Origin of the sequence: Rhizobium sp. BK008 (assembly GCF_014197345.1) — a bacterium.
Lineage (GTDB): Bacteria > Pseudomonadota > Alphaproteobacteria > Rhizobiales > Rhizobiaceae > Rhizobium > Rhizobium anhuiense.
Genome location: NZ_JACIFK010000001.1, coordinates 1,685,457 through 1,740,527 on the forward strand (window position 1 = coordinate 1,685,457; position 55,071 = coordinate 1,740,527).

General features: G+C 59.3%; 60 protein-coding genes and 5 tRNA genes (2 of these 65 running past the window's edge). 23 read left to right on the forward strand and 42 right to left on the reverse strand.

Annotated elements, in window-relative coordinates:
* On the forward strand, positions 1-269 hold the 3' end of the coding sequence (locus FHT69_RS08185) for a site-specific integrase (RefSeq protein WP_183905175.1). 1,018 nt of this gene lie to the left of the window's left edge; 269 of the gene's 1,287 nt are visible here — the last part of the coding sequence; the start codon falls outside the window, past its left edge; its stop codon occupies positions 267-269.
* On the opposite strand, the gene FHT69_RS08190 is transcribed toward FHT69_RS08185, so the two are convergent.
* A complete protein-coding gene (locus FHT69_RS08190; RefSeq protein ID WP_183905176.1) occupies positions 248-838 on the reverse strand; it encodes a hypothetical protein in 591 nt (196 codons plus the stop codon). The genes FHT69_RS08185 and FHT69_RS08190 overlap by 22 nt on opposite strands.
* Before the next feature lie 12 nt (positions 839-850).
* Positions 851-1,072 (reverse strand): hypothetical protein, encoded by a 222-nt coding sequence (locus tag FHT69_RS08195; RefSeq protein ID WP_183905177.1) that lies wholly within the window; start codon positions 1,070-1,072, stop codon positions 851-853.
* Between the two features lie 352 nt (positions 1,073-1,424).
* On the opposite strand from FHT69_RS08195, the gene FHT69_RS08200 reads away from it, so the two are divergent.
* Both FHT69_RS08200 and FHT69_RS08205 read left to right on the forward strand, forming a co-directional pair.
* Positions 1,425-2,102, forward strand: coding sequence for a hypothetical protein (locus FHT69_RS08200; RefSeq protein WP_183905178.1), 678 nt, complete (start codon positions 1,425-1,427; stop codon positions 2,100-2,102).
* Between the two features lie 208 nt (positions 2,103-2,310).
* A complete protein-coding gene (locus tag FHT69_RS08205) occupies positions 2,311-2,505 on the forward strand; it encodes a hypothetical protein (RefSeq protein ID WP_183905179.1) in 195 nt (64 codons plus the stop codon).
* A 52-nt stretch (positions 2,506-2,557) separates the two neighbouring features.
* Here the strand turns inward: FHT69_RS08205 and FHT69_RS08210 are convergent, their stop codons facing one another.
* Positions 2,558-2,797: a DUF6894 family protein gene (locus tag FHT69_RS08210; RefSeq protein ID WP_183905180.1), complete on the reverse strand. Its 240-nt coding sequence runs from the start codon at positions 2,795-2,797 to the stop codon at positions 2,558-2,560.
* 237 nt (positions 2,798-3,034) lie between these two features.
* Between FHT69_RS08210 and FHT69_RS08215 the strand changes: the two genes are divergently transcribed.
* From FHT69_RS08215 to FHT69_RS08230, 4 genes are all read left to right on the forward strand, one after another.
* Entirely contained in the window at positions 3,035-3,214 is a 180-nt protein-coding gene (locus FHT69_RS08215) for a hypothetical protein (protein WP_246780700.1), read from the forward strand.
* Positions 3,215-3,454: 240 nt separating this feature from the next.
* Positions 3,455-4,156 (forward strand): SOS response-associated peptidase, encoded by a 702-nt coding sequence (locus tag FHT69_RS08220; protein ID WP_183905181.1) that lies wholly within the window; start codon positions 3,455-3,457, stop codon positions 4,154-4,156.
* Positions 4,157-4,742: 586 nt separating this feature from the next.
* Entirely contained in the window at positions 4,743-5,033 is a 291-nt protein-coding gene (locus FHT69_RS08225; protein ID WP_246780701.1) for a hypothetical protein, read from the forward strand.
* 482 nt (positions 5,034-5,515) lie between these two features.
* Positions 5,516-6,547, forward strand: coding sequence for an IS110 family transposase (locus FHT69_RS08230; protein WP_183905182.1), 1,032 nt, complete (start codon positions 5,516-5,518; stop codon positions 6,545-6,547).
* A 457-nt stretch (positions 6,548-7,004) separates the two neighbouring features.
* Here FHT69_RS08230 and FHT69_RS08235 read toward each other — a convergent pair whose 3' ends face one another.
* The 4 genes from FHT69_RS08235 to FHT69_RS08250 all read right to left on the reverse strand — a co-directional run bounded on the left by FHT69_RS08235 (position 7,005) and on the right by FHT69_RS08250 (position 10,668).
* Positions 7,005-7,433, reverse strand: coding sequence for a DUF1515 domain-containing protein (locus tag FHT69_RS08235; protein WP_183905183.1), 429 nt, complete (start codon positions 7,431-7,433; stop codon positions 7,005-7,007).
* Between the two features lie 13 nt (positions 7,434-7,446).
* Positions 7,447-9,270 carry a hypothetical protein gene (locus tag FHT69_RS08240; protein WP_183905383.1) on the reverse strand — a complete coding sequence of 608 codons (1,824 nt, stop codon included), beginning with the start codon at positions 9,268-9,270 and terminating at the stop codon, positions 7,447-7,449.
* A 403-nt stretch (positions 9,271-9,673) separates the two neighbouring features.
* On the reverse strand, positions 9,674-9,955 hold the full coding sequence (locus FHT69_RS08245) for a hypothetical protein (RefSeq protein WP_183905184.1): 282 nt from the start codon (positions 9,953-9,955) through the stop codon (positions 9,674-9,676).
* Positions 9,955-10,668, reverse strand: coding sequence for a lysozyme (locus tag FHT69_RS08250; RefSeq protein WP_183905185.1), 714 nt, complete (start codon positions 10,666-10,668; stop codon positions 9,955-9,957). The genes FHT69_RS08245 and FHT69_RS08250 overlap by 1 nt, the downstream gene beginning before the upstream one ends.
* A 96-nt stretch (positions 10,669-10,764) precedes the next feature.
* Here FHT69_RS08250 and FHT69_RS08255 point away from each other — a divergent pair, with 96 nt between their 5' ends.
* The gene (locus tag FHT69_RS08255; RefSeq protein WP_183905186.1) at positions 10,765-11,043 is read left to right on the forward strand and encodes a hypothetical protein; all 279 of its coding nucleotides are present in this window, start codon (positions 10,765-10,767) and stop codon (positions 11,041-11,043) included.
* A 106-nt stretch (positions 11,044-11,149) separates the two neighbouring features.
* Here FHT69_RS08255 and FHT69_RS08260 read toward each other — a convergent pair whose 3' ends face one another.
* The 19 genes from FHT69_RS08260 to FHT69_RS08350 form a co-directional block, all read right to left on the reverse strand.
* Positions 11,150-11,662, reverse strand: a complete 513-nt coding sequence (locus FHT69_RS08260) for a hypothetical protein (RefSeq protein ID WP_312865481.1) — start codon at positions 11,660-11,662, stop codon at positions 11,150-11,152.
* Positions 11,659-11,979, reverse strand: a complete 321-nt coding sequence (locus FHT69_RS08265; RefSeq protein WP_183905187.1) for a hypothetical protein — start codon at positions 11,977-11,979, stop codon at positions 11,659-11,661. The genes FHT69_RS08260 and FHT69_RS08265 overlap by 4 nt, the downstream gene beginning before the upstream one ends.
* Positions 11,976-13,100: a hypothetical protein gene (locus FHT69_RS08270; RefSeq protein WP_183905188.1), complete on the reverse strand. Its 1,125-nt coding sequence runs from the start codon at positions 13,098-13,100 to the stop codon at positions 11,976-11,978. Before FHT69_RS08270 ends, FHT69_RS08265 begins: the two co-directional genes overlap by 4 nt.
* A gap of 242 nt (positions 13,101-13,342) precedes the next feature.
* Entirely contained in the window at positions 13,343-15,286 is a 1,944-nt protein-coding gene (locus tag FHT69_RS08275; RefSeq protein WP_183905189.1) for a hypothetical protein, read from the reverse strand.
* Positions 15,274-17,598 (reverse strand): phage tail tip lysozyme, encoded by a 2,325-nt coding sequence (locus FHT69_RS34130; RefSeq protein WP_246780702.1) that lies wholly within the window; start codon positions 17,596-17,598, stop codon positions 15,274-15,276. Before FHT69_RS34130 ends, FHT69_RS08275 begins: the two co-directional genes overlap by 13 nt.
* Entirely contained in the window at positions 17,598-18,605 is a 1,008-nt protein-coding gene (locus FHT69_RS08285; protein WP_183905190.1) for a tail fiber domain-containing protein, read from the reverse strand. The genes FHT69_RS34130 and FHT69_RS08285 overlap by 1 nt, the downstream gene beginning before the upstream one ends.
* A complete protein-coding gene (locus FHT69_RS08290) occupies positions 18,529-18,987 on the reverse strand; it encodes a GNAT family N-acetyltransferase (protein WP_183905191.1) in 459 nt (152 codons plus the stop codon). Before FHT69_RS08290 ends, FHT69_RS08285 begins: the two co-directional genes overlap by 77 nt.
* Positions 18,984-20,807 (reverse strand): hypothetical protein, encoded by a 1,824-nt coding sequence (locus FHT69_RS08295; RefSeq protein ID WP_183905192.1) that lies wholly within the window; start codon positions 20,805-20,807, stop codon positions 18,984-18,986. Before FHT69_RS08295 ends, FHT69_RS08290 begins: the two co-directional genes overlap by 4 nt.
* The gene (locus FHT69_RS08300; RefSeq protein WP_183905193.1) at positions 20,804-21,511 is read right to left on the reverse strand and encodes a hypothetical protein; all 708 of its coding nucleotides are present in this window, start codon (positions 21,509-21,511) and stop codon (positions 20,804-20,806) included. Before FHT69_RS08300 ends, FHT69_RS08295 begins: the two co-directional genes overlap by 4 nt.
* Positions 21,512-21,525: 14 nt before the next feature.
* The gene (locus tag FHT69_RS08305) at positions 21,526-22,098 is read right to left on the reverse strand and encodes a hypothetical protein (protein ID WP_183903457.1); all 573 of its coding nucleotides are present in this window, start codon (positions 22,096-22,098) and stop codon (positions 21,526-21,528) included.
* A gap of 71 nt (positions 22,099-22,169) precedes the next feature.
* Positions 22,170-22,955, reverse strand: coding sequence for a hypothetical protein (locus FHT69_RS08310; RefSeq protein WP_183905194.1), 786 nt, complete (start codon positions 22,953-22,955; stop codon positions 22,170-22,172).
* Between the two features lie 21 nt (positions 22,956-22,976).
* On the reverse strand, positions 22,977-23,948 hold the full coding sequence (locus tag FHT69_RS08315) for a phage major capsid protein (RefSeq protein WP_047615939.1): 972 nt from the start codon (positions 23,946-23,948) through the stop codon (positions 22,977-22,979).
* An 18-nt stretch (positions 23,949-23,966) separates the two neighbouring features.
* Complete coding sequence (locus tag FHT69_RS08320; protein ID WP_183905195.1) at positions 23,967-25,052, reverse strand: hypothetical protein; 1,086 nt, start codon at positions 25,050-25,052, stop codon at positions 23,967-23,969.
* 35 nt (positions 25,053-25,087) lie between these two features.
* A complete protein-coding gene (locus tag FHT69_RS08325) occupies positions 25,088-25,399 on the reverse strand; it encodes a hypothetical protein (protein WP_183905196.1) in 312 nt (103 codons plus the stop codon).
* A complete protein-coding gene (locus FHT69_RS08330) occupies positions 25,396-25,623 on the reverse strand; it encodes a hypothetical protein (protein ID WP_183905197.1) in 228 nt (75 codons plus the stop codon). The genes FHT69_RS08325 and FHT69_RS08330 overlap by 4 nt, the downstream gene beginning before the upstream one ends.
* Positions 25,624-25,636: 13 nt before the next feature.
* Entirely contained in the window at positions 25,637-27,709 is a 2,073-nt protein-coding gene (locus FHT69_RS08335) for a hypothetical protein (protein WP_183905198.1), read from the reverse strand.
* The gene (locus FHT69_RS08340; RefSeq protein WP_183905199.1) at positions 27,709-29,280 is read right to left on the reverse strand and encodes a terminase; all 1,572 of its coding nucleotides are present in this window, start codon (positions 29,278-29,280) and stop codon (positions 27,709-27,711) included. The genes FHT69_RS08335 and FHT69_RS08340 overlap by 1 nt, the downstream gene beginning before the upstream one ends.
* Positions 29,246-29,713 carry a terminase small subunit protein gene (locus FHT69_RS08345; RefSeq protein ID WP_183905200.1) on the reverse strand — a complete coding sequence of 156 codons (468 nt, stop codon included), beginning with the start codon at positions 29,711-29,713 and terminating at the stop codon, positions 29,246-29,248. The genes FHT69_RS08340 and FHT69_RS08345 overlap by 35 nt, the downstream gene beginning before the upstream one ends.
* Positions 29,673-29,855 (reverse strand): hypothetical protein, encoded by a 183-nt coding sequence (locus FHT69_RS08350; RefSeq protein WP_183905201.1) that lies wholly within the window; start codon positions 29,853-29,855, stop codon positions 29,673-29,675. Before FHT69_RS08350 ends, FHT69_RS08345 begins: the two co-directional genes overlap by 41 nt.
* 164 nt (positions 29,856-30,019) lie before the next feature.
* Between FHT69_RS08350 and FHT69_RS08355 the strand changes: the two genes are divergently transcribed.
* Positions 30,020-30,154, forward strand: a complete 135-nt coding sequence (locus FHT69_RS08355; protein ID WP_183905202.1) for a YHYH domain-containing protein — start codon at positions 30,020-30,022, stop codon at positions 30,152-30,154.
* Positions 30,155-30,565: 411 nt separating this feature from the next.
* On the forward strand, positions 30,566-31,471 hold the full coding sequence (locus tag FHT69_RS08360) for a hypothetical protein (protein ID WP_183905203.1): 906 nt from the start codon (positions 30,566-30,568) through the stop codon (positions 31,469-31,471).
* Positions 31,472-31,923: 452 nt separating this feature from the next.
* Here FHT69_RS08360 and FHT69_RS08365 read toward each other — a convergent pair whose 3' ends face one another.
* From FHT69_RS08365 to FHT69_RS34775, 6 genes are all read right to left on the reverse strand, one after another.
* The gene (locus FHT69_RS08365) at positions 31,924-32,649 is read right to left on the reverse strand and encodes a transcription termination/antitermination NusG family protein (protein WP_183905204.1); all 726 of its coding nucleotides are present in this window, start codon (positions 32,647-32,649) and stop codon (positions 31,924-31,926) included.
* On the reverse strand, positions 32,646-33,032 hold the full coding sequence (locus FHT69_RS08370; protein ID WP_183905205.1) for a hypothetical protein: 387 nt from the start codon (positions 33,030-33,032) through the stop codon (positions 32,646-32,648). The genes FHT69_RS08365 and FHT69_RS08370 overlap by 4 nt, the downstream gene beginning before the upstream one ends.
* The gene (locus tag FHT69_RS08375) at positions 33,032-33,460 is read right to left on the reverse strand and encodes a hypothetical protein (protein WP_183905206.1); all 429 of its coding nucleotides are present in this window, start codon (positions 33,458-33,460) and stop codon (positions 33,032-33,034) included. Before FHT69_RS08375 ends, FHT69_RS08370 begins: the two co-directional genes overlap by 1 nt.
* Positions 33,457-33,702, reverse strand: coding sequence for a DUF6074 family protein (locus tag FHT69_RS08380; protein WP_183905207.1), 246 nt, complete (start codon positions 33,700-33,702; stop codon positions 33,457-33,459). The genes FHT69_RS08375 and FHT69_RS08380 overlap by 4 nt, the downstream gene beginning before the upstream one ends.
* Positions 33,699-34,493 carry a helix-turn-helix domain-containing protein gene (locus FHT69_RS08385; protein ID WP_183905208.1) on the reverse strand — a complete coding sequence of 265 codons (795 nt, stop codon included), beginning with the start codon at positions 34,491-34,493 and terminating at the stop codon, positions 33,699-33,701. Before FHT69_RS08385 ends, FHT69_RS08380 begins: the two co-directional genes overlap by 4 nt.
* Before the next feature lie 181 nt (positions 34,494-34,674).
* Entirely contained in the window at positions 34,675-34,986 is a 312-nt protein-coding gene (locus FHT69_RS34775) for a hypothetical protein (protein ID WP_409527528.1), read from the reverse strand.
* A gap of 483 nt (positions 34,987-35,469) precedes the next feature.
* On the opposite strand from FHT69_RS34775, the gene FHT69_RS08390 reads away from it, so the two are divergent.
* The 3 genes from FHT69_RS08390 (at position 35,470) to FHT69_RS08400 (ending at position 37,177) form a co-directional block, all read left to right on the forward strand.
* Complete coding sequence (locus tag FHT69_RS08390; RefSeq protein WP_183905209.1) at positions 35,470-36,168, forward strand: hypothetical protein; 699 nt, start codon at positions 35,470-35,472, stop codon at positions 36,166-36,168.
* A gap of 357 nt (positions 36,169-36,525) precedes the next feature.
* Positions 36,526-36,837 carry a hypothetical protein gene (locus FHT69_RS08395; protein ID WP_183905210.1) on the forward strand — a complete coding sequence of 104 codons (312 nt, stop codon included), beginning with the start codon at positions 36,526-36,528 and terminating at the stop codon, positions 36,835-36,837.
* Between the two features lies 1 nt (position 36,838).
* Positions 36,839-37,177 carry a hypothetical protein gene (locus FHT69_RS08400; RefSeq protein ID WP_183905211.1) on the forward strand — a complete coding sequence of 113 codons (339 nt, stop codon included), beginning with the start codon at positions 36,839-36,841 and terminating at the stop codon, positions 37,175-37,177.
* A 150-nt stretch (positions 37,178-37,327) separates the two neighbouring features.
* On the opposite strand, the gene FHT69_RS08405 is transcribed toward FHT69_RS08400, so the two are convergent.
* Both FHT69_RS08405 and FHT69_RS08410 read right to left on the reverse strand, forming a co-directional pair.
* Positions 37,328-37,404: transfer RNA gene (locus tag FHT69_RS08405), tRNA-Arg, on the reverse strand.
* Positions 37,405-37,461: 57 nt separating this feature from the next.
* Positions 37,462-37,767 (reverse strand): ETC complex I subunit, encoded by a 306-nt coding sequence (locus tag FHT69_RS08410; RefSeq protein WP_047614878.1) that lies wholly within the window; start codon positions 37,765-37,767, stop codon positions 37,462-37,464.
* A gap of 672 nt (positions 37,768-38,439) precedes the next feature.
* On the opposite strand from FHT69_RS08410, the gene FHT69_RS08415 reads away from it, so the two are divergent.
* Positions 38,440-38,516, forward strand: a tRNA-Pro gene (locus FHT69_RS08415).
* 59 nt (positions 38,517-38,575) lie between these two features.
* On the opposite strand, the gene FHT69_RS08420 is transcribed toward FHT69_RS08415, so the two are convergent.
* Complete coding sequence (locus tag FHT69_RS08420; RefSeq protein WP_063475491.1) at positions 38,576-39,064, reverse strand: DUF192 domain-containing protein; 489 nt, start codon at positions 39,062-39,064, stop codon at positions 38,576-38,578.
* 1 nt (position 39,065) lies between these two features.
* Positions 39,066-39,644 carry a cold-shock protein gene (locus tag FHT69_RS08425; RefSeq protein WP_012757289.1) on the reverse strand — a complete coding sequence of 193 codons (579 nt, stop codon included), beginning with the start codon at positions 39,642-39,644 and terminating at the stop codon, positions 39,066-39,068.
* Positions 39,645-39,839: 195 nt separating this feature from the next.
* Between FHT69_RS08425 and gloA the strand changes: the two genes are divergently transcribed.
* From gloA to FHT69_RS08455, 6 genes are all read left to right on the forward strand, one after another.
* Positions 39,840-40,280: a lactoylglutathione lyase gene (gloA, locus tag FHT69_RS08430; RefSeq protein ID WP_063475490.1), complete on the forward strand. Its 441-nt coding sequence runs from the start codon at positions 39,840-39,842 to the stop codon at positions 40,278-40,280.
* 166 nt (positions 40,281-40,446) lie between these two features.
* A complete protein-coding gene (locus FHT69_RS08435) occupies positions 40,447-41,514 on the forward strand; it encodes a D-Ala-D-Ala carboxypeptidase family metallohydrolase (RefSeq protein WP_183905212.1) in 1,068 nt (355 codons plus the stop codon).
* 198 nt (positions 41,515-41,712) lie between these two features.
* Positions 41,713-41,787 (forward strand) — tRNA-Glu (locus FHT69_RS08440).
* Between the two features lie 74 nt (positions 41,788-41,861).
* Positions 41,862-41,936 (forward strand) — tRNA-Glu (locus tag FHT69_RS08445).
* A gap of 177 nt (positions 41,937-42,113) precedes the next feature.
* Positions 42,114-42,188, forward strand: a tRNA-Glu gene (locus FHT69_RS08450).
* A gap of 254 nt (positions 42,189-42,442) precedes the next feature.
* Positions 42,443-44,419, forward strand: a complete 1,977-nt coding sequence (locus tag FHT69_RS08455) for a hypothetical protein (RefSeq protein WP_047614872.1) — start codon at positions 42,443-42,445, stop codon at positions 44,417-44,419.
* Positions 44,420-44,435: 16 nt separating this feature from the next.
* Here FHT69_RS08455 and recJ read toward each other — a convergent pair whose 3' ends face one another.
* The 5 genes from recJ to FHT69_RS08480 form a co-directional block, all read right to left on the reverse strand.
* On the reverse strand, positions 44,436-46,238 hold the full coding sequence (recJ, locus tag FHT69_RS08460) for a single-stranded-DNA-specific exonuclease RecJ (RefSeq protein WP_183905213.1): 1,803 nt from the start codon (positions 46,236-46,238) through the stop codon (positions 44,436-44,438).
* 184 nt (positions 46,239-46,422) lie between these two features.
* Positions 46,423-46,665 carry a hypothetical protein gene (locus FHT69_RS08465; RefSeq protein WP_047614869.1) on the reverse strand — a complete coding sequence of 81 codons (243 nt, stop codon included), beginning with the start codon at positions 46,663-46,665 and terminating at the stop codon, positions 46,423-46,425.
* A 160-nt stretch (positions 46,666-46,825) separates the two neighbouring features.
* Positions 46,826-48,151 carry a homoserine dehydrogenase gene (locus FHT69_RS08470; protein ID WP_183905214.1) on the reverse strand — a complete coding sequence of 442 codons (1,326 nt, stop codon included), beginning with the start codon at positions 48,149-48,151 and terminating at the stop codon, positions 46,826-46,828.
* Positions 48,152-48,211: 60 nt separating this feature from the next.
* Positions 48,212-49,429: an LL-diaminopimelate aminotransferase gene (locus tag FHT69_RS08475; RefSeq protein ID WP_047614866.1), complete on the reverse strand. Its 1,218-nt coding sequence runs from the start codon at positions 49,427-49,429 to the stop codon at positions 48,212-48,214.
* A 221-nt stretch (positions 49,430-49,650) separates the two neighbouring features.
* Complete coding sequence (locus tag FHT69_RS08480; protein WP_047614864.1) at positions 49,651-50,064, reverse strand: hypothetical protein; 414 nt, start codon at positions 50,062-50,064, stop codon at positions 49,651-49,653.
* Positions 50,065-50,211: 147 nt separating this feature from the next.
* On the opposite strand from FHT69_RS08480, the gene FHT69_RS08485 reads away from it, so the two are divergent.
* Together FHT69_RS08485 and FHT69_RS08490 are read left to right on the forward strand one after the other, a co-directional pair.
* Entirely contained in the window at positions 50,212-52,065 is a 1,854-nt protein-coding gene (locus FHT69_RS08485; RefSeq protein ID WP_409527532.1) for a PHA/PHB synthase family protein, read from the forward strand.
* 207 nt (positions 52,066-52,272) lie between these two features.
* Positions 52,273-53,613: a DUF2778 domain-containing protein gene (locus FHT69_RS08490; protein WP_183905215.1), complete on the forward strand. Its 1,341-nt coding sequence runs from the start codon at positions 52,273-52,275 to the stop codon at positions 53,611-53,613.
* Positions 53,614-53,647: 34 nt separating this feature from the next.
* On the opposite strand, the gene FHT69_RS08495 is transcribed toward FHT69_RS08490, so the two are convergent.
* Positions 53,648-54,805, reverse strand: coding sequence for a pyridoxal phosphate-dependent aminotransferase (locus FHT69_RS08495; RefSeq protein ID WP_183905216.1), 1,158 nt, complete (start codon positions 54,803-54,805; stop codon positions 53,648-53,650).
* A 211-nt stretch (positions 54,806-55,016) separates the two neighbouring features.
* Here FHT69_RS08495 and FHT69_RS08500 point away from each other — a divergent pair, with 211 nt between their 5' ends.
* Positions 55,017-55,071, forward strand: partial view of a DsbA family protein gene (locus FHT69_RS08500; RefSeq protein ID WP_047615707.1) — the 5' end (the start) only. It continues 704 nt past the right edge of the window; 55 of the gene's 759 nt are visible here — the first part of the coding sequence; its start codon is at positions 55,017-55,019; the stop codon falls past the right edge of the window.

A 55,071-nucleotide genomic window follows, 5' to 3' on the forward strand; every position in this document is an offset into this window, starting at 1 on the left:
CCAAAGTCGAGCTTGAGCCATGGACATTCCATGACTTGAGACGCACAGCGGCAAGTGGGATGGCTCGCCTGTGCGTTCCCGTGCACGTTGTCGAAGCGGTAATCAATCACCGATCGGGGTCAATCAAAGGGGTTGCAGCAGTTTACAATCGCTACGACTACGCCGAGGAAAAGCGAGCGGCTCTCATCGCATGGGCGGACCATATCAAGCGGCTGACCGCAGATCGCACTGACGCGTCGAAGGCGCTTCAGGTCTCAGGAGGAAAGTGAAAATCGAGGTAGCCGCCTAGGTAGGAGGCGGCGCGATTTATTGCCCGGAAGTTAGGGTATTGCGCTTTGTATCCCCGCTTTTGGAAATACTTCTTCGTGCGGCAGTCCTCGTCCAATTCCCGCATGTTGATTTTAACGTCATAACAGCGCACGCGTACAGCATCTAAGGCCGGCACTCCGGTTTTCTTGTACGGCTTCTTCTTCCGCCGATAGCCGTAATAGCGGGCAACCGCACAAATGTTTTCCCACTCTACGCCTGGGAACGCCGCGCATATCTCGTCTCGTGTGCCGGTTGGATATAGCTTCTTCAGCCGCATCTTGTCCAATGGACCCCACAGATGGCGCTGGCGGCACAAGCCAAGAGCCTGGCAGTGAGCGCGGATGGCAGTTGCCGTCCGCGTGTAAAGGATCTGTCTGAGGGCGAAGTAGTCCGGATAGAACAGTCGACAGGCCAAATTCTCGCCTTCTGTCCAAGCCCTTTGGCCAAACAGCGTATATCCAGAACGAAGGATATGGGCGCGGAGACGAGCGGCCGACGCCGCGCCTCGTGCTAGATCAGCGAGGTGCAAAGTCCGCTCCCCCTACGAAGGCTTCTTGACTTTCATGGTTCGGTAGACGTTGAAGGTGCCGGCCTTGTCGGTAAACGCCTCGACAAGCGCAGCGGGCATTGCGTTCAATTCGCGTAGTTGAAGGGCCATATCGGCAAAGCGCCTTTTGAGCCCATCCACTTCGGAAGCTCTGACCTTTTCGATCTTGGCTTCAATTTCAGCTTTCTGTCTTAAAAGGTCTTCAAGTTCAGACATCTTGATAAATCCTCTCGCGGAACGAGAGAATTTTGAATCTCTGGCGCACGGAGTCAACAAAAAGCTGCATGTGTGCCGCTGTGTTGAGATCGAGGACAAAACGCGTATGTTAACGCGTCACATCTCAATAGGTTATAATATGTCTGAGACTAACAAACATGGCTTGGGAAGATATATAGATGAAGAAACAAAATATGAGGTTCGGCGAAAATGCAGATTTGGCTGCGTGGTGTGCGGCGCTGTACCTTATGAGTACCACCATTTCAGAACCCCGTTCGCAGAGGCCCGGATACACGATCCAGACGACATAATACTGCTATGCGATAGTCATCACAGGCAGGCAGGAACCGTTTTGGAGAACGATTGGCTTGACGCGGCAAGAAATCGACGAGCAGAAGCGCAAGAGGCCCGTTTCAAACTCGCTGGGACCACTAAACGTTTCGAAATAAGATGGCCGTCGGTTCAACTTGAAGCCACTAGAAATAGTATTCTGGTGAATGGCGCAAGCGTACTGACGCTTGCCATGCAAGACAACGACTTAGAGCCCGTCCTTTTAAGTGGCGTTTTCTGCAGCCGTGACGGTGTCGAGATCTGCCGAATTGAGAACAATGCTATCATCTCACGAGTCCCGAGCCTCGGGGATTTCAAGATAATCAGCAATCGATTTACATATAAAAACGCCAAGGATGAACAGGATCTGGCGTTTACATTGAGTAACAGTGGAATAGTGATTGACCAGATTTATCACGTTAGTGGCGGCGTCGCCATCTTTGGAAATGACAGATGTTTTCGCATCCATGACGGCGATAAACTTTTCGATGTAACGGGAACCAGGTCCGTGAAAAGAGAAGTGGCGATCGAGGTGAAAAGTGCTGGTTATTTCGACTATACCGGCGTCAATCTTGAAAAAATGCGAGTTAATGCCCGCATCAGCGGCCAGATCACAAATAGCAATCGCGCCGGTATTTCGATCGATACCCAAGGCGATGGAATCAGAATCAGCGGTATGGCCTTCGGATCTCCCGAATAGCCGAAGCAACGCCTATCTGCTGCTCATAGGCTGGCCCCGCTGCAGTTGCGAAACTCAGGATCGATCGACGACGACGTGGAAGAAGCTCCGCGTGACCTGGCCGGCGAGTTCGGCATGAACTTGACGAAGATGGCGATGTTGATGGGAGTGCCTGACCCGCGCTATTCCTGATGGGCGCCGACGCGCAAACACGAAATGGAGTATCAGCATGCCAAGCCTCGCGCAGATGACTGGTTCACTGCATATCCACAATTTCTATATCGGAAAGTTGAAGGCCAAGCAGGAGCAACTTTTCGACAGCGACCCCGAATTGGCTCAGCTTCTCGACAACGTGGCTGAGGTTCTAAGCGAGCACGTGGTCGCCTTGACAGATGAAATAGCCGAGCTGGAATACGAAGAGTAGGCTTGGTCCAGATCCTTGAGGCCGCGCTGTTTGCCTAGGTTTCCACCCCATCTCATGGATGGATGAAATCCAATGTCATCCGAATGGACATCACCGCCACGGGCTGCCGGTCGGGCCCCTCGATCGCGATTGACTTTTCTTCGTCGGGCGAATTCGGGATACCGTCCACCGCCATGTCAGAAAGCACATGGTGGGCATAGTTGAGCGCCGCGGCCAGATCGACGAATTCGAGACCATTGTCGACCTGGAACTCGCCATCGGCATCTTTGATCGAGAAATAGAATGTTGTCATGGGTTACTCCGCCGACCTACTCTCGTCCGACAACGCCAAACCGGACAAAAGGTTTGCAGGGCCGAGCGATATTCAGACGGGGCGCGGGCCGGCACCCGCAGCGCCGACCACGGAGGGCTCGTTTTTCTTGTGATTTGTTCAAATGGGCATATCATAGGCGCCATCGGTCCCAAAATTTCGGCTGCGACCGCTGAGAGATAACCGTGCTCCCGCCTAATCTAACCGGGGAGCAGCGTTATGTATCTGCAATATCTCCTTACCCTTGATGATGATGGCATCGATTTGGTCACCAACGTAGTTCGAGATTGGTGTAAGGCTCACCATGTCCCGCTGGAAAGCGAATTAGGCCGGGAGGCGCTGCGTTTTGCAGTCAGTCATGTAATTGCTGGCGAGACATCGTCGGCTGCCCTCACCTGAGGCAATGAAAATGCACGTTCATGTCAAGATTTTCAGACGCTCGGGAGGATGATTGGCAGCGAGCTCCGACCGGAGCATCGGCCTAGGAGACTTGCGAGGCGGCTTTGTCATGACACTAGTTCATCAGCCATTTCTTAAAAGGCAATTGACCCAGATGGTTGATTGTTCAACGGTTGGGCTGCCTTGACCTGGCGGGACAGGGTTATATCTAAATAGGTAGTTTCCCCAACGGAATGCCGAATGTGTAATCGCGTTTTTATCAAGGAATCGCTTCACGAACTTGCGCGTAGTTTCGCTTTCGCCGGACAAGGCGCGGTTGAAGGCTTCGTAAACGACATCCCTCGATATAACGGCGCACCGGGGCAGGCCTACCCGATCATCATCCAAGACGCGGCGCCGGACACGGGCATCATGGCGCCCGTCTTTACAATCGCGGTTTGGGGACTGGTGCCGGCATCAAGGACGCTGCGGGACCGGCGTCTCCCATTGATCAACGTTCGATGCGAAAACATTGCCAACCACGGACTGTCCGGACCTGCTTACCGGTCGCGCCGCTGTCTGATCCCAGTCAGCGGCTTCTTTGAGTGGAAGTACAACATCTCCGCCAACCGTCGTGACAAGCAACCCTTTGCTATTGGGATGAAGAGCGACGTTCCGTTCGCTCTTGCAGGCATTTGGGAGAGTTGGCGCCACCCGGTTGGCATCGATATCCGCAGCTTCGCGGTCGTAACCTGCGCCTCGAATGAAATGATGGCGACGATCAGTGGACGTATGCCGGTTATCCTGCGTCAAAACAATTATGACCGCTGGCTGTCCCCTGATCCAGATCCGGCAGATTTAATGAAGCCCTACGCGGCCGAGCCAATGACCATGTGGCCTGTCGGCATGAGTGTTAATAGCCCGAAGAACACCGGACCAGATATTATCGAGCCCGTAGTTTAGCATCGAAAAGCCCTAGGCTTGACCGAGGGACTGACCAGCGGCTTTAACCTCCGTGACTTGGCGCAGTTGATAAATAATCTGTCGACCCCGGAACAAAAGGCGTTGTAGATCGTAAATCTACGGGCCGCGCGGAGATTTGTCTTACCACAGCCACTCGACACTTCGATGTGCGACCCACCTCAACCTTAGCCCCGCCATGAAGTGGGGTTCTTTTTTGTCATTTTTGTCTACAATACCATTGCCGTACAGAATTGTACTGGAACTGTTGTCACAAAAAGGTGTTACTTGCGTCGGGAACGGATCGCGAAGGGGAGCCTCCTGTCTCCAGCAGCACACCCCTTGCGACTCTTCGCGATCCGTTCCTCTCCTGCCGGCCTTGGAGCACTATTTGTCCGGAACCGTAAGGAACTTTTCCGGCTATCTAAAGTTTGACCACGAGGACCGCACAGGCGCCCCATGGTGGGGCGGTCCGCTTCCCTCTTTCTTCCTGTGCGGTCCCGTACTCTCCAGCCCCACTTGCCCCGCTTGGCGGGGCTCCTTTTGATCCCTGGCGAGCAAAGCTGCGGTGCGGAAGTGCCTTGGCCGCATGCTGGACATGTTTGGAACCGGCGCTAAATTTTGCTTCGATTCCGGGGGCGCCACCTTGGAGGATGGGATGTTCGTGAAGTTGACCGACGGCACGATAACGCGCTGGATCAATATGGACGCTGTTATCCAGATGCGGTTCGATGACGACAAACATCAAACGGAACTATTCTTGCTTAGAGAGAACGCTGGGCCATTTTTTGTTGATGAGCCTCCGGAAGAAATCCGAACGCTGATGGACGTCGAAATCGAGCGGCTATCCCAAATTGAAAAATGGGCCCGACCAAAATGATTGTTGCAAGACGATGAGCGTTTACCATCGGTGGCCGCTGGTCAAACTGAGCAGCGGACTACTTTATCGCAGCGACGGCAACTCGCGGAAAACGATAAAACTTTGCGTCAACTGGAGCCTTTCAGCGCGCGGTCACGCAAGCTTTCGAAATAGCTGGCGCCGACCGGCCCGGTCTTGTCGGACGAAGCGCCTTCAAGCAGAAGGTCGCGCAGACGTTGCCGCGCAGCTTTATCAGCACTGATTATTTCGCGAACATGCCCGCTGCTTGGTTGAGACGGTCGGGAGGGCATCAAAATCTCCAGTTCTTGCTAAGTCGCCAGCGAGGTTGGATCTTGATTCACAGCATTTACAGCATTTACAGCATTTACAGCATTGCAGGAATGGCGACCAAGCCTTCATCACAATAACTTCGCTCCTCGGTCACATAGCTTACATGCTCCGCGCAAAAGATTGCTCCGCAACTTCAACAAGAGGATCGGAGCATGAACACCGTTGCGACAATCGGGTTGGACATAGCCAAGCAGGTATTTCAGGTCCACGGCGCGGACGCACAGGGCGCTACGCTATTCAATCGAAAATTACGACGGAGCGAGGTTCGGCCTTTCTTCGAGAAGCTTCCGCCTTGCGTCGTGGCGATGGAAGCCTGCGGAAGCGCGTACCACTGGGGTCGCGAGATTAGCGCGTTGGGGCATGAGGTACAAATTTTGCCGGCGCAGTATGTGAAGCCGTTTGTCACCCGCGGAAAAACGGATGCGGGCGACGCAATAGCCATCAGCCAAGCCATGAGGCGGCCAGATATCCGGTCGGTTCGGCTGAAGACGGCAACAGAGCAAGCGGCAGCAATGGTTTTGCGGACAAGGGTCTTGTTTGTGCGCCAGAGGGCGAATGCAATGAACGCATTGCGCGGCCACATGACCGAACTCGGCCTTATTGCAGATCGCGGCATCCCGAACATCGGCAAATTGGCCGCCGCACTTCCAGAGGAAGGTGACGCTCGCATTCCCCCGAGCGCGCGTGCCGTGCTTGAGGAGATCCTCGCTGAGATTGAGGCGCTCACATCACGAATTGAACGCATTGATAGACAAGTCGCGTCCGTGGCAAAGGAGGACGAGGATATTCGCCGGCTCACAGCTATTCCTGGTGTTGGACCTGTGACAGCATCCACTATAAAGGCGTATGTGCCTGATGCTGCCTATTTCAAAACAGCTCGACACTTTTCATCGTGGCTCGGTCTCACGCCGAAGCTCAACGCGAGTGGTGAAAGGTTGCGATCTGGCCGCATTTCCAAGATGGGGAACGTAGAACTGCGTTCCCTTCTTTACATGGGAGCGATGTCGGTGCTCATTGCCGCTCGCCGGCGTGGAACTCCATCGCCGTGGCTGCGGAGGCTTTTGGACGGACGTCCCCTGAAGGTGGTGGCAGTGGCACTAGCGAACAAGACCGCAAGGGTCATCTGGGCGTTGCTCACCAAAGGTGGAAGCTACGAAGCTCCCAGTGAACGAGCGGGAGCATAATCTCCACCAAGCTTTTCTTAAACAATACCAATAGGTGCAGGACGGTATAAGCGGCACGCGTGATAATTATGAAGTAGGACAGGCCGGGATAAAATCCGCACTGACTAAGTGCGAGGAGCCACTTCGCCACCGACTTCCCGCAAGGGACTTGGACCAGCGCTTTGCAGAACAAGGCGCTAGGCCGTGCGTACGATTGGGTCACTGCTATGGCCGCTCGATCCAAATCCTGCATCGCGGGTCGTTCAGTTTTCCGCTGAGCGGCCCGCTCCCCTGCCGGCGGGAGATTGCACCGCTCTCGTCACCGCCTTCGGGAACAAAATATGCCGCCGATCGTAATAGCATTGGGCCGTGCGGAGGTGTGTATTAGAACAGCCATGCACTTCGATACTCTGTGCGGCCCACTCGCAACCTGTACCTAGCCCGCTCCGAAGCGGGGCTTTTTTGGCGTTAGCATATCTCAGTTGATCTTCAGCCAATGCCGAAGAGCTGCAACCGCGCCATCGCTGGCATAGGCGACCATACCGCCGACAGTGAGGCCGGCGAAGGCGATCAAGCCGGAGATGCCGTAGCCGACTGTCTTGAGCCGTTTCCAGTCCTCAAGGGAGGGCTGCACTGCCGCCTGGTTTGCCTCAACCGTTTTCGTGAGCACCTTGATTTCTTCCCGTATTTGACCGTCAACGCCGCTGCTGACGGTTACCGTCATGTCGAGTAGGTGGATCTGCTTGGCCTGCTCATCGAGGCGTTTGTGGATCACCGATCGGCTTTCGTGGGCGTTCTGCTTCTCGTCGCTCAGCTCATCGCGGAGGAGAGCAACATTCTCCTCAATTCCTGAAAGTCTGCCTTCGACCCGGCCAAGGGCGCGTAGGATGTCGTCGTTGGATGTCATCTATTTCGAAGCCCTACGCTGCCAGTTTCGTCTTTTCGGATTGAGGAATGCCGCCTGAGATGCGGTCGATCATAACCGGCTGCGGATGTACCATTGACGCTGGCGTGTTCTCGCCGATCGCAGCGGCCGGCCGGACCACCGACCCGATGGGCATGACCACCGCGCTTGTGCCCTGATAGGTGATGACGTTGCCGGCAATGCTCGCAATGACTTGCGTGCTCAGTCGCGCTATGCCAGCAGGGCCGGAATAGATGTTGATCGTCTGCTCAGGCCGGAAGATGCTGGCATCCGCCACCTCTATGGTGTTGTACGTCACAACGCCGTCCGTTCCCGCCTGAACGGTCAACGTCGTGTTTGGTAACTCCATCATGCTAGGCCAGCAGCCGCCACGCGACGGTGACACCCATGCCGGGTAGGTGTCGATCGCCGCGTCGCAGCAAGACAAGGTCTTGGCGAGAATGTCATCCCGTAGCCGCCACTTGCCTGAAGCGTCGGTTCCATCGGACGGCCACGACTGGTTGGCGGAAAACACCTGGAAGTCGACATTGAGACCAAGCTCTCCGAGGCGAATGGTTCCGGTTGCCGGCGAGGTGCCGCCAGCGAAGTTGTAGGTAAACGTGGTAGACCCAGTCACCGTGATCACGACGTTTCCGTTGTAGGCCGTGGGCGTTGCGCCGGTGATGCTGACCGTTTGCCCGTTCACAAGGCCAGTCGTTGAGGCAATAGTGCCTGTTGCCACCGTGCCGACCGACGTCAAGGTGATCGTCTTTTGAATGTCCGTCCGACCAAGCGGCGGGAAAGCGACGATCCGAATTCCAGGATACTCGGTCCGCACGCGTGTCGGCAGAGACCGATAGTTCGTATTGAACCAGGTGCTATAGACCGTCGAGACATCGTTTTGACCGAGCTGGTTGGCAGCGACGGTAAATGGCCATTCGCCTCCATTGAAGGCGATAATCTCGCGAATGATGTCCCGCCGCCTGGTCGCTATCGTCGAGCCGGAACCGGTATATTCTCGAACGGACCCGGCACCCGGATAGCCAACCATCAGGTGCGGGATGCGACCTATGCCGGCCGCCGTATCAAGCCAGCGACGAAGCCAGCCGAGATTGCCGCGAGCGTCGGCGGCGGCGCTGAATTCTTGGCGCGCCTCGCCCAAGCTATCGCAAAAGACGAGGGCGACCGGCCGGCCGTCCCAATCGCCTTTGGCGACCATGAAGTCAGGGCCATAATATTGCGGCTGCGTTTGCGTCGCATAATTGGTGTCGAGCGCGGCGGTGCTGTCCGCAAGCGGGTCGGACATGAACGCCAGCAGAGATGCATTGTCGCTCGCACCCCATACACGTTCGCCGCGGTGTTTCTGGATGCGATAGACAGGCCAAATCTTATCGCCGACGGCGGTGTGGTAAAACAGCCAAAGCTCAATTTCGCTTTCTGCGGGAACGTCCGGAATAGTGATGGCATCGGTCCAAGTTCCGTTCGTCTGGTCTGCCACGATCACCGTGTTCGACGCCGAGAACTGCAGTTGGTGGAAAGTACCGGCGACTCGCATATAGAAGCCGTCCACAACCACGGAATTTCCGGGCGCACCGATGGTGCCAGTGACAACGGTTTCCTGCGGCGAGTTTCCGCCCTCGGTTCCGGCGAAACCGGAAAGATGGAATCGAAAGGTTCTGGTCTTATACGAAGGCGTGTTGACGATGATTTTGCTGCACACATAGTTCGTGCCGGACGCAGCGGTGACGATTGTGCCTGACGGCATGCGATTGCGGGTCGCGAAGAACATGTAGCGGTCGGGGTCGACAGGGCCACCGCCGCCGCTCGGGACAGTGTTCATGCTCGACCAGTTTGTGGCGCCGGCAGATGCGGCATAGGCCGCCATGGCTCCGTTGATCTCGGTATAGCTTGTGCCCAGCGCAGCGTTGATCCAGGCGAGCAGCCGACCATTGAAGCCACCATCGGCAGGAATGCCGACTTGATCAAAAAGCGCGGACCAATCGCCCTCATAGTTCAGTGCTGTGCCCGTATAGCCGCGGACCGCCGCCTGTCGATCGCCCTGTGCGCTCGTCATCGTTTCTTGCCTCGTATTTCAGTAGTGGAATTGGCCGGCCGCTTACTTCCGGCACGCAGCGTCCTGACGGCACTGTTGATTGTTCGACGCGATGGCAGGGCCGGCAGTCGGGTCCTGCGAGGCCAGAATGGCCGCTTTCGGGTCGGAGAAACGCGTAAACTGATAGCCGCTACCGTTGACCGCATTCGTCTGCTGGCAGCCCGCTATCGCGCATGAACACGCGACAACGCTCGAAAGCAGGAAGGTTCCGGAAATTCGCATTGTTCTTCTCCAAGGTGGTGATGCGGTCGAGCGCTTCCTTGGCCGCCTTGATCTGCTGTACCTGCCGCTCCTCGCGGGCGCCGATCCATTTGACGGGGTAGAAAGCAGCGGCGGCGCCGAGGACGAGCCCCAGCGCCAGGACGGCCGGGAACTTCAGACTGTCGGGGATGAGCTTGGTGATGAAGTCCATCAGTTCTTCACCCGATCCCAGACATACAGGCCGATTCCGACGATGCAGGCGAGGACGAGCACGCCGGCAAGAGCATAGGCCAACGGACCATCATGAGGGACGAACTGCAGAGCACCGGTGGACGATACCGCGGTGATCGTGCTGACGACCTTCCCGTTGATGAGTGGGGCGCGCTGCGGCAGTGCTGGCGTCCCGCTGGACTGGATATAGCCGCCCTTGGCCCAAAGCCCCGCCTCTGCCGCCCTGCGGTTCACCAGCCCGTTGCTGACGACCTTCTTGCCTTCGATTGTCGTCTTGTTCCACTTCGCCAGCTCGCCCGGCACAGCGGCGTAATCACCGGCGTTCAGCTTCTTCAGCAGCGTCGATGACTTGAAAGCCCCGACACCGGCATTGAAGGCGAACATGACGAGGGCGCCGAACTGGTTATCAGTCAGATCGACCTTCACCGAGGACGCGACGGCGCGCTCGCACGGATCGAGGTCGTTCCGCAGCCATGCAAGCGCCTGAGCTTCGGTGACGTCAGGTGCGCCGGGATAGACGTCCGGGCCGGTGTGGCCATAGCCCTGTGTTGCCGTACCTCGGATCTTCATTCCCGGGCGCAGGCGTGTCTTCTTCAGGCCTGGCTTCGGATCGGCGTCGTCATAGACAAATGGAATGAAGAACTCCCACTGCTTGAGCGCAGTTTCGGTCGTGGCGTTGACTTGTCGCGCCATTGGATATGCTCCAAATTGTGAGGAAGATTGAGACGTCGACGGTATCGACTCTCGAAATCGTTGGAGTCATGATGCCCCCATAACGGGAGGGTTATCATGGCTTACAATCTTTTCATTGCGTATGATTTGCTGCCGCCAGGGCAGAACTATGAAGCCGTGTCGAAGGCGATCATGGGTTTAGGCAAATACTACAAGTTCCAGTATTCACTCTGGTACGTGCACACCGAGCACACTCCCGAGCAAGCGTTTGCCATCGTCACCGCCGCGATGGACGCTTGGGATAAGCTTGCCGTTATCAACGCTCAAAGCGGAGTTGTTACCAACTGGGATCACCCTCCCGTCGATACGATAAACTCCATTTGGCATGCGCCATAGAGATCCGGAAATCTCACCCACGAGCGTGTAGTGGTCACCGCCGTCTCCGATTGCATTGGTCATGTCTTTCTCCTTGGGGGGGTAAAGGCCGGTGGAAATTTGCGATTTACGGTTTCTGCGGGCCGATCTGGAATGCGTAATGATGGTTCCGGCCGTCGTAGGACTTGTTCACCCAGCCGAACCAAAGCTTGAGATAGAAGCCGCCGAATAGCGGCTGATCTCGCTTCCAGCAGAAGAATCGGACACCCTTGGCCGTCTCCATGACGTACCACTGATTTTTAGGGGTATCGCTGATGGCCTGGCGGACAATGACGCTGCCATCCGCCGGCATCCCGAGCAGTTCGGATTGCCAACCGTGGGCCGGGTTTCGACAGATCCAGCACGCCCTTTGCCACCAGAGTCGCCAGCCGCTCAAGTCGGCCTTATAGCCTTTGACGCCCTGAGCAACGCCGCCGTCGAGATCCGCGTCGAGCGTCGAGAACCACTGCAGCGCGCCAGGCAGCTGCGCGCCGGTCAACAGCGATATTGCGGCCAACACAGGCGCCAGAAGATAAGCCAGGGCCACGAAGAAGAGATTGGCCGGAAGATAGATGAGATAGCGGGCGACGGGCTTGATCACAGCCGAGCCGCCGCTTCGAAGAATGCATCAATCTGCTCTTCCGTGAACCCCATGGCGGCAAACCCGGCCGCCATCATCGGTTCCGTCCGAACGAAGGTTCCGGAATACTCATAGGCGATCTGGACAGCCTTCGACTGTGTGGCAATCCACGCATCGACAGCATCGAGAAGGCCGGCAGCCAAAAGCTGAAGCTTGAACTGGCGAGCGGAAACGCCTGCGACCGGCTGCGGCTCGTTTAAACCAGCCACGCCGGCTTGAAACGCGTCGATCTCCTCTTCAGTCATTTCGTATTCAATGCCGTCAACGATTTTTCTCATCCGCGCAATCCTTCCAGGAGAACCATGCCGGCAGTAAAATTCCCAGACGAGACAAGAAGCTGCAGAGCATTTCTAGCCGTCGCCCCGGTGTGGCCTCCGTAGACTAAGTCCATCCGAGGGTTCCCGCTGGCGTACTCCGAAACAGCCTTGTAGGAAGCGCCGGCGGCTTTGTTGAAATTCGAGACGTCTATGGTCGAAAGGAACCCTGAGTTTGCATCGACGCTGGCATTGGAAACGATCATAGCAGTCGACGCCGCGCCGGCCGTTCCTGTAACTGTTGTCCCTGTCTGAACAAGGGACGAGAATGAATAGGTCGACGTCGATATGAAGGACGAGCCGTTGTCGGTACTCACCCTCAAAAGGACGTTCCCTGATCCGGGCGATGGCACATAGCCGAGGGTCATCCTGAGATGACGGTACCCATCCAGATTGGTCCAGGACACGGAAGTCTGGCCGGAAAGGGTTATCGGGGCGCCGATAGGTTCCCATGCCGACGGCTTTGCGTAGGTGTAGAATGCAGTCCCGTCGCAGACGATGTTTACCGATCCACCTTGGGGGATAGTAGCCGTCGCAAAGCCATTGATCAGTTCGGAACCATTCGGATCAATGATGATCGCACCGCCATCTGCAACGACAGTGACCGACCATCCAGCCCCCAACGTCGCAGCGGCTGTAAGTGAAAGAGTGGCGGCGGCGGTGAATCGAAGGACGGTCCCGGCATCAGCCGCAAGCGCAGTATAGTTTCCGCTTTTGGCCGCATATTTGACGCCGCCGCCAATCGTGCCTGTCGCCATTATCCCGCCAGTAACGGTAAGACCGGCCGAAGACCAGGTAGCGATTTCTACGCCGGCCGCGACAATCGCGCCAACGCCGGCCGCCTTGAGATAGATGCCGGTCGTCGGTTCCGAGGAGAATCCTGCCCCCGGCGAAGCAGCGGAGCCGCTTGCAAGCTTGATCGGCGACACCATCGGCGCCGAGCCATCGCGAGGCAGCGAGTTGGTGATTTCGTTGCCGAGGTCGGTGGTCAGCGCATTCCACGGCACCGGGTCGATAAGTTGACCGACAGAGGGTGTCGTCCCGGCGGGCTTGGAATAGACGCCGGTTGATGGGTTTCTGGGCATTCACCTTCTCCAAAAAGAAGCGGCCCCGCGAATTGCGAGGCCTCGACGGTTGTAGTAGTGGTTGCGTCATGATCCGACTTCTGCAAATCGGCTGCATCATTGCGACGACCGCATTGCTTTACGCGGTCGTATCTGGCGTTGACGCGCTGAGAAATGTCGTTGGAAACGATTTCAACGGCGGCGTTATAGTCGGAGTTCTGTTCGTGATCGCCCTCTACTTGGTCATTTGCTGGATCGACCCGTCATCGCGTCCTCGCGGTTCCACCGTTCAGAAGCAGGGCTTTGACGACCGGATCGACTAAAGCGGGCGTCGTTCCCATCCCCTTCGCTCTCGTCAGCCCTTCGACCAGCTTTTCACGCTGTTCCCCGATGAGAGCCCGAGCCAGGCTTTCGCGCGTTGCATTACCGGTTCCGCTGGACATGAGCGCTTTGACGATGTCGTCGACCTTATCGACAGCGGCCGATCGAGCTGCACCGAGGAAGCCGCCGGCCTTGAATGCTTCCTTCACACCAAAATTTCCGCCATTGCCGCCACCCAACTCGCTCTGAGCTGCGAGGCGCGCCGCGGTTTCGCTGTTGCGGGTCACCGTGTTGGCGGTATCGGCATAGATGCTCTCGTTATCGAGCACTTTGAACAGTCGCACCGCTTTCTCTGGTCCGAACAGGGTTGCGAGACGTGCGCGGTTCCAATCCCCCTCTCCCTTGATCAGCTTATTCATGGCGGCGATGTCGTTGGAGTTCGTCCCGACAATGCGGTCAATTTCGGCCCGCGCGCCCTGCGACAGGCGCAGCGGGACCGCAGACGGCCCGATTTGCATACCCTGCGGCTGGACGCCCTGCTCCACCTCTGCAGCAAGCTCGGATGGCCGTGGCGCGGTGCGGCCGCTATCCAGGACCTGCTGACCGCGTGTCACGGCCTCGTCCTGGCGGGCGAGTTCGGAGTAACCCGCATCAATCTCCTTGATGCGCGGGACGGCGCGGGTAAGGCCGTCGTCGAGCATCTGGCGAGCTTCCACCAGTGCGGAGATCACCTTCGGATCAACTTCCGTCTTCAAAAGGCCGTCGATCGCCTGTCGGGTCTGGAACATCACGCCGGGATCGGTAGACAGAACATTGGAGTCCGCGATGTTCAGCATGTCGCGTACTTGGCGCAGCCGGGCTTGAGCAGGCCCGCGAAGCCGACTGATGTCAGCCTCCAGCGCGGACGCAATTGGCTCAGTACTGTATGGCGCGGCCTCGCGGAATGCCTCGCGATAGAGCGGCGAATGAGCATTCTGGTTTACGGCGATATCTGCCTGGATCTCCGACGGGACAACGTTTCGACCAGTCGTTTCGTCGATCGTTTGACCAATTCGAGCGTTGGCGCCCGCGGCGCGATCGGCGAGCGTGGTCCGAATCGTCGTCTGCGCCGGCCCGGGAGTTGCCGCAAGCGCACCGGCCTGCTTCTGAAGGTTCGGTCCAAGGTCTGCCGGAATAGCATCGGGACCCATCTCCATCAGTTTGCGCGGCAGCGTTGACGCGTCGAGACCGTCATCGGTGACCGCGCGCCGGAAATAACCGAACGCTTGCGGTTCCATGCCAGCCATTCGCGCTGCGGCACGAGTGCGGAGTGCATCGACGAGAGACCGGGCTCCAGCCCCAATGACCTTTCCGGCCACGGGACCACCTAAGCCAAACAGGCCACCCCAATAGATGCCTTCCTTGATCTTCTCCGCGTCACCTCCAGAGCGAACACCAGCGTCCGCCCCGCCAATGGTCGCGCCAGTCAACCCAGAGATACCCGAACGCAGGAGCAAACTTCCGCTGCCTGCTCCAAACGCTGCCGGGGCAGCCATGACGGCCGGAATAGTCCCGGCAACGGCTCCAGTTATCTGAGCCCCCTTATCGACGATCGGATTCGCTTCTTTTTCAGCTCTGTTCGCTTCATGGATGCGATCCATAACCTGATCGTATGTCTCGTCCGAGAACGCCGCGAGCGTCGCCGCTGCAGCCCGCTCGGTGCCGCCGCGGATCATCGGCCCAACTATTGGAATACCTTCGATGAGACCGCCGACGCCCGTTCTGGCGACTGAAATGGCATCATCTGCCGGCAGGCCTTGAGGCTGCTGCTGTGGCTGCCTCTGAAGCCTCAGCCGCGCGGCCGCAATTGCGAGGGCCTGCTGCTGTTCAGGTGTCATTTCTGCCATAGTTTGCGCTCCGCTGGCGTCATCTCGCCCCATACGTCAGCCGGCACCCCTTCCGGCGGCGCACCTATGTCCGCCACAGGCGGCGGCGTCAGGCTCGGCACTTCTGCGATATCCCCGAGGGTCGGCAGGACGTCGGCCTCGTTCATACCGCGCCGGCTGATGATGCCTCGATACTGTCCGATGTCGTTGTCGAGTGCTCCCCGATAGGCGCCCATGCGGCTGCGCGCCTCGGCAAGGATTGCCTGGCGAGTCTCCGGGGTGAGTCTTTGGCCACCGTTGACGCTGTTGATCATTCCCGAGAACCAGTCCGGCAGGCTCGCAGTGTTGTTGACCATGACCATTTCGCCTTCACGGACAACCGAGTTCGGGTCCATGATTTTGCCCAAGCCGTAAACAAGATTCAGGTCCGAAGCCTTGCTGTCTGTCTTCGCCGTGTCGATCATCGACTGGAAAACCGGTGCTGCCTGCTGATAGCTCTTGTAGGTCGGAAGGTTCTGGACCTCCTTGCGCAGGTTCGACACGTCTTCCGGCTTGTAGCCGGTGCCCTGATACACGACGCGCTCCTGGCCCGGGCTGAACAGCGTTTCGCCTGGTTGGACGACAACCGGCTTGTTCTTCTCGAAGTCGGACTTTTGCCGCTCAAGATCGATGTTGGCTTGCTCTGCCGCGGTAAGCCGCCCGCGATTTTCCTGCTCCAGCCGGAATTTCTCGCGCTCGAAATCGAGCTTGGCCCGATCGGCTTGCGACATTTCCGAACGATAAACTGGAGTGAGCGTGCCGGTGCGCGGGTCGCTGCGGAGCACAGTCCCATCGGGCAGCGTCTCAAACCCATACTCAGGCGGCTTCGTCAGGATCTGCAACTGCTGCGCCGCTATTGCTTTGACCTGGGGCGATGCATTCGGGTTCGTGATGGCCTGCACCAGCGATTGAACGCGCGGGTTTGCCATCGGGTTCTGTGCCTGTTGCGGGGCATTGTCCAGCGCCTGCGCAAGGCGTGCCTGTCCCGATTGCTGCGCCTGAGCAACCTGCTCTGGAGATGCAGGAGTACCGCCGAGGAGCGCCGGCATAATGCCCTTCGTCAGGTCGGCGTTGGCAATCTGCGGGCTGCGCATGAACTCGGGCGGGATCTGTGACTGAGGATCGCTTAAAGGCGGCACGTTGGCGACGTTTGGCGATGGGCCGACTGTCGACGTGGGCAATGGGGACAACGCAGCCTGTGGGGCTCCCTGTGGCGGCATGACCTGTGCCGGATCGGAGGCGCGCATCTGGCCTGCAGCACCCGGCATGGGGATGCCGATCGACGGATCAAGGCTTGCGACTTCGCCGGGGGCGGATGCGGGAGGCATGGGAGGCGCATTGGGGCGGGCGGCCGTCGTCACCTGCGGGTCGACATATCCTGGCGTCGGCGCTGCGGGCTGAGGATTGACCGGCGGGGGCCGGATCGGAGACGTGGGCGGGGTGCCATCCGGAGACACTGCGCCGGCGGCCTGTGCGGGAGAATTTGCGAACGCAAGGGCACGCTGTGTCCATGCATCGCGGCTATCGTAATGTGGGATGCCGGGACGGAGAAACTTGTCCGTGAATATGCGGCCGGCAGATTGGGCATCGGGTGCCTTGCGCAGCGCATCGAGTACGGCACCCTCCGGCGTGTTCATCAGTTCGTTCTTGAGGAACCCGTAATTGGCTTCATACGAAGTCGGATCAAGGCCGTTTTCTTGCGACCACGCTTCGAACTGCTTACGGCGCGGCCCTGTCCACTGGGCATAGCCGAAGCCGCCCCTGGAACCGGGAATGAGCGGGTTTGTCTCCTGCAAGGTGCTGAAGCCGCTGGACTCCTGCCCAAGCTGCCCGACAGCGCCCGCGGCCTGCTGCGGCGAAAGTTGGAAATCCTTGGAGAGATCCCCGACGAGGCGAGGACCGATCGTCTCCCATTCCTTGCCACTGGACGGCAGTGCGACGTTGCCGCTGCTATCTGTCTGAGGCATAGACGAGCCGGTGGCGCCTGGAGTGGACGGCTTGTTGCCGCCGCCGAAGATCGACGCCAGGAACCCGGCCGGCTTTTCAGGAGGCGTGTAGGGCTGACCCGTGATGGCAGAGATGGCCTGAGCATCCGCGGCGCTCTGCTGCTCCCCTTGCTTGCGAATGGCGAGACCGCCCATAAGCGCCTGAGCCATACGGGCGGCACCTTCCCACGGCGACTGGATAGGACTGGTGTCCGTGCCTTGCTGGAGCATGGCCGCTGCGAGCCGCTTGCGGGCGTCGGTGACATCTGCCTGCGATTGACCCGTTTCTCCGCCAAACAGGAAACCCATCACACCACCGCCTTTTCATAATCGACGCGATCGAACCCATCGGCGGCCTCGAACACCGATTCCGGATGAACCTCGCGCACATCGTCGGACATGAGGCCAAGTTGGGTCGGGCCGCCCTTCTTGTATCGGAAGGAATAGACCGGCAGCCCATTATCCAGCGTGCCGACACGTTTGATGTTTTCCTTCAGCCGACGGTCGGACCCCATTGCCCAGCCGCCAAGCAGCGACGAGCCGAGCCCGAACAGGCCACCCATTGCGGCATTCGATCGCGCCACTTGCTGGTTATAGGCGCCCATCTGCTGATTATAGTTCTCATTGATCAAGCCGGCCTGGTCGACAGTGGGAAGCTGCGTCGTTGGCGAATTCACATAGTTCGGCTGGCTGACCTGAGAGCCCGACATCAGCGCCGAAATCTCGTTCAGCGGCTGGTTGCGCTCAGTGAGGATCGAATTCTGGGCATTGGAATACATATCGCCGAGGTACTGATCCGACGCCGCCTGTTTGCGCGTGCTGAAGTCGCGCATGGCATTGTTATACGCGGCCGAACCCATTGAGATGCCCTTGTCGGCAAGGCTCTGATCAAGGCTTGCTTGGTCCCTGTCCCATTGGTTGTTGAACCCGCCCTGCCAATGGTCGTTGACGTATTTGTCAACGTTCCCTGAGCTGAGATCGACGTTCGTTCCGAGGATGCCGGAGACTTTGGCCGTCTGCTGGTTGGCGAGCTTCGCCAGTCCGAGCTGGGTTTGCTGTGACTGGTCGTAGATCGCCTGGTTCTGCGGGGAATACGACTGATAGGCCGAATAGGTCGGTAGCTGATAGCTCTTGCCGTTCTGGTCTTTCATCGTCTGATAGCCGCTGACCTTGTATTCCAGCGAGCCATCGGGCGTGTACTGGTTGGTGTGGCTCAGACCAGCGTTCGCGATTGCCGTATCAACATTGGTCGCGGTCTGTGCCGCTGCCGTCTGCGTCGGATCGGGGGCCTTTGGGGCCTTCGGCGTGGAGACCATAGGGGAAATCCTCTTTCAAAATTCCGTAGAGCAGCGCATCGCAATCGCCGAAGTAAGCCGTCTGGCGCCCTTCCAGGCGCGCGCCGAGCCTGTCGAGCGCCTTCTGGGCCTGCACGTTATCCGCACGAGTCCTGAACGTCGCTCGTCGGCACCCAAGTTGCTCGACGACATATTGGAAGGCTGCCCGCATCAGCGTGACGGAAAGCCGATCAGCAGCGAGCGAAACCTCGACGTCGTGCTCGGTCCAGACATTGAACACATAGCCCGCGATGATCCGGCCGCCCTGGACCTGAGCGATGGCGGTAAATGGCGGATGGAATGTCACCCCGATCTTGCCGCCGACCCATGCCGCGATATCCTCGCTGGGCTCGGTGACGATCAAATCGGAGCACCTTTTTCGTAGAGGACAGACCCACCGATAACCGCCGCTTCAGACACGGACCCGGACGCGCCGGAGATCAGAGCGCGGATTGTCGGCGCCAGCGCTGAACCGGCGCCCCCGGCTGATGCGAACTTCCGCACGAACGACGTGCCGGGGAATTTCGAGACGCCCCAAATGGCGGTGCCCCACTTAGCCGCGGCATTGTTCTCGACCGATGACAGAAGCGCGGTCGGGATCTTCGTCTGATAGTCTACCGATATCCCGGCATACATCATGGTGGAGACGCCGATCTGTCCCGTGACGCCGATCAGCTTCGAAAACTTGGTTGCCATGTCTTCGCCGTACCGGTTCCAAGCCCCAACCATAAGAGCGTCGATCGCAGCGCCGTTGTCGTTGGCCCCGACTTCGGCTTCGTAAACCGTGCCATCAGCAGCACCGAAGAACAGCCGGTCCCGCCAGTTCCCCCAGCATGAGGCAGCAAGCCCAACGAAACGGCACCATGCCCCTGTCTCGGTATTCATGACGAACTGATACGGCCCGAGCGACGACGGGAGATTGACGATTGCCATCTGACGCGATGGGAAGCTCGCAAGCTGCCATTCGTCCGATGTGGTGCCGGCGGTCGCCACGGTCTCGCGCCAGGTTGGGCCAATCTTGGCCGTGATGGCGCCGAGACTCGTTGCGCCGCGATCGAGCTGTACCGCCTTGGTGATAGGCACGATGCCGTCGGTGGTCATAATGGCGAGGTCGGCGCCGACGGACAGGAAGCAACGGTCGGTTCCGAGCGGCCGCCCGAGCTTGAACGTGCCGAGCAATCCCCAATTCGACGAACTGGACGGGTCGGAGCCCTGATAGACGATGATCTCGCCCTCAGACGACATGAGGACAAGGCACTGCTGCAGGCCGGTTGAAACCGGGATCGTCCAGACCCCGATGGCAACCAGCGTGCCGCCATATTTCATGTTGCCGCCGACCGGGAGCACCGTGGCTACCCCGCTGACAGCGTCCGTCGCGAGATACCAGACGTTCGTCGAGTTCTTTTCGATGAACCAGAGGCGAGACCGGTAGGCCGTGAGCGCGATCAAGAGCGACGAGTCCGAAATGCCGGTGATCATCGTCGATGAGACATAAGGCGTTGCGGTGGCGCCGGTTTCCAACTGCGCGTTCGTCACGGAACCCGCCACCGTGAGAGTGAGTGTTCCCGCAGCCGGCGTGAATGTCAGCGTGACGCGGTTGCCAACGCCTGTGCCGTTCAAAACGCCTGCGAAAGCGCCGGATAGCGTGACGGAGCCCGTTCCGAAGAAGCTCAAGGTATACTGGACCGCCTTCACAGCAACGTTCTGCGTGGCGAGCGTTGCGGTTCCAACCAGCATGTTGTTGGTCCATGTCGTGCCGTTGTACAGCAGCGGCAGATCGAGCCCGTTGACGAGGCGCAGATACTCCTGCCCCGCTGGGTTGGTGTATTGCTGAACAGACCAGTGGGCGCTGGAAAGACCGGACACGACGGCGGCACCGACTGCACCGCCAGCCGTCACGTCGAATATCTTGCTGCCGGCGGCGGCAAAGAGCCGGTTGCTCACGCCGACATACGGGATAACCGTCTCGACCTCGGCCCCGAGCCCGGTTGCGAAAGCGTTCGAACCATAGCGCGCACGGATGCGGTTTGCTTCCGGGAAGAAGTTGTCGAGTAGGAACGCCGCGTCCTTCGGCATGTCCGCCATCTCGACATCGGTTCGCCAGCCACCAATAGGCGCGATCCAATCCTTGCTGGGTGAGACGCGAGCGGTGCGCGGCGTGACGCGTGCGGGCTGTCTCGTCATGGGCCAGGCACCACAATCGTTCCGGGCCAGTAGTTATCTGGAACCTGTCCGCGGTTCGGAAGAGAGATATCCATCGGCGCTGCAGCACGGTCGGCACCGATCGCCGACTCCTTGGCCCTCTCGAAATTTTCAAGCTCTTCGGCGTAGTCGAGGCCCTTGGCGCGTTTCCAGCGCCAGATCAGCGAAAGCTCGAGAAGGTCTTCCGGGAATCGGGAGGTGTCGGTGTCGTTGGCCCACGTTTCGGCATAGGTCGTGCCGCCTGTAAGCGCGATCCAGTTTTTCGAGACGTATTCGTAGCGGATCGTTTCGCTGATATCGTTTGGATAGAATGCCAGCTTGCCGCCAAGCATGCGCCATATCTGCGGAACCGGGTTGGAGTTCAGGATGGTGAGGCGTTCCCACGTCTGCGGCTCTACCGGCCCGTTAAGCTGCCATAGCCGGGAGACGTTCCAGATCTTCGAATTCTTCACATAGCGCGCCCAATCGGACGGCGGTTCGGCCGGCTCCGGTATTGTTCCGGTTGCCGTGAAATCCCGGCGCACCACAAGCGCAGACCAATCATGGTCTTTCAGCAAATCCTTGCCGGCGCGATATGACAGGACGCGAAGCTGACCAATTTGAGGGTCAGCCGAAGACATGACAGCCGTCGGTTGGTCAAGATCGATCTCCGCGCATACGTTCTGGATAATGGTCAGCAGCGACATGCGCGGATCTCCGATCAGGCGGCTTCGCGGCCGCGGCCCTTGCCGCCGCCCTGGCGTTCGGTTTCAAGCGCTTCGAAGCGGGTCGCCATCTCCTTCATCTGCTCCTGCAGGCGGGTGACCTCGCCCTTCAGGCGCTCGTTCTCGGCGGCGAATGCGGATGCGGCGCTGGAGTTCTCAGCGGTCGCCAGATAACCGCGGGCCGCGGCGGTGAGTTCGTTCGCACCCATGCCGAGCTTCTGCTTTGCCGTATCGGAAAGCGCTGCGAGCTGCTCGACGGTGTAAATGTTGATCGCCTCCAGCTCCTTGATCTGGCTGGGTTTGAGATAGGGCCATTGCGCCAGCGGCGTGCCGGTCAGCTGCTCGCGGGCGGCCGCGCCTTCCTTGAAGCGCTTGTAGGCCTCAGAAAAGCGGAGTTTGTCGTTCTCAGTCACCTCGCGATAGACCTCGGTGTGTTTGTCGCCGGCGATGAAGATGCGGACGAATTCCTTGTCGGCGAAGATCGGACGCCCTTCCTTCTCCGTCAGAAACGTCTGCTCGACCGGTTCGAGACTGAAGGAAGCGTAAATACCAGTGTTGTTATCGGCCATGGTGATTGTCTCGCTGTTGATGGCGGGGGAAAAGGAAACGGGCGCCGAAGCGCCCGCCACTGATCGGTGGTTTAGTTCACTTTCGACAGGTACGGACGCATCAGCGTAGCTTCGAGCACGCCCGTTGCCGTGACCGTGATGCCGGTGCCATTCGCGGTGGCATTTGCGGACATGGTGATGCTCTGGACCACGCCAGACGGGCTATAGGTGATGCTGCTGATGGTGGTGGACGCCGGGATGCCGGTGCCGGAGATGGCGGCGCCGATGAACGGCCCACCTTCCAGGGTGACGCTTCCGAGAGCAGACAGCACAGCGGAGCCGTTGACGGTTGTCGCTGTGAACGTCTGGTTGGCCGCAGTGAAGTTGACGCCCTGGATCGCCTTGCTCGATGCCGTCGGCGATGCCGGGGCCGTTGCAAGACCTGCCGTCGCCGTGGTTTCCGCCACGACAAGAGCTGCAGTCGCAGTGGTGACGAGTGCCGGGGCTTCGCCGTTGCGCTGGATCCAGATGTAATAAGTGCCGGCCGCAAGGCTGATGGCCTGTGCCGGTCCACCAGACTGCGTCGGGGCCTGGTTTGCCCCGGCAAAGACACCGCAGCGATTGCCGACAACGGCAGCCGCCGTGGTGAGCAGCGAGGCGGTATAGTCACGGTCCCATTGGAACCATTGACCGGGCTGGAGCGTGGTGGTCGATGCAAGAACGAGCTTGCAATAGACCCACTCGGATTCCTTGTTGCCGCCAGCGACGGAACCAAGAGCGAAGTTCGGCCCCGGAATACCAGAGCCGGCGACGATCGGGCCTTCGACGACGAACGGGTTCGCGCCAAGACGATCGGTCTGGGAAGTTGCGATGGTCATTGGAGTTGATCCTTTCTCGACTTAGGCGAACAGCACGCCCTGCAGGAAGGCGTTGTTCATGGTGAGGTTGCCGGCGAAGCCCATGAGCTGCACGAAGGCGTCCTGGTTGGTGTTCATGCGCTCGTCGCCGATCGGCGCCATGTCGCGGTCGCGGTGCGGGCGGTAGAACAGGTACTTGGTGTTCAGGAAGAACATCTGGTTGAGGGGCGCGCCGCCGCCGAAGCCGCCGTCGAAGATCACGTCGGCGCCCATGTACTGGAGCGACTGGAAGCCGGCCATGCCCTTATCCGCCGAGGTGATGCGCTGGATCGCCTGCAGCGATTCCCAGTAGAGGCGGAAGAAGTTGTTGTCGGCGACGACAAGGTCAGGAGCGTCGGAGCCGCGAACGCAGGACATATAGAGCCGGTTCATGTAGCTCTGGATGTTCGTTGTCGAAGCCGCCGCACCGCCGTCGGCCGAGGCCGAGAACTTCTGATTCCGCCAGAACCCCCAGGTGGCGCGCGAGATGCCGCCGACGGTGCCAGAGGTCGGAGAGGTCGAGATCAGCAGCTGCAGGCCGCCGATCTGCCGCCCGCCATCGGCGGTGCCATCGGAATAGCAGTCGAGCGCGATGTTGTTCTTCAGCGTGGTTTCGGCGTTCTCGATGCGCTGTTCAAGCAGATCGAGGACCGCATCCTCGCCGGAGTTCTGCAGCTGTTCGAGGCCGGACATGGAGACGGCGACCGCGGCCTGCTTGAGGTCGTATTCGGCGGCGGTGATGACGTCGGAGGGCGCCACGTTCAGAATGTCGTATCCCGAATATCTGCGATAGGTCGAGTTTTCGGCATATTGCAGTTCCTGAACGATGGTGCGGCCGCCCGAAACGGGCTTCTTGCGGCCGCGGCTGTTCAGACGATTGAGAAGACCGTTGTTCTTCGTCACGTCGTCGGCGACCGTGCCGCTGCGGTTGCGCAGCGTCGTGGTCACGATTTCAGAGAGGTTTGGGGAAACCATGGATCACTTTCCTTCTGGTCAAACGCGACCGCTGGCAGCGTGCAATGCGCTGCGGAGGGAGTCGCGGATTGAGGTTGGTTGGCCGGCGCCGGCGCCTTGGGTTGGCCCAGGTGCGGAAGAGCCGGAGATCGATCGGGAGGCGCGGCGGGCCTGATCTGCCGCTGCGGCCCTTTGGGACGTCTGGTCTTGGACTGTGTTCGCCGGCGCAACCTGGCTGATCAGTTGCTGGCGAATATCGGGACGCATCCAGCATGCGGCGTCGTAGGCGTCCTGGAGGCTCGATGCTCGCCCTGTGCTGATGAGGGCAACCATATCGTCCAAGACGGCTTCGGCGTGCTTGTTTGCTGGATCGGAAACGAAGGCATTGACCTGAGTTTCAGTGTCTCGCTTCCGGAGAATCTGTTCAACCGTTGCCTCGACGTTGACGGCCTGAGGCTGTGGTTGCTGTTGAACCTGCTGCGGCTGGCGCTCCAGGATCTGGTCCTGCTGACCGGCGACAAGGGCGCGAAGATTGACGCCTGCCACCTTGGCGACGTGAATGACTGTGTTGATGGGATCGCGGATCAACGCGTTTTCCCAATCGATCGCCTTTCGCATGACGTCGGCATGGGTCATGCCGGCCTGCTTGACGATAGGCGTGAATTCTTCGAGCCCCTTATAGTCTTGCAGGACACGAAAGCCGTTGTCGACTTCCTGCTCTCGCTTCGAAATGGCCGCCTGAACCTCCGCCGGCAGCGCGCCGAAATGCGCCTTGGCATCGGCTGACCAGCCAGGGGGAACGCGATGCGTTGCGACGGGCTGCTGCTCTGCGGCCGGGGCTGCTGACTGCGCAGCCTGTGGGGTTGCCGGTGTATCTCCGGGCTTCGTCGCTGTTGCCGCCGCCTGCTGAGCCGCTGGTGCCGTTGCGCCCTTGTCCGTCTCCTTCGGGGCAAAGCGGCCGTGCTCGTCGCGCTGGCGATCCATGTTGCCGGATGCGGAAACATTCCCGTCGGCACTGTCGATCGCCGCCCGCAAACTGTCGCGGATGCTCACCGGCTTTTCGGTAGCTGTGGACGTGCCGAGGTCTTCGCTGCCGTTGCCGGCCTCGTTAATCAGGTCTTCCATGTCGGATGTTTCCTATTTCGGGGATTGATGCCCGTTCAGGCGTTGTATTCGGCGTAGACCCGCCGCAGTTCATTGCGTATCGCTTTTCGATCCGTCTTCGACTTCTCGATCGGCTGCGGCTTTTCATTGCCGATCTCGACCACGCCGGCCGCCCGATAGGCGGAGCGCAGCTTGGCTTTCGAGGTGTAGTGCCTGCCGTCATGCATCGATTGGATATCGATGTTGTCGCTGACGAAATGCGGCGCCGGCAGATCGGACTGCGCCAGGTTGTCAGCCGGCATGCAGTTGTGCGGCCACTTGTCGAGTGCGTGCCAGCCGCCGCAGACGCGGCAAAGTCTCTCTCTCATGCCGTCTTCCTTGATTGTTGCGACAATTCGCAACGAATCCAGCTAAGAAGCATCAGCTGCTCTATCGTGTCGGAAGTCTCCAGGCGCTCCTTGGCAAGCTGAGCCAACCGGCTGTATTGGTCATCGGTCAGGCTTCGCGCCAGGTTGACGACTTCGCTCAAATGCCCGATGGCCTCGGCATAAGTCCTCTGGACAAGCTGGTTGGTGGTGACCTCGTCGCTCATGGTTTGAGCTCCTTCACTGATAGGCTGGCTGCTGCGCCTGGTACTGCTGCAAGGCCTGTGCCGCCATGTCGCTGCGCGCCTGCTCGATGGTGGTTCGGTGTTCGATCTGGGCCTGAGCAAGACCGGTTTGCGCCTTCATCTGCTCTGCGTCGGCCTTAATCTGCGTCGTCTTGAGGTTGATCATGTCCTGCGGCGTCGGTTCCGGCGGCTGCGGCGGCGCGGTGGCTGCCTGCGACAGTTGTGCACCAACCTGCTCCAGCGTGTTTTCAAGCTGGCGCCCTGCCCTGAAGCCACGCGCGGCGAATAGAAGCGTTTCGACCATCACCGGGACGAGCATCGGCGTCTGCTGAGCGATAGCCCCTGCCTGTTGCATAAAGCCGCCGACCATCTGCACGAACTCCATGCGGCGCTGCTTCTCCGCATCCTCGTCGGGCTCGATCGTCGAATCCGTCTCAATGTCGATCCTGAAGCCGCGCACACTGTCATTGCGGAGCAGTTGCACGACTTCGTCGATCGTCGGCTGCTCCATCATCTTCTGGACCTCAGGAGGCAACTGAGGCGGTTGCGGCGGGGGCGTAGGCTGGCCCATCTGCTGAGCGCGCTGCGCTGCCTGTTGCTGCGCCATCTGCAGCTGTTGGATCTGCATCTCAACCTGCTGCTTCTGCTGCGCGGTCGGAAGCTGGATGCCGCTGACCAGCATCAGGGTCTCGGGCTGGAACTGGTCGCAGATGATCTCGCCGGCGAGGTTGACGATATCCCGCGCAAACCGTGCCAGTTCAGCCTGGCGGTCCCTGATGCGGATAGATCCCCACTGGCTTTTGATACGCTGCGCCGTCGCCGTCTCGGACGCCTGGGTATCGCCGCGGACGATGTCGGAGATGCCGGTGATCTGATAGACGTCTTCGATAAGCTGCTTGCGGGCCTCGATACAGGCCACGATCACCTTTTGAACATCGTCGATCGGCAATGTCACGACGGCCTTCGATCCGCCTTTGTCCGAGAATGCCGCCCACTCGGGAATGGGCACCATCACCGTATCGTTCTCTGGCCGCATCGCCTTTTCGATTGCGGGCGATACCGCCCCATCACCGGACGGGTAGAAGATTTTCAGCCGGAGCTGATCGGTAAGCTTGTTGATCCGCTTCGTCAGCAGATCGATTTCGTCGCACTGGCCTTGATAGTAGACATAGTCCGGGACCGGAATGAGCGAGCTCGTCGACATGGTTCCAAACGCGGGGCGCGGGCAAGGCCAGAAGCCCTTTAACTTCAGCGGCGGCTCTGAGACTTCAAGCGCAACGGGGCAGCCGTCGGCGATCCAGACCGTGTAGTCCTCGGTCTTGCACCAGATCTCCCAGACGTAAATCTTGCCCTCGTTCTGGGCTCTCTCGGTCTGGTTGGTGCCGTGGTTCGAGCCGGCGCCGTTCGCGGCGATATATTCCCTGCCTTCGGGGAAACGCTTATCGAACTCGCCATCTGTCATCGGAACGCGGCGCGCCACCCAGGTCACGTCTTTCCAGCGCCGCGCTGGCGAATGCAAGAAGTCGGACCAGTGCACATAATCGATGCAGATCCGTTCGTCGGTGATCTCCTCAAGCGGGGAGCCACCGCCCGCCGGCATTCCAGGCCCATCGGAAGGCTCGACGCCCATATCCAGCGGTGCGAAATCTGCCTCATAGCGGAGCCAGACACTGCCGCGGGCGCATAGCAGGAAGTCATCGCGAACCGATCGCATGACGGAATCGAGATCCGCATCTTCGCTGGTATAGGACAGATTGCGCTCGACCAGTTCCGAGGCCATGCGCGCCACCGGCTGGGCATCCTTGAAGCGGCGCTCGACGACTGGCTGCGGAACCCGCGCATAGATCGCCGGCTGCAATACCGAGATATTCGCCCAAAGCATTGCGAACCGGCGCTTGGCGCTCTGCTGATCGTTCTGCTGCAGGTAGATCTTTTCGATCTTCGTGCAGCGATCGACCCATGACTTGAAATAGCGCTGGGCGCGTTCGATCTCCTGCTGCCAGCGCGCGCCGACCTTCGCCAGGTCGTACTGCTCTTCGGCCGGCAATGTCGTGGATTCGTCTTCCATCAAACGTGCTCGCTATAGGTCGGTGTGGAGTTGACGAAGTCGTTGAAGGTCATGGTCTGGAACGTCGGCAGCGGCTTTGGTTCTGGCTTCAATGGTTCGGCCGCCAGGCCGGTGAAGATGATAGCGAGGCCGCCGAAAGCGTCGGCGCCGTGCGAAGCCCAGTTGTGCAGCGGCTCATCTCGGAACACGCCAAGATCCTCGTCCCACTCTTTCCGGTAGTTGCGCAGGCACTTCACGCCCTGAGCACATCCGGCCTGGTCAAACTCGACCTTCGCCAAAATGCGCCGGGTACCGCTGATGCGGTCGTGAACATAGGCGCGCTCGACCTTCCGGACGGTACCGAGGTTTCGAGCCTTGACCTCCTGCAGCATGATCTCGATGCGCGTCATGCCGCCCCGCGTCCACTCCCTGACCTTGATGTCATGCGGCATATTGTGGACGCCATAGACGTAACCATGCTCCTCAGCGCGGCGCTCCAGCTCGTCGAGCATGCCATCCATTCCAGTGCCAGTGTGCTCGAAGTATCCGATCATCCGCACTCGGCTTGGGAGAACCTGAAACAGCCAGACGCTGTTGGTGTCGTCCATGCCAATGTCGGATATCGTGTGGACCGGATAGCCAGCCACATGCGGAAAGATGCCAATGCGCTCCTCGGCATCGGCCACCGCCATCTGATCCGAATAGTATGCGCCCTCAACGCTGGCTTCGAACGCTTCCGCCGGCGATGACGGATATTCCCGCTTCATGTCACCGAGCTGGGTTTCTGCCTTTTTGACGTACCAAGCTTTCTGCCCGTCTGTCAGTTCGATGCCCTGGTCGGCCAAAGTGCGAAAGTATTTGGCAAAGGCCTCGGTGATGATGACGCCCTCGGGCGCGATCGAATATTGCGGTTCCTTCCACCACGGGAAGAAATGGAATTTGAAGTCCAGTTCCGTCAGCTTCGACGACTGCCGCTGTTTTACCTGAGCGTCTTCGCAGAGGGAGTAGAAGTGCCCCTCCTGCCCTTCGGCGGTGCTCTCCACGAAAACGAGCTGGCCGGCCTGCACCGTGTTCAGCGCGCCGGTGCGGACTTCCCTCGCCTTCTCTGGATATTTCGCGCAGAGCTTCCCGTACTCTGAGATGTGCAGGTACTGCAGGGTGCCCGACCGGAGCGAAGTACCGACGCGGATGCTGGAGTTATTGCCCAGCAACAGTTCCGTCTGGTTATCCCTCATGATTGGCACCGCGTCGCGGATACCTTCCGGCAGGTTGTCGTAAGGGTATTTGACCTTGTCCCGAAAGATGGTCTGCGCATCGCCAAGGGTGTGAGCAATGGTGCCGGCGCGAATGTCCCGGTTGAAGACGCAGGCATCCAGCATGAAGATTTGGATGAACGTGGTCAGGCCCAACTGCCGCGCCTTCAGCAGCACATTGAGGTAATGCATCTGCTCGAAGAACGTCATCTGAGCCCAGTTCATTTCGAACCTGACCCGTTTGCCTTCCTTGTCCGTGATCCAGTAGAGGTTGTTCAGACGCCAGCGCCAGTCCGAGAACTGATCAACTGCCGCTTGGAAGTCCGCGGGTCTTGCCATTGATAGCTTCCAGGAGCTGCGACACCTCGCCGGTCACACCGTGTTCCAGCTCGACCTTGGCGCCGTATTTCTTCGGCTTCAGTTTCTCGGCAATCCACTGCCGAGTAGCGATGCGGAGCTGCGAGCGTCGAAGGACTTCGCCATTCTCGACCCATCGAGTTTCGTCACCGAAGTTCTTCTTCATCCAGTCGTTCGAGCCATCGTCAGCAATCTCGACCATCTCGTCGACGAAGCCGTCGGCCTGGATCTCGCGCGCCTGCGCGTACTTGGTCCGAAAAGCGGCTTTGTCGTCATCAACCAGCCAGGCAAGGACGGTGGATTTCGCCGGCATAGTGTCATCCCGGCAGATCGATCGCAGGCTTTCGCCGTCAGCGATGCGCTCACAGATGATGTCAGCGAGTGCCGTGGTGTACTTCGTCGGTCTGCCTGTCATGATCCCCTGCCTTCTGATCGGCTGGACGAGTGGTGATGAATGTGGGCTGAAATACCTCGTTGGAGTTCAGCAGTATTCCGATCTCGTTCAGCGGGATGTTCTTGGCGGCGCCCCGCGAGGCTGGCGCAATCGAAGGGTTCATTGCAGTTCTCGATTCAGTGTCGGAAGCATACGCCCCAGCATCGTTACACGCTGCGGCTGTTAACTATCGTGTTGAAAACGAGTCCTGTAAGTTGAATTACAATCGACTTCTAGTCGAGCGGGTGATTTACTAGAAGCTGTAAATTCTTTGGGGGGAATCAACCTATGAAGTTCGTCAGAATCGCTCTCGCAGCGACCGTATTTGCTATGTCTGCAATCAGCGCTTTCGCTCATGGTGGCGGCCTCGATAAGAACGGCTGCCACACCAACCACAAGACCGGCGATTACCACTGCCACTGACATTAGGCTTGAGGCTTAGAGACAACATGTACACAAAGAATGGAAAGCCGCTCCAAGTCTCGGGCAGCACCATCTACAGCCGATCTGGCAAGGTGGTAGGACGTATACAGGGCTCAAAAGTATTTAGCCCAGCTGGAAAGTATGTCGGGACTATCGTTGGTGACCGGCTTGTTTATCGATCGACGGACAGCGCTTCTATAAGCTCGCCATTTTCGGCAGCGAACAAGGCCGGAATCGCCAGAGCCAATTCTGCAGGCAACGCGATTTGGGGTGAGGAGCCCGATATTCCGGACTGAAGGTACTCTCGGCTCTTTTTCCTGGATTGGCGGAGTCGTAGACGATATCTTGGGGCAAGCTAGACTCCACACAATGAATCTGATTGGATTATGTTAAGCGCATTAGGATGTGGAAATGGGGACAACCACGATCTGGCAAAGGCTCGTTCGAGAGATCGATTGGCGCGATTGGCGTGTTAGATGGGTGCTCGGATCGACCGCCGTTACTACTATAATTACAATAGCGATATACTATTTAAACGAAGACGCGACCAACCTAACTACCTTTTGGGGATCATTTTACACCAATTGGGCAAGTGGTTTGGCTCTGACAATTGCCGTTACACTAATAGTAACGATTGCTCAATTTGCTCGACCCGATCAAGAGGTATTCGAAGCCCGTGCTCGCAACCTGCTCCGCAAGCAGACCGGTCCTCATATCGACTACATCATTCCCAAAATACAAAAACTTCTCGTTCCGTATTGCGAATTCGTCGAAAGGGAAATGGTGATCGCGGAGTTTGATAAGCCCACCAACCTGCTTCGAATAAATCAGCGGACGCACAACGAATTAAAAAGCTATCTGAACGACATGCCCGTCACGTTCAGCACCAAGCTTGCATACGAAAACGGCACGGCCGCGCCGCCTGGCCGAGATTTTTGCTCACTCAGCTATTTGAAAGTAGATGGTAAGTTGATCGGGGGAGCTGAAGACTTCGAGACCTCGATTTCTCGACCCTTCAACATGGAGATCATTCCTCACAACAAGTGCGAAATTGACCATCGTATGGTCTTTTGGATCGAGGCCGGCGTGGAACCTAATCGGCATTTCCCAGTTAGGTTTACCCGCAGGCTCGCTGTAAAAGTCGCAAATCAGTTGCAATCGAGTGGTATCGTGGCAAAGTTCACTCATCCTCACGTTCATGATGTCAAAATTGGCCCCGGGGAGTCAGTTTTGATACTCGAATTGCTTGACCTAGTCCCCCCCAGCAAGGAGAACGGTGAACCACCTGTTTACGAGTTTACGTTAGAAGTGACTTGACTGTACTCGTTGTTTACCCCACTTAAGTGCATAGGAGAATACGATATGAGACATGGTGATGATATCGGCTTCTAACGAAGCTGTGGCCCTCGCTCAAAAAGCGAGGGCCTTTATTTTTGTCCGGCGTGCAGTGATGGGGGCCACCATCCTTGAGCTGTTTGTAACTTAAACGCCAACAGGACTTTCCCGGCAGTTCGTATTTTGGTTTCGACCGGTCGCCCGGTGCTCAAATTTCCGTGAACTGAAAGCCTCAATCGAGGCCCACCGCGGGCCGCCCGATCAAGGAGCGGCGGCGTTCGTTGCGCAGCGTCGGGAGCTAAACCGTTTCGTCTGGACGCATTTCTTCTATCGTGCGGATTGCTGCTTATCCGCGTGGACCGGCGCTCTGCGCACTGTACGTCCACCAAATCAGTGCGCAGATATTACCATCTAGTTATGCGTTTGCAAGCGGATCAGCCCAATTTCAACAACTGATCCATCGTTTTCATAACCAAAACGCGAGATGAAGGCACCCGAAGGCTTCGGGTCAAGCCGCCGGCCAACTCTGAATGCTGGGCGTTCCGGATCTTGCGGCTGGCCCTCGACGAGGCAGCCTTTTTGATCTCCACCATCTCGCGATCGACTTCCTCCTGCCGCATCCGCAAGGCCTTCTCCAGCAGATACTTCTGGTCTTCTTCCCAGACCATGTAGCGGAGGCGGTCAATCACCTCTTGCGGGAAGCTGAACGGCTCGGAAGCGTCGCCGTAGGTCCGACAATACTTCAGGAGTTTGCCGACACCTTCGACAGCCTCGACCGGCACAAACCGTTGTGTCGGGAGGTTGACGAACACATACCCCGTGAAGATGGGGAAGCGCCGTTCGATCAGCTTCTTATTTCGATGATGCTTCACGACGATTCGGTAGGTCGGCATGAAGGATTCGAACCCAGCGTTGGAGAGGTTGCGCTCGATAGGGCTCACACATGGTGGCCTGCCGTCATTGACCGGCGCCGACGGTGAGCGCTGGGACCCTGGCGCTGCCTTGACCGCAAACCAAAGATCGGCCGCGGGCTTCCACTCGCCCGCCCTGCCTTCATCTTGGCGAACCTTACGGAACCGGAGTTCCTCGGCCCGCGTCTCCTTCGCCAACTGATCTTCCTTGTAAGGGTTGAAGGCGCGATTGAGGGTCTGAATGTTCAAATCTTGATATCCTTCAGCTTGTCCATGATTGACCTGCGGCGTTTCTGGCCGGCGGAGCGGGCTTGCTCGCGTTGGGCCTTCGTAGGCTGGAGACCGATCGGCACCTGCTTGACGGTGAAACCCTTGCGTCGGAGTGCTCCGACCTCAATGAGGCAGGACTCCTTGTCCAGGTTTGCGTGGTGCTGATCCTTTCGGCCGTTCTCTATGCGATCGATCCGCCAGTTCCTGAAGAGCTGCTCTGGCAGCTGGTAGTACTCGTAGGCGACGATGACAGGCGTGGGCCGGAAGCCTTTCGTCGCCGTCTTGATCCGCTCGGCATTCACCTTGCCGAGCAGCTTCTCCATCATGCGCTGCTGCACATCTTCGGGAAGTTCGTCGACCATCACTTGCCCCTCGCCTTCTCGGCTAGATACACGGCCGGATCGATGCGTTTCACTTCCGAGGCGGCACCGAAAGTGCCGAGCTTGTAATCCCGGAACTTGCGTTCGCCGGCCGGGTCAAACTTGGATGCCGCGACGGATCGAACCCAGCCGGGCGCCTTTGCTGCGTTGGCATTCATGCGTTGCTGGACCTTCGCAGCCTGGCGCCTGCTCGCTTTCTTGCCGTTGCGGCTTGCTGGCTTCTCCGGCTTGCCCCAGAGGACCTTCTTGTTGCTACGAGGCCTAGCTGGCATCGTGTCGTGGTCGATACGGTCGAGCGCCGACCAAGCCGCGGCGTTCGTATCAAACGGACCTTCGACCACCTTGCCGCGCTGATCGGTGATCTGGAACTGGCCATCGCCGTCACGGGTGACGTTGAGAATTTTGGTCATGCCGCGCCCTCAATTCGTTTTGCAATTTCTGTATGAACTGCCTGCCAGAACTCGAATAAACGCTCGCCTTGCTCCTGCTGCGGAACTCCATTCCTTTCCATATGTGAGATGAGACCAGCCGAAATTTGGTGCCGGTATGCCTTCGCCAGCTTTTCCGATCGTGATCCAATGAGATTGACAGCAACCGCTCGAATTTTTCCGATCCGGCACGTCAAAGGGAAGACGCAGATTTCAGCGGTCATGCGGCCTCCCTCCCCAGCAACCCCAGCACCCGGCTCGGGGTTAGGGTTCCATGCAAAAGGAAGTCTTTCAGCGTCCCCCTGACCAGATGATGGACCGCGTAACCATGGCAGATCTGATCGAGCACGTTTTCGGCTTCGGTTTCATCGATCGGGATTTCATAAGGGGAGTCAGTGTCATCGCCATGGGACGCTATGGCGTAGGGGTTATGCTCTAAGGAGAACTCCCCGCTTTCTATACCTAAGAAAACTTCATGGGTTCCGTTAAAGGATTTAGTGGACATCTTTGTCCGCTCGCGAGTGGACATCTGAGGCCGGAAGGCGTTTTCGCGAGTGGTCAAAAATGTCCAGTCGCGGCGCTTGCGGTCCTCTTCTCGGGCATCCCTTTTCGTGGTCAGGTAGTCCGCAATCTGAGACACCTTCTCCTCATTTTTTAGGAAGAGATAGTTGTAAGTGTCCGTTCGACCGGTGCGCCAAGCGTAAAGCCAGCCTCGCGCTACGAGAGCTGCTATCGCGCGCTGAACCGTTTTCTCTTTGCCGATCGAGATAGTCTCGCAAATCGTTCGGTAGGACGGGTAGCAAAAAAGCGTCTCGCTGTTCACGCTTTCAAGCAGGAACACAGCCACGGACTTCACCGTGGCCGTCATCGTTTTATCGAAGTCGCGCATGATCCAGCTCTGCAGCTCAAGTCTGGCCGCAGTAAACGCCTTGCGTTCTTCGTCAGTTGGCTTCCCCTCAATCTTGGGGAACTGTAATGCCCATTCGTTTTGTGGTGGGGTATCCCGTGGCTTCAACCGAAAGCCCTCCGATACAACCGGAACTTTTGGGCCAAGGCGCAGGCCTCCGCAGCCTGTAAAGAGGTCAAAGCGAATTTCGCTTTAAGGTGGGGGATGATGTCGGACCGCGGTGGATTGTCCGCGACCCATTGAGCTGCGACAGTAACGGCCGGGTCCATGTTGATCTGGCGAGGCTCTGTCACGCTGACTGTCCTTGCAGAACGACCAGTTCCGAACACAAGCGATATCGCGCATGCGTCCCCGGATACTTCCCCCCGTGCGCCTCGTGTCGAGTTTCGATCGCGAAACCGAAGCTCCGCAGTCGATGGATGTAGTGGGCAGTACGTGGGGCTGGGTTTTCGATCGAGCTGAAGCCACTAGCGCCGGCGTCGATCAACGTCTGCAGCGCCCAAGCATTTCGCCCTACCACCGTAATCGGTGAACTAACCGGACGGCCGTTATCCATTATCTGGACTCGCATCCGGGTTCGTGCTTTACCTGAGTTGTTCATCGGCGCTCCTAGAGGCTGCTGGTGATGGGGGGTCGCTGAAAAGCGATTTCGTTAAGGGCGGTGGGGATCTCTGAGTTTGGCGACCTGGATCCCCGCCGCTTTTTGTTGAGGGCCGGCATCATGCGGCACTCTCCTTTGCCCGTTCGCGCTCCCACGCGACCAGATCGTCTTCCTTAAAGAATTTCCGCCGATTGACGACCATCGGCTGGGGGAACGACAGTCGATCATCCTTTCCCCACCTGTGAAGAGTCATTTCCGAAATGCTGTAGCGAGCGAGAACTTGGGCGCTCGTAAGGAAATTTCCGTGCAACTTTTCGTTCCTTCCATCTTGTCCATGGTCCGTTCTGTGAAAGCCACCAGTTCCATCACTGGTGGCTTTTGGTACCTGCTTGTTCTACCAAAATTCGCCTGTTGATGGAAGTCGTGGCGGCTTGCGGTCCCCTGATAATTGGCATATTCCCCAGGATAAACTTGGGGATTGACATGTCGATCGAAGAGCCAAAGACGATAAAATTTCAGCTGATGCTATCCGAGGCGGAAGCGAAGGCGATCGATGACTGGGGATTTGCGTACAGGATACGTTCAAGGGCGGAAGCGATCCGCCGACTTTGTACCTCGGCGCTGGAACTGGACGCTCACGCTAATGCAATTGATGAAGCCTTCGGGGCTTTGGAAACCCAGAGCTTTAGTTTCGTCGAGCGAGTTCGAGAGGTATCAAGGCACACCGATCCTCGAAAAAACGACCGTCTCGCCCTGTTAGCAACTCGCTCGTCGGAAAATATATTCAGTGCTTTAAACGATCTAACGATTGATCTCGATGCCGCATTAGGTGCCGCGTTAGCAATTCGAACTGCGGACACACTTGATAAAGCGATTGAGGTGTTGCGCGAAAACCGGCGGCGGCTGCAAGAGGTTTCGAAGGCACTCGCGGACAGGCGAGCTAAAGCCCGCGCTGAACGCGAGCGACTGCGATACGTCGACTTCCAGAATGCGAGCAGATGGATCGAGGATGCAGTCAAGTTGAGCGAAAGTGAAATCGCCGATGCCGACGAGGTTGTTATTAACGCGGTAAAGGCGTGGCTTGCCGAAGCCAAAGCTATTAAAGCCACGCGAGAACAGGAAGATCTGACGAGAGAGCAGGAACGCCAGCGCCAGCAGGATGAGGCTGAGAAATCCAAGTAGTTAGCGCTTCTGTCGGACGTGAGCCCTATCCACGATGCTACTTGGAACTCGACGGCGCTTGGGCTGCAGCTTCCAACAGCAGATCCCTCACCCAGTCACTCAGACTCGCCGCCCCCGCATCCTTCGCCGCTTTGGCCAATAGTTCGTTTTCTGAATCAGTCAGCATCACAACAAGACGCTTATCTCTCTTAAGATGCGTCGGCACCGGCGGTCGTCCCATTTCACTCTCCGTGGCTTTCTGGCTCCTTCTATATATCTGATGCATAACTATGACAATATTTATTTCCGTTGTTATTGACATGGTTAATCATGGTAGTTAATATGCACATAGAAACTACCTGAGCAGAGGAAACGATAATGCCGAACGAAACGATTCTGGCAGCCGCCGAAGGCTTGCCGAAACTGAGCAGACGAACGCTTCTTAGAGCCGTGACCGCCATCATCCCGGCAACCGCAACTCCTACCAAAATGAAGACTTTCGACTGGGACGCTTTCTTCGCGGAGGCAACTCCGGCCGAACTTGCCAGCTTTCACGCCAGCGCCCTCACCGAAGCAATGGCCACAATGCATCCCGAGCTGGCGTGGCGCCATGTTATCGACCACAAGGTTCAGTTCGTTCTCGTCGTGGGCGACGAACGACCGGCCTTTGCAGTCCGGCAGGAGGTGTGACATGCGTGTCTCGCAGTTGGTGCAGATACTTGGCTCAATGAGTGAAGCCGAAAAACTCGGCATCGTCGCCATAGTCAATCATCGTGCAAATATCGAAGCATGCATCGAGGATCTGATCGGCATTCTCGACTTCATGGACGGCGACGAGAACCTGGAAGCTGACAACGACAACGAACCCAGCCTCGGCGCCCCAGAACATGTCACGCAAACCCATTGGTATATGCCGGTGGGTTCGGAACAGACCGACCTGGAAATCGAAGAAGAGAATGACGAGGACGGGGGCGACACGGAACCGAACGGCGACGAACTGGACAGCAACTTTTCCGAAGATGGATACTGACGTCGGTCTCGCAGAAACCTCTATCAAAACCTCGGACGTTGTCACTGGCGGGCCGGGGTTTTCTAATAGGCGAAATGCCGCGGCCGTTACCCCTGTTGTTACCCTGAGGCCTGCCGCGCGGAGCAGCTGCGTTCTAAGTTATTGAAATGATGGCGACCCCTGCAGGAATCGAACCTGCGACAACCTGCTTAGAAGGCAGGTGCTCTATCCAGCTGAGCTAAGGGGCCGTCCGGCGGTCGCGTTCAAGGCGCGCGACCGAATGCGGCATATTTGGACGAGAAATCTCAATGCGTCCAGGGCTGCGTGCGGGTATAGCGGAAATTGTCGGGATAGGCGACCACCTGGCGGGCAGCATCCTTCGGCGCAATGACGCGATATTCGATGCCATTGCGCTGGGCATAGGCCTCGGCGAGTTCCTGCGTTTCGAAGGTCAGCTTCACCTGCTGGCGCATGTCGCCCGAGGAGGTGTAGCCCATGATCGGATCGATCTTGCGCGGCGACTCCTGATCGAACTCAAGCACCCAGAGATGGGTCTTGGCCTTGCCGGACTGCATGGCGGTCTTGGCTGGACGATAGATCTTGGCAGACATGACTGCGGCGTCTCCGACTATGCGGGCAGCGCCCGCCTTTCATGGTCTCAATCCCCGTTGCCGGGGCTTTTGCTTCATCGCTAGAGATAGCGCGAAGAGATGAATTTTGCTTATCCGCGAATCCTTGGCTTTTCAAGAAAAAAGGCGGTGCGCGACGATGCTGGCGGCTCCATCTCATGACAAGCCGAGGCATTGGGGAAACAAGCATATCGGCGGGCGAAGCGGCTTTGGGTCGTCTTCCCACCTGTCGATCCAGCCCTCTCTTCATGGCCGAGGGACCTCAGGCCGAATTGCGCAATGTTACCGATCGTCGCATGTTGTGATTACAAGCTGATTGCCGCAGCCGGTCCCTGGCACTATCTACGGCTCCATCGGTTTCAGTGGATTTGCACTCATGATGAAACGTTCGCCAGAGTTCAATGCCATTGCGTTAGGAGCTGGTATCACGGCTTTCTTCTACGTCGTCATCAGCTACGCCCAATATCTCGGCCTGATCGCCCACGGCTGAGGTAGCCTTGTCCTGACGTTCAATGCGCCCCGGCACGGCAGACGTGCGACCCATCAAGATTTTTCTATAGCATCCACAGGGCAGGCGAGGAATCTTCGACCAGCGCTGGATTTATGGGTTGCGACGGCGAAGTGAACCGTGTATCTCCCCTGCCATTCACGGCACGGAGTGTAGCGCAGTCTGGTAGCGCATCTGGTTTGGGACCAGAGGGTCGGGAGTTCGAATCTCTCCACTCCGACCATTCAATATCCTGATATTCCTGAGTTCCCTCGCAGCCGCCTGCGCGCGACCCTGCCGCCGTCACTTCGCCTTGCTTGTCGTCGTGGCGCTGACGATCCTGTCGCCGGACTTGATTCCAAGCTTGGCGACGACGCCTGCATTGAGTTCGACGACGTATTTCACCTCGCCCATCGAATCGATGATATCGCGCGAATAGGGCTTTGCGTTTTCCTTGATGTGGCGGATCGTGCCGGTGTCGTCGGCAAAGAGCATGTCGAGCGGCAGAATGGTGTTTTCCATCCACATGGTGACGCGCCGCGGCTCGTCGAAATCGAAGATCATGCCGGCATCATCGGCCATCGTCTTGCGAAACATCAGCCCGCGGGCGCGCTGATCGGGGGTCGAGGCGATCTCTACGGTGAAATGCAGCACCTTGCCCGCGGCGGTCTGGATGAGCAGCGGCTCCTTGTCGAACCGCATCTGCTCCTCGGCCAAGGCCGGCAGCGCAGCCATGAAAAAAAGCGCCAGGATGGCGCTTCGGATGGCATGAAACAGGGACAGGCCACGCATGTCAGTGCGACCGGCTTGCCGGGCTCGGAACATCAGGATGGATCTCTGCGGCCATCAGGCCCTTTTCGCCGTCGCCGAAGCGGACAAGCACCACCTGGCCGGGACGCAGTTCCGTCAGGCCGAAGCGACGGAGCGTCTCCATATGCACGAAGATATCTTCCGTGCCCTCGCCGCGCGTCAGGAAGCCGAAGCCCTTGGTGCGGTTGAACCATTTGACCAGCGCGCGCTCGAGCCCGCTCGTCGCGGTGACCTGCACATGGGTGCGCACCGGCGGCAGCTGCGACGGATGAACCGCGGTCGACTGGTCCATCGAGAGGATCTTGAAAGCCTGGTAGCCGCGCTCGCGGCGCTGGATGAGGGCGACGATGCGCGTTCCCTCGAGGATGGTCTGGTAACCGTCGCGGCGCAAACAGGTCACGTGCAGGAGAACATCCTGCATGCCGTTGTCGGGTACGATAAAGCCGAAACCCTTGGCGACGTCGAACCACTTGACGACGCCGGTGATTTCAACAAGATCGACCGCCTCTCCTGATAGCTCGTCGAGATCGGAGTATTCGTTCGATGAAATCCTGTCAGCCATTGTCGCCAGCCCCTCGAATACGCGTCACACTGTTACGGTTAACTGATTCTTGAAATCAAGATTAACATCTTGGTAACGGATAAGCGCAAGTCCTAGTTTTCGGTTATTCCCAGCTGCACATTTTATAAAGTTGACTTGCCCGAAGCTGACCTCGGCTTGCTGAAAAAAGCCAGCCCCAATAAAGGAGTAGATAGAATGCGTTATCTCCACACAATGGTACGGGTCAAAGACCTGGATGCCTCCCTCGCCTTTTACACCACGCTGTTCGGGCTGGAGGAGATTCGCCGCCACGAAAACGAAAAGGGCCGCTTCACCTTGGTTTTCCTGGCCGCTCGCGACGATCTCGACCGTGCACGCAACGAAAAAGCTCCCTGCCTCGAACTGACTTACAACTGGGATACAGAGGATTATAGCGGAGGACGCAATTTCGGCCACCTCGCTTATGAGGTCGACGATATTTATGCGATCTGCCAGAAGTTGATGGACAATGGCGTCACCATCAACCGGCCGCCACGCGATGGGAACATGGCCTTCGTGCGCTCGCCCGACGGCATCTCGATCGAAATCCTGCAGAAAGGCAGCCCGCTTCCGCCCGCCGAACCCTGGGCCTCGATGGGCAATACCGGCGCCTGGTAAGGGTTTTTCGCCGCAAGGCTTTTGCGAAACTTGCGGCTTTTGCGATTTCGGGTCCGGCCGGCGCCTTGCCGCTTGCCGCGATCCGGCCCCGCAGGCAATCTCCCGATGACTCGAAGCGGAAGGCGGCGTTTATGCCCATTTTCCGCATCAACTGGAGACTGCTCGCTTGCGTAACATGCAGATGCGGATGCCCGTGACGGGCGCTTTGCTGATCGCCACCTCGGTGCTGGCGCTGTCCGGCTGCGCGTCGGACAAGAAGGCGCTCGATTCCGCCGCAGTTGCTCCGGCAGCGTCGGCCACAGTCCCTCAGCTTGCCACGGTAGCGCGCGCAGGCTCTGTCCCTCGTTCGGGCTACACGGACCCTCGACTCGTCAACGTCTCCGGCGCCCAGGCCGCGCCTCAGCTCGTCGCGCAGGATCCGAATGCCGCCGTCCCGCCGGCCGATCCGGCGAGCACAGCACCTGCCAATATCGGCGGGCTCGTCCTGCAGTCGACCCGGATCAACGCGCAGGCGATGAGCATTTTTTCCGATCATCAGCCGGCGCCGCAAAACAACAGCACGTCAACCGTCATCCAGCCGCAGGCCTATGCGCCGGTGCAAGGGGCGGCACCCGCGCGAAGCAGCGTCTACAGCCAGCCATACGTGCCGCAGCCGCCGGCGGAGCCGGTGCTGCCGCAGCAATCCTCACAGAACAACAGCGCCCAGCTTGCGCCAGTTCAAACAGCGTCGCTCGCCACGGGCAGCATTCCGACCTCGACGATGAATGCGCTCTACAGCGCGCCGAAGCAGAACCTGCTTGGCAGTCTTTCCGGGTTGCTGCAAAAGGCCGCCCTGCCCGGCATGACGCGTATCGCGCCGAATGGCCTGCATGTGCAGAACGACAAGGTCGAGGTCGGCTGCTTCAAGCCCGACCTGCTGAAAGTGATCAAGACGGTCGAAAACCATTTCGGCCGGCCGGTTATTGTCACGTCAGGCTACCGCGACGAAGAGCACAACCGCCTGGTCGGTGGCGCCGACGAATCGATGCACAAGAGCTGCGAGGCGGCCGACATCCAGATCGACGGCGTAACGAAATGGGATATCGCCGCCTATATCCGTTCGCTCCCGAACCGCGGCGGCGTCGGCACCTATTGCCATACGGATTCGGTCCATCTCGACACCGGCAAAACCCGTGACTGGAACTGGGGCTGCGGCGGCAAACGCGCGCCGATAACGACCGCAAGAGCGATCTGACGGCCGCGCGATTTGCGCATTACGTTACGGCAGCACCGCCTCGTCTCGTTAAAGAAACGGCCAACAGCCTATTGATTCAGCTTCAATAATCGGCTTTTCGAACGCCCTCGGATTTCTTGTCATTTTTTTGAAAGAAAAACCGCAATTCCGCTTGCGGGATTCAAAACGCCTGACTATAAGGGCGCCACCACGAAGGAAGCGCCCTTCGTCTATCGGTTAGGACACCAGATTTTCATTCTGGGAAGAGGGGTTCGACTCCCCTAGGGCGTGCCACTTTCTCTCCATATCGAAGCGACCGCACCCGCTTGCATAAGCCGGCGCGCATTCCTATTTCAGTAAAGTTGCCTGCGCCCTTCGTCTATCGGTTAGGACGACAGATTCTCATTCTGTAAAGAGGGGTTCGACTCCCCTAGGGCGTACCACCGGGTTTGCGCAAACGCGTCTAAATCAGCCCGCCGGCCCCTCTTTCCCGTCTCCGTCGCCTGACGATACAAGGTTTTTCCACAGCCGAAAAAAATCGGCGAAAACGATGATTTTTTCACGCCTTGGCGCTTGCGGCCTTCGAAGGTGCTGACTATAAGGGCGCCACCACGAAGGAAGCGCCCTTCGTCTATCGGTTAGGACACCAGATTTTCATTCTGGGAAGAGGGGTTCGACTCCCCTAGGGCGTGCCACTTTTCTCTCAGACATTCAGCCGGTTATTCGGGCCAGATCAGCGGCTTTATCTGCCGCTCGTCCCTCCCCTTGCGCAAGCCTCGCGTGGCATTCGCGCTCGCTCATTCGGAGCGCCGATCAACCGCTCTCTGGTCTAGCGAAATTCCTGCCAACAGTGTGGCGCAAGCTTCACGTCCAATAGTCAGGCACCAAACCAGCCCGAATGCCGTTTCGTGAATCATGGAGACGGCGGCCATGCACGAAGGACGATGCCTTGACGATCAATCAGCCCATTTCCGCTCTGCCGGCCGGTCTTCCTGATCTGGCGCTTCTCACGGAAAAAGCGGCCGGCACGGGATCGGTCATCGTCTATCAGCCCTATCTCGATCCTTCGCAGCGCAGCCAACTCGACGCGGCTGCCGTGCCGCTCGACATCTCGTTCAATACGCAGGCGACAACCCGCGAATATGAGCTCTTCCACATCCTGCATCAGCATCACGAGGCGATCGGCCTCGGTGACGACGTGTTCTGGGGGCTGCTCTCGAGCAAATTCGAGATGAAATCGGTGACCAGCTTCCCGTCCTTTGTCACCGAGGCGGAAAAAGCCAGGGCCGAAGGTGCGGACGCCTATCTTTACAATCCGCTGATCGGCCACGCGGCGATTTACAGCAACGTTTGGGAACATTCGCTGCTTGGCGGCCATCCCGGCATGGAGCCGATCTTCCTGCATATCCAGGAACTCGGCTATCCGATTGCGCCGCCGCAGGACAAGACTGCCTTCATGTTCTGCAACTATTTCTGCGGCAACCGGAAATTCTGGTCCGGCTATTTCGCCTTTTGCGAACGCATTCTCGAATCGCTCGAAAATCAAGCGCGCGTCGGCACGCCGGCGGGCACCGCCTATGCCGGTGAGGCTCACTATTCACGCGATGCCAACGCCAAGATGCGCCCCTTCGTGATCGAACGTCTGCTCGGGCTTTATGTCCAGCAGGCTGCCGCCGCCGGATTGAAGATCGCCGCCTTCGTACCGACCGTTGCCGATTTCGAATGGAAGTTCGGTGTCCGCCTCGGCCGTATGCTGCATGGTCTTTTCACCACCAAGGAAGCCTTTCTGCGCAGCCGTGACCAGGCTCTCCTGACCTCGTGGCAGGAAGGCCGCCAGCCGCTCATCAAGCAGCCGCATCTGATCTGGGGGACTGATGATCCGCCCGCCTGGATGCCGCGCGGCCAATTCATCGGCGGCCGCGAATTGATGCGCGCCTATGCTTCGCAGGCTTCAGGCGCCTCTGCGGCGCCGCAACAGCCGGTACGGACCGAAAGGCCCGCTATGCCAGCCGCTCCGAAGATCGAGCAGCCGCTCCGCAACCCGTTGCAGCCCTTTGCCGGCGGATGGCAGGCGCACAAGGACCGTCATTGCATCTGGATCGTGACGCCGGCCAACTACAGTCACAGCCACGCCTTCGACGAAGTCGCGCTCGGCCTGCAGGGCGCCTTCGAGGAACTCGGCGGCTCGGCACCGATCGTCCGCGACATGAATGCGTTCGCCGGCCGCGCGCCGATCATCTACGGCGGCAATCTTCTCCCCGCCGAGATCGTCGGCCATCTGCCGCAGGACAGCGTCGTCATCAATCTCGAGCAGGTGTCGGAAGAAAGCATCTGGATCAATTCGCGCTACACCTCGATCCTGAAGTCGCTTCCGGTTCTCGACTACAGCCCGCGCAACCGGGAAAATCTCGCCGCCAAGGGCATTGATCATGCCGGCGTGCTCGAGGTCGGCTATAGCCGCTGCCTCAGCCAGATACAGCACGCCCCCGTCAAAGATATCGACGTGCTCTTCTACGGCTCGATGAACGAACGCCGCCACCATATCCTGAAGACACTGGAGCAGGGCGGACTCAAGGTCGCGCACCTCTTCAACATCTATGGTGCGGAACGCGACGCGGCGATTGCCCGTTCCAAGATCGTCATCAACATCCATCATTATACGAGCGGCGTCTTCGAGATCGTGCGCATTTCCTATCTGCTCGCCAATCGCGTCTGCGTGCTGACCGAAGGCGATATCCGCGACCCGGATCTCCAGCCCTTCAGCGGCGGCCTGGCGGTCGAGCCCTATGACAAGATGATCGAGCGCTGCCATAAGCTGATCGCAGATGCCGCCGAGCGCGATTCCATCGCCGCGAAGGGCTTTGCGGCCATGAAGAGCCGGTCGCAAGCGGAGATGCTGATGAGTGTCATGACCGCCGGCAGCTGATGAAATTCGCAGAAGATTACCGCGCCGGAGCCGCGTCGCAGACGCGCAGCTGGATGCGGCGTGAACCCTGGTAATGCTCGGCCCCGAGCGAACCCGCGACATGCAGGCTGGCGCCGCGTGAATTGATGAGAAGATTGCCGAGTGCCGTATCGGCGGCGCGGAAGGCGATGCCGTCGAGCCGCGATCCGTCCATTGCCTCCAGCGTCACCTTCACATGTTTCTCGCCGACGAGGCGGGCATCGCGCACGCGATGTGCCGGCACGGCAAAGAGCGGCTGGGCGTGACCGGAGCCATAGGGGCCGGCGGCCTCCAGGCGGTCGATGAGTTCGAGAGTGGCGCCGCTTGCGCCGATCGCGCCGTCGATCTTCAGCGTCTCGTTGGCGACGAGGCTGGCCACCGTCCTTTCGGCCTTCTCCGTGAAGAAGCTTCTCAGCCTGCCGAGATTGGCGCGCTCGACCGTCAGTCCGGCGGCCATGGCGTGGCCGCCGCCCTTGACGAGAATCCCCTCGTCGACCGCAGATCGCACCATCCTGCCCATGTCGAAGCCGTTGATCGAGCGGCCCGAGCCGGTGCCGCGGCCGGAGGGATCGAAGGCGATGGCGAAGGCCGGCCGTTTGAATTTCTCCTTCAGCCGCGCCGCGATCAGCCCGACGATGCCGGGATGCCATTTCTCATGGGCAGTGACGATGACGGAGGCCCCCTCGCTGTCGCCATATTCGGCGAGCGCCTCGGCTTCCGCCTCCTGCAGCATGATGGCCTCCATCGCCTGGCGTTCGCGGTTGAGCTCGTCGAGACGCTGCGCGATCATTTCCGCCTCACCGGCGTCGTCGAGCGTCAGCAGGCGGCTTCCGAGCGCCGCATCGCCGATCCGCCCACCGGCATTGATGCGCGGTCCGATCAGGAAGCCGAAATGATAGGGTGTCACCGGACCTGCGAGCCCCGCCTTGCGGAAGAGTGCCGCAAGCCCGGCATTGCTCTGGTGGCGGGCGGCGACCAGCCCCTTCACCACATAGGCGCGGTTAAGGCCCTTCAGCGGCACGACATCGCAGACCGTCGCCAGCGCCACGATATCCAGCCATTGCAGCAGATCGATCGCCAGGATGCGCTTGTTGCCGGCCGCACGCAACAGCCTCAGCGTTGCGACCAGCACCATGAAAACCACGCCGGCTGCGCAAAGATGCCCCTGCCCCGAGAGATCGTCCTCGCGGTTCGGGTTGACCAATGCATGGCAGCGCGGCAGCTCATGTGTCACCTGGTGGTGATCGATGACGACGACATCGACATTGCGCGCGGCAGCCGCTGAAAGCGCCTCGTGACTGGTGGAGCCGCAATCGACGGTGACGATCAGCTGGGCGCCATTGTCGATCAACTGGTTGATCGCCGCCGGATTGGGGCCGTAACCTTCGAAGACGCGGTCGGGAATATAGATGTTCACCTTGACGCCGAAATGGCTGAGAAAGCGATACATCAGCGCCGAGGACGCCGCGCCATCGACATCATAGTCGCCGAGGATCGCGACGTTCTCGCCGCGCTCGATGGCGCTCACGAGGCGGACTGCGGCCTTTTCGCAATCGGTCAATGTGTGAGGATCGGGCATCAGGCTGCGGATCGTCGGATCGAGGAATTCGATCGCCTCGTCCACCGTGACGCCGCGTCCGGCCAGCACGCGGGCGATCAGATCCGGGAGTCCGTGAATCTGCGACATGGCCAGCGCGCGGTTCTGCCCGGCCTGGTCGAGCCGCGCGACCCAGCGATTGTCGAGCGCGGATTTCTCCACGCCGAGAAACGCGCGCTGTACCGGATCGACGGGATCTGCCATGCCATACTCCGCTGACTTCATCTGCTCTTTCTACAGGAGCAGCGGAGATAACATAGAGGTGGATTTACAGACACGGATATTTACCAAAGCATGTCGCGCAAAAGTGTGCGGCGGTTTTGCGAAAACGACATGCGTGCAAACAAGCCTCTAAAGCGCGAGCGAATCTGAAAGATCGCGACACGCTTTAGAATACCGCCCAGACGATCAGGGCGATGCCGGCCAGTTGCACCAGTATGACCGAAAACAGCGTCAGCAGAATGGCCCAGTTGCGGCCTTCCGTGTGTTCGTCGCCGTCAGCCTCATCAGGGACCTCCTGGCGAATTTCATGGTAGGCCGGCTTGAGAATTTGCTCAAGCATATCAGGATGGTCTGGCGGCGCGTCGCTCGGGCGGCCATACCCCTTACCGGCGTGGCTATCCTTGCTCATGAAATTCTCCACGCAGACGACTCACCATCTCTGGTTTAGTTATATCAATATTTCGGTATCTGTTAATATAGGCTTCCGTAACGGAAGGTTGAACAAATAATAAAAAAACCGCCCTGCCAGAGACAGGGCGGTTCAACCGTTCCGAAACGGGAAGAAGGGCTCAGCCTTCCTCTTTCGGCCGCTCGATGCGAATAACCTGCGGCTCGCCGAAGAGATAACCTTCCGACTTGATCGAGGCGACCGCCCTGCGCACCGACTCCTCCATCGTCGCGTGGGTGACGAGAATGATCGTCTGGTGATGCGAGGGCGCCAGATGCTGCTTGGAGCGCTGGACGATCGATTCCAGCGAGATGTTGTTTTCGGCCATGCGGGTTGCGACGCTGGCAAAGACGCCGGTGCGGTCAAGCACGGTCAGGCGGATGAAATAGCCGCCCTCATGGCTCTGCATCTGCGCCTTGCGGTAGGGCTCCAGCGTCGTTGCGGGATGGCCGAGCACCGGTACGCGCTGGGCGCCCGGCTGGCTCTTGGCGATATCGGCGATGTCGCCGAGCACCGACGAGGCCGTGGCATTGCCGCCGGCGCCGGGGCCGACCATCAGCAGCTCGCCGAGCACGTCGGATTCGATCGCCACCGCATTGGTGACGCCGTCGACCTGGGCAATGACCGAATCGACCGGCACCATTGTGGGATGGACGCGCTGCTCGATGCCGGTATCGGTGCGCTGGGCAACACCCAGGAGTTTGATGCGATAACCGAGCTCGGCGGCGGCGTGGATATCCTCGATCGAAATGTTGGTGATGCCTTCGAGATAGATATCGTCGGCCGCAATGCGATTGCCGAAGGCGAGCGTCGTCAGGATGGACAGCTTGTGGGCGGTGTCGTTGCCCTCGATATCGAAGGCAGGATCGGCCTCGGCATAACCCAGCCGCTGCGCTTCCTTGAGGCATTCGGCGAAGGAAAGCCCCTCCTTCTCCATCTTGGTCAGGATGTAATTGCAGGTGCCGTTCATGATGCCGTAGATGCGCGAGACGGCATTGCCCGTCAGCGATTCGCGCAGCGCCTTGATGACCGGGATCCCGCCGGCGACCGCCGCCTCGAAGTTTAAGAGCGCCCCCTTCTCTTCGGCGATCGTCGCAAGCTCGACGCCGTGATAGGCAAGCAGCGCCTTATTGGCTGTCACCACGTGGAGACCACGCTGGAGCGCGGCGCGCACCGAGACGTTGGCAGCCCCTTCGGCGCCGCCCATCAGCTCGACGAAAACATCGATATCGCCCCTTTCGGCAAGGTCTTCCGGCCGGTCGAACCAGGTAACAGCGGAAAGATCGATGCCGCGGTCCCTCGCCTTGTCGCGCGCCGAGACCGCCGTGATGGTGATCGGACGCCCGCAGGTGACGGCAAGCTCGTTGCTCTTCTGCTGAATGATGCGGACAAGTGAGGCGCCAACGGTGCCCAAGCCCGCAATGCCGATTTTGAGGGCATCTGCCATGGATCGATCCTGAATGTCTGTGTGGCGGCAGCCGTAAAACACGGCTGCCGGAGAGTTGGATTAGCGGTGCGCGTTCAGCGAGATGACGTTATGCATCGTCTCGTCTGCCGTCGACATGAACTTCTTGATGTTGCGCGCAGCCTGGCGGATGCGGTGTTCGTTCTCGACGAGTGCCAGACGGACATAGTCGTCGCCCATTTCGCCGAAGCCGATGCCAGGGGCAACGGCGACGTCGGCCTTCTCGACCAGCAGCTTGGAGAACTCCAGCGAACCGAGATGACGGAACTTTTCCGGGATCTTCGCCCAGGCGAACATGGTGGCAGCCGGCGGCGGCACGTCGAAGCCGGCCTTGCCGAAGCTTTCGACCATGACGTCGCGGCGACGTTTATAGACGTTGCGGACTTCCGCAATGTCGGAGCCGTCGCCGTTCAGCGCATGCGTCGCCGCCACCTGGATCGGCGTGAAGGCGCCGTAGTCGAGGTAGGACTTGACGCGGGTCAGCGCCGCGATCAGCCGCTCGTTGCCGACGGCAAAGCCCATGCGCCAGCCGGGCATGGAGAAGGTCTTCGACATCGAGGTGAACTCGACCGTGACGTCGATCGCACCCGGTACTTCGAGAACCGACGGCGGCGGGGCGCCGTCGAAGTAGATCTCGGAATAGGCGAGGTCCGAAAGCACGATGATGTCGTGTTTCTTGGCGAAGGCGACGACGTCCTTGTAGAAATCGAGCGTCGCGACAAAGGCTGTCGGGTTCGAGGGGTAGTTGAGAATCAGCGCCAAGGGCTTCGGGATCGAATGCCGGACCGCGCGTTCGAGCGGCTCGAAGAAGCTCGCATCCGGCTCCACCGACATGGAGCGAATCACGCCGCCTGCCATCAGAAAGCCGAAGGCGTGGATCGGATAGGTGGGGTTCGGGCAGAGGATCACGTCGCCAGGCGCGGTGATCGCCTGCGCCATGTTGGCGAAGCCTTCCTTGGAGCCCAAGGTGGCGACCACCTGCGTATCCGGGTTGAGCTTGACGCCGAAACGGCGGGCGTAATAGGCAGCCTGGGCGCGGCGCAGCCCCGGAATGCCCTTGGAAGACGAATAACGGTGCGTGCGCGGATCCTGCACGACCTCGCACAGCTTGTCGACGATCGACTGGGGAGTGGGAAGGTCGGGGTTTCCCATGCCGAGATCGATGATATCGGCGCCGCCCGCTCGCGCGCTTGCTTTCAAACGGTTGACCTGTTCGAAAACATAAGGCGGCAAACGCCGGACTTTGTGAAACTCTTCCATTTCATTCCCCATGGAAAGGCGGCTTTTCGGGCCGCAGTCGAAGTTCGTTCCGTCTCCCGGCGGCTGCGACACGAACTTCAGAATCGCAACGCCGTATTCATCAGACCCAAGCCACGCGGCAAATCTTTGACGGAAAGGCCGCGTAACGCGCTTTATCGGGAAAATTATGTCTTCCGATCCATCCGGAAGGCTTTGCGTCCAAATTGCCTGAAAGGCAAGGTCTATTTGGAGATTTCGGAGAGCGTATCGGTGCCGTGCTCGGCGGCCAGGCGCCGCATTTCGGCGACCTTGGCCTGATAATCGGCTTCCGAGAGGGTGCCGGCCTTGCGCTGGGCGGCAAGTGCGGTCAGCTGATGCTGCAGGTTGGCCGCCTGCTCGTCGCTCATCTGGACGTTGGCGGCCGTCAGCGGAGCGCCGAAATTCGGATAGCCGTCCGGCGACTTCGCAAGGCCGCCTTCGACCGCCTCGCCCTTGGTCGCCGGCATGACGACGGCGGTCGGCGCCGCTCGCTTGGCGGCGGCGGCGGCCTTCTGTTCCGCCGTCAGATTGCATCCGGCAAGGGCCATCGCCGCCGCGGCGCAGATCAGTGCGGTGCGGTTGAAGGTTGCGATGCGCAAAATGCCGTTCTTCGTCATGCCTCAAAAATCCAGTTCTGACTGCTTCGACTGTTAAATTTGTCGCAGCCACAAAGCAATAGCATGAGCCGACGCGCGTGGAACTTGTTTTCTCGTTCAATCACGATGTACAACGATTGGATAAAAAGAGTGCTGCCGCCGGAGGAAATGGTGACCGACAGCAAGAAGGAGAGTGGCGGCAAGGCCGGTATCGACGCGACCGATCTCGATCCCTATCTGCTGAAGGATCCCGAGGCCATGGCGATGAATTTCGCCCGGGCGCTCGAAAATCTCGGACAGGCAGCGTCTGCCTGGCTTGCGCCGCGCGAACGCGGCGAGATCACCGAAAGCGCCATCGATCCGATGAGCGACATGGTCAAGACGCTCTCCAAGGTCACCGAATACTGGATTTCCGATCCGCGCCGGACCTTCGAGGCACAGACCCAACTGATGTCCTCGTTCTTCGGCATCTGGATGCGCTCGATGCAGCGCATGCAAGGCGCGAGCGGCCTGCAGGGCGGCCCCACGCCGCCGGAGCCGGATACCCGCAAGGACAAGCGCTTCTCGGACGAGGACTGGCAGAAGAATCCGTTCTTCGATTTTCTCCGCCAGGTCTATTTCGTCACCAGCGACTGGGCGGAAAAGCTGGTGTCGGAGACCGACGGCCTCGACGAGCACACCAAGCACAAGGCCGGATTCTATGTGAAGCAGATTACGGCTGCGCTATCGCCGACCAACTTCGTCGCCACCAATCCGCAGCTCTACCGCGAGACGATCGCGACCAGCGGCGCCAATCTGGTGCGGGGAATGAAAATGCTCGCCGAGGATATCGCCGCCGGACATGGCGATCTTCGCCTTCGCCAGACCGACATGACGAAATTTGCCGTTGGCCGCGACATGGCGCTGACACCAGGCAAGGTGATCGCCCAGAACGACATCTGCCAGATTATCCAATACGAGGCTTCCACCGAAACGGTGCTGAAGCGGCCGCTGCTGATCTGCCCGCCCTGGATCAACAAGTTCTATATTCTCGACCTCAACCCGCAGAAATCCTTCATCAAATGGTGTGTCGACCAGGGTCAGACCGTCTTCGTCATTTCCTGGGTCAATCCGGATGCGCGCCACGCCGACAAGGACTGGGCGGCCTATGCCCGCGAGGGCATCGATTTCGCGCTTGCGACAATCGAGAAGGCGACCGGCGAGAAAGACGTCAACGCCGTCGGCTACTGTGTCGGCGGCACGCTGCTGGCGGCGACACTGGCGCTGCATGCCAAGGAAAAGAACAAGCGCATCAAGACCGCGACCCTCTTCACCACCCAGGTCGATTTCACCCATGCCGGCGACCTCAAGGTCTTCGTCGACGAGGAGCAGCTTACGGCGCTCGAAGAGCATATGCAGGCGGCCGGCTATCTCGACGGCACGAAGATGTCGATGGCCTTCAACATGCTGCGCGCCTCCGAGCTGATCTGGCCCTATTTCGTCAACAACTACCTGAAGGGCCAGGATCCCCTGCCCTTCGACCTCTTGTTCTGGAACGCCGATTCGACCCGCATGGCAGCGGCAAACCATGCCTTCTACCTCCGCAACTGCTATCTCCGGAATGCGCTGACGCGAAACGAGATGATCCTCGACGGCAAGCCGGTGTCGCTGAAGGACGTGAAGATCCCGATCTATAATCTCGCCACCCGCGAGGATCACATCGCGCCTGCCAAGTCCGTCTTCCTCGGCAGCCAGTTCTTCGGCGGCAAAGTGGAGTTCGTCGTCACCGGCTCGGGACACATCGCCGGCGTCGTCAACCCGCCCGACAAGAAGAAGTATCAATATTGGACCGGCGGCCCCGCCAAGGGCGACTACGAGACCTGGCTCGACCAGGCGACCGAGACGCCGGGATCGTGGTGGCCGCATTGGCAGGCCTGGATCGAGACGCATGACGGCAGACGCGTGCCGGCGCGCAAACCCGGCGGCGACGCGTTGAACGCGATCGAGGAAGCGCCGGGAAGTTATGTGATGGAGCGTGCCTGAGAAGGCCCAAAGCATCTCTTTTTGAGACGTCGAGAGAAAGAGCGACGCCGCGTAAATAAATTAGAAACCATAATTCGTCATCCTTGCGAAACAGTCGGATGTCGCAACTGGTCTAAATTCGGCCCATTTGCGCCTTTACCGGCCCCGGCGAAGTTTAGTCAGTCAGTGCCGCCGGCCTGCGTAGCGAGTTTGAAAGACGAGTGTAGTATGGCGTTTGCGGTCGGGACGTTCGATAACGTCACCCCTCTTGGCGGATCTGCTTTCCGTTGGCGCAGATCTCGCGGTTTTCTTTACGGTGTCGTCGGCGCCGGATTTCTGACCTCCACATGGCTGATCGCGACTTTCGCGACGATGCATTCGATGGCCGTGCCCTATTCTCCGTCTGATCGCCTGACACAGGTCGGGACCGCGCCGAAGCTGGCGCCGCCGTCACACCATGAGCGGCTGATTCATGTCGGCAAGGCCGATCGGCTGGCTCCCTTTGACGCGAAACCGAAGATGCCGCTAACGGCGAGCCTCATCCAATCCCATGCCGAAAAGACCGCCGCCGCGGCAACGGCGCTGGCGTCTCTGACAAAGAACAATCGGCTCACCATAGCTGCCGAGCAACCGGTCGTCGCCGCGATTTCCGACAGCGCCAAATTCCGCAAGGATGATGTGATCGCGCCGCCGCCGGTCGAGCTTGCCTCGGTAGAGCCAGAAGAAGGCGATAGCGACCGGATCATTATTCCCTCGAAAGAGGCCATCGCCGCAGCCGAAGTCCCGGCCCTGCTTGCGCTTGCCGATGCCGGACCCCGGCAGATCGGGCCGGCTCCGGTCGAGCCGGACGCATCTCCCGTCAGAACCGCCTCCATTCCCGCCTCGGAACCCGCACTTGTCGTGGTTGCCGCCGCGGAAGAAGCGCCGCCCTTCGATCTCGTCCTGGCCCCGGATGAAGGTTCCGTGCCGCTGCCGATGGCGCGTCCCGATGGCCTCGTCGGCAAACCGGCGCCGACCGCCAAGGGTTCGCAGCGCGCTGGCGAGCCGGCACTTGCCTACGCCCAGCCGAACTCGCCGATCGAAGATGACGAAGACGATGCCGTGCCGCGTTACGACAAGCCGGTCTTTTCGCCCAAACTGCGCGCAGGCGTGGCGATCTACGATATCGAGAACAGCACCGTCTATCTGCCGAACGGCGAACGGCTGGAAGCCCATTCCGGCCTCGGCAAAATGCGCGACAACCCGCGCTACGTGAACAAGAAGATGCGCGGACCGACACCGCCGCACACCTATGTCCTCACCATGCGCGAGAGCCTCTTCCATGGCGTCGAGGCGTTGCGCCTGACACCGGTCGAGGGTTCGGACGCCATCTTTGACCGCGTCGGCCTGCTGGCTCACACCTACATGCTCGGCAGGAACGGTGATTCCAACGGCTGCGTCTCCTTCAAGGACTACAAGCGCTTCCTCGCCGCCTACAAGCGCGGCGACATCAAGCAGCTTGTGGTCGTGCCGCGGCTGAACAACAAGCCGGCTTCGACGCTCGCCTCGCTGTTTTCGTCGCGAAGCTAGCCGATAGGAGAGCGAGCAGCCGGCTGCCGGTCCGCTACTTCAACCAAGCTGCGATTCGTTCTACCGCCTCGGCGATCTCGGCTTCCGAGCCCGCATAGGACAGGCGAAGGGTTCGATGTCCTTCCAGCGGATCGAAGTCGAGGCCGGGCGTTGCCGCGACGTCGATTTCCGCGAGCATGCGTTTGGCAAAGCCCATGCTGTCATTGGAAAAGCGGGTGACGTCGAGGTAGGCGTAGAAGGCGCCGTCCATCGGCGAGGCGATGGAAAGGCCGATCTGCGGCAGGCGCCGCATCAGCAGCTCGCGGTTGGCGGCATAGCTTGCCTTGTAACGATCCAGCTCGGCGCCGGCGCCGAGAGCGGCGGTGGCGGCGATCTGGGAGAGCTCGGGCGGCGAAATATAAAGGCTCTGCGCCACCCGCTCGATCGGCCGCACCAGCCGTTCCGGCAGCACCATCCAGCCTATCCGCCAGCCGGTCATGCAATAATATTTGGAGAAAGAATTGATGACGATCGCCTCGTCGGTCAACTCCAGCGCGCTCGCCTCTTCGCCGGCAAAGGTCAGCCCGTGGTAGATTTCATCGGAGATGAAGGCGATGGAATGGGCGGCGCAATAGTCGGCAAGCGCCTTCAGCCCCTCGCGGCCGGTCACCGTGCCGGTCGGGTTGGCGGGGCTTGCAAGCAGCACGCCTTTCAGCGTCAGGCCGCTTTCCTTCTGTGCCACTTCCAGGCTTTGCGGCGTCAGGGTGAAGTGGCTCTCGGCCGTGACCGGCACTTCGAGAACCTTCAGGCCCAGCGCGCCGAGGATATTGCGATAGGCGGGATAACCGGGCCTTGCGATCGCCACCGCATCGCCGGCATCGAAGAGCGACAGGAAGGCGAGATTGAAGCCCGCCGAGGAGCCGGTGGTGATGGCGATGCGCGCGGGATCGATCTCCAGGCCGTGGCGATCCCTGTAGTGCCAGGCAAGTGCGGATTTCAACCGCGCCGTCCCCAACGCATCGGTATAACCGATCCGGCCGTCGGCAAGTGCGGCGCGCGCCGCCTCGAGGGCTGCCTGAGGCGCCGGATGCGAGGGCTGACCGACCGCCATCGAAATCACGGGATGACCGCCTGCGCGCCGTTTCGTCGCCTCCGCCAGGACGTCCATGGCGTGAAAAGGCTCGACTTCGCTGCGTTTCGATATGGAAAACAAGATCGCTTCTCACTCGGCTTCTTCAATGACGGCCCGACAATTGCCGTATTAATCGGCTCATCACAATCCCGCGAGGCCCGCGCGGGGATGAAAAATTCCTGTTTCATGAGAACCGGACGCGCCGTACCTTGACGCGACGCATTCAAGTCCATTAACCCGGCGACGGTCTTCTCGACAAAGAGACGGCCACACCGCCGCTGACGAGGATATCATGGCATTCTTCCCGAAAACCTTCACCGCACTGGCGCTTGCCGCATCGATCGCCC

Excerpts from the sequence above, each read along its gene's own strand:
- FHT69_RS08325 (WP_183905196.1), bottom strand. The coding sequence starts at position 25,399 with ATGAGAGAGAGACTTTGCCGCGTCTGCGGCGGCTGGCACGCACTCGAC.
- FHT69_RS08470 (WP_183905214.1), bottom strand. The coding sequence starts at position 48,151 with ATGGCAGATGCCCTCAAAATCGGCATTGCGGGCTTGGGCACCGTTGGC.
- FHT69_RS08335 (WP_183905198.1), bottom strand. The coding sequence starts at position 27,709 with ATGGAAGACGAATCCACGACATTGCCGGCCGAAGAGCAGTACGACCTG.
- FHT69_RS08490 (WP_183905215.1), top strand. The coding sequence starts at position 52,273 with ATGGCGTTTGCGGTCGGGACGTTCGATAACGTCACCCCTCTTGGCGGA.
- FHT69_RS08340 (WP_183905199.1), bottom strand. The coding sequence starts at position 29,280 with ATGGCAAGACCCGCGGACTTCCAAGCGGCAGTTGATCAGTTCTCGGAC.
- FHT69_RS08240 (WP_183905383.1), bottom strand. The coding sequence starts at position 9,270 with ATGAACACTGTCCCGAGCGGCGGCGGTGGCCCTGTCGACCCCGACCGC.
- FHT69_RS08400 (WP_183905211.1), top strand. The coding sequence starts at position 36,839 with ATGCGTGTCTCGCAGTTGGTGCAGATACTTGGCTCAATGAGTGAAGCC.
- FHT69_RS08255 (WP_183905186.1), top strand. The coding sequence starts at position 10,765 with ATGGCTTACAATCTTTTCATTGCGTATGATTTGCTGCCGCCAGGGCAG.
- FHT69_RS08350 (WP_183905201.1), bottom strand. The coding sequence starts at position 29,855 with ATGAACCCTTCGATTGCGCCAGCCTCGCGGGGCGCCGCCAAGAACATC.
- FHT69_RS08370 (WP_183905205.1), bottom strand. The coding sequence starts at position 33,032 with ATGGTCGACGAACTTCCCGAAGATGTGCAGCAGCGCATGATGGAGAAG.
- FHT69_RS08285 (WP_183905190.1), bottom strand. The coding sequence starts at position 18,605 with ATGGTCTCCACGCCGAAGGCCCCAAAGGCCCCCGATCCGACGCAGACG.
- FHT69_RS08315 (WP_047615939.1), bottom strand. The coding sequence starts at position 23,948 with ATGGTTTCCCCAAACCTCTCTGAAATCGTGACCACGACGCTGCGCAAC.
- FHT69_RS08205 (WP_183905179.1), top strand. The coding sequence starts at position 2,311 with ATGCCAAGCCTCGCGCAGATGACTGGTTCACTGCATATCCACAATTTC.
- FHT69_RS08305 (WP_183903457.1), bottom strand. The coding sequence starts at position 22,098 with ATGGCCGATAACAACACTGGTATTTACGCTTCCTTCAGTCTCGAACCG.
- FHT69_RS08425 (WP_012757289.1), bottom strand. The coding sequence starts at position 39,644 with ATGGCTGACAGGATTTCATCGAACGAATACTCCGATCTCGACGAGCTA.
- FHT69_RS08360 (WP_183905203.1), top strand. The coding sequence starts at position 30,566 with ATGGGGACAACCACGATCTGGCAAAGGCTCGTTCGAGAGATCGATTGG.
- FHT69_RS08485 (WP_409527532.1), top strand. The coding sequence starts at position 50,212 with ATGGTGACCGACAGCAAGAAGGAGAGTGGCGGCAAGGCCGGTATCGAC.
- FHT69_RS08375 (WP_183905206.1), bottom strand. The coding sequence starts at position 33,460 with ATGACCAAAATTCTCAACGTCACCCGTGACGGCGATGGCCAGTTCCAG.
- FHT69_RS08310 (WP_183905194.1), bottom strand. The coding sequence starts at position 22,955 with ATGACCATCGCAACTTCCCAGACCGATCGTCTTGGCGCGAACCCGTTC.
- FHT69_RS34775 (WP_409527528.1), bottom strand. The coding sequence starts at position 34,986 with ATGAACAACTCAGGTAAAGCACGAACCCGGATGCGAGTCCAGATAATG.
- FHT69_RS08345 (WP_183905200.1), bottom strand. The coding sequence starts at position 29,713 with ATGACAGGCAGACCGACGAAGTACACCACGGCACTCGCTGACATCATC.
- FHT69_RS08295 (WP_183905192.1), bottom strand. The coding sequence starts at position 20,807 with ATGACGAGACAGCCCGCACGCGTCACGCCGCGCACCGCTCGCGTCTCA.
- FHT69_RS08480 (WP_047614864.1), bottom strand. The coding sequence starts at position 50,064 with ATGACGAAGAACGGCATTTTGCGCATCGCAACCTTCAACCGCACCGCA.
- FHT69_RS08215 (WP_246780700.1), top strand. The coding sequence starts at position 3,035 with ATGTATCTGCAATATCTCCTTACCCTTGATGATGATGGCATCGATTTG.
- FHT69_RS08300 (WP_183905193.1), bottom strand. The coding sequence starts at position 21,511 with ATGTCGCTGCTGACCATTATCCAGAACGTATGCGCGGAGATCGATCTT.
- FHT69_RS08275 (WP_183905189.1), bottom strand. The coding sequence starts at position 15,286 with ATGGCAGAAATGACACCTGAACAGCAGCAGGCCCTCGCAATTGCGGCC.
- FHT69_RS08330 (WP_183905197.1), bottom strand. The coding sequence starts at position 25,623 with ATGAGCGACGAGGTCACCACCAACCAGCTTGTCCAGAGGACTTATGCC.
- FHT69_RS08320 (WP_183905195.1), bottom strand. The coding sequence starts at position 25,052 with ATGGAAGACCTGATTAACGAGGCCGGCAACGGCAGCGAAGACCTCGGC.
- FHT69_RS08355 (WP_183905202.1), top strand. The coding sequence starts at position 30,020 with ATGAAGTTCGTCAGAATCGCTCTCGCAGCGACCGTATTTGCTATGTCT.
- FHT69_RS08210 (WP_183905180.1), bottom strand. The coding sequence starts at position 2,797 with ATGACAACATTCTATTTCTCGATCAAAGATGCCGATGGCGAGTTCCAG.
- FHT69_RS08225 (WP_246780701.1), top strand. The coding sequence starts at position 4,743 with ATGCTGGACATGTTTGGAACCGGCGCTAAATTTTGCTTCGATTCCGGG.
- FHT69_RS08235 (WP_183905183.1), bottom strand. The coding sequence starts at position 7,433 with ATGACATCCAACGACGACATCCTACGCGCCCTTGGCCGGGTCGAAGGC.
- FHT69_RS08270 (WP_183905188.1), bottom strand. The coding sequence starts at position 13,100 with ATGCCCAGAAACCCATCAACCGGCGTCTATTCCAAGCCCGCCGGGACG.
- FHT69_RS08245 (WP_183905184.1), bottom strand. The coding sequence starts at position 9,955 with ATGGACTTCATCACCAAGCTCATCCCCGACAGTCTGAAGTTCCCGGCC.
- FHT69_RS08465 (WP_047614869.1), bottom strand. The coding sequence starts at position 46,665 with ATGAGCAAGGATAGCCACGCCGGTAAGGGGTATGGCCGCCCGAGCGAC.
- FHT69_RS08395 (WP_183905210.1), top strand. The coding sequence starts at position 36,526 with ATGCCGAACGAAACGATTCTGGCAGCCGCCGAAGGCTTGCCGAAACTG.
- FHT69_RS08250 (WP_183905185.1), bottom strand. The coding sequence starts at position 10,668 with ATGGCGCGACAAGTCAACGCCACGACCGAAACTGCGCTCAAGCAGTGG.
- FHT69_RS08195 (WP_183905177.1), bottom strand. The coding sequence starts at position 1,072 with ATGTCTGAACTTGAAGACCTTTTAAGACAGAAAGCTGAAATTGAAGCC.
- FHT69_RS08220 (WP_183905181.1), top strand. The coding sequence starts at position 3,455 with ATGTGTAATCGCGTTTTTATCAAGGAATCGCTTCACGAACTTGCGCGT.
- FHT69_RS08410 (WP_047614878.1), bottom strand. The coding sequence starts at position 37,767 with ATGTCTGCCAAGATCTATCGTCCAGCCAAGACCGCCATGCAGTCCGGC.
- gloA (WP_063475490.1), top strand. The coding sequence starts at position 39,840 with ATGCGTTATCTCCACACAATGGTACGGGTCAAAGACCTGGATGCCTCC.
- FHT69_RS08390 (WP_183905209.1), top strand. The coding sequence starts at position 35,470 with ATGTCGATCGAAGAGCCAAAGACGATAAAATTTCAGCTGATGCTATCC.
- FHT69_RS08230 (WP_183905182.1), top strand. The coding sequence starts at position 5,516 with ATGAACACCGTTGCGACAATCGGGTTGGACATAGCCAAGCAGGTATTT.
- FHT69_RS34130 (WP_246780702.1), bottom strand. The coding sequence starts at position 17,598 with ATGGGTTTCCTGTTTGGCGGAGAAACGGGTCAATCGCAGGCAGATGTC.
- FHT69_RS08420 (WP_063475491.1), bottom strand. The coding sequence starts at position 39,064 with ATGCGTGGCCTGTCCCTGTTTCATGCCATCCGAAGCGCCATCCTGGCG.
- FHT69_RS08475 (WP_047614866.1), bottom strand. The coding sequence starts at position 49,429 with ATGGAAGAGTTTCACAAAGTCCGGCGTTTGCCGCCTTATGTTTTCGAA.
- FHT69_RS08380 (WP_183905207.1), bottom strand. The coding sequence starts at position 33,702 with ATGACCGCTGAAATCTGCGTCTTCCCTTTGACGTGCCGGATCGGAAAA.
- FHT69_RS08265 (WP_183905187.1), bottom strand. The coding sequence starts at position 11,979 with ATGAGAAAAATCGTTGACGGCATTGAATACGAAATGACTGAAGAGGAG.
- recJ (WP_183905213.1), bottom strand. The coding sequence starts at position 46,238 with ATGGCAGATCCCGTCGATCCGGTACAGCGCGCGTTTCTCGGCGTGGAG.